The organism is Rhizobium sp. R339 (assembly GCF_002211395.1).
In the GTDB taxonomy this organism is placed as follows: domain Bacteria; phylum Pseudomonadota; class Alphaproteobacteria; order Rhizobiales; family Rhizobiaceae; genus Rhizobium.
The window spans coordinates 340717-382035 of record NZ_LOKV01000026.1 but is presented as its reverse complement, the minus strand read 5'-3'; the positions used below and the strand labels follow the sequence as shown (position 1 = coordinate 382035).

Here is a 41319-nt window from a genome sequence, read left to right as displayed (position 1 = left end):
GCTCGACTTGCATGTGTTAAGCCTGCCGCCAGCGTTCGTTCTGAGCCAGGATCAAACTCTCATGTTGAGAATTCAATCATTGGCAATTACGTCACGTTCTGAATCGACGAGAACTCACACCCGTTTCCAGATGCATCACTGCACCAAAACGAGGTGTATTCTCTTGATAAACGTGACCGCCAAAGTCTCTTTCAAAGAACCAGCATCTCTGCCGATCCCGCAAGCTCCGCCGCCCACGTTTCTCTTTCTTCTCATTCTTCAATTGTCAAATAACCGACGACCCAAAGCCGTCACCAAAACCCGTTCCAAACTCGCGCCCAGAACACAAACCAGCAATCGCCAATCCGCTTGAGTTTCTTTAGAACGAAAGACTTCGTCGCCAGCAGCGCCGCCGCCCTCGTTCAGTGAGTGGGCTTATAGAACTAACCCCTTTTCTAAGTCAACAGCCATACCAAAAGTTTTTTGACAATTTTGTAACGGGTTGATTCGGAACATGTTTTTACCCGCCGGCATTATCCACAGGCCGCCCTTTCAGGCCGGATCCGCGAAAATTCTTTTATCAACCGGTCAAAAATCCGCTGAAAACCCGTCGTCAACCGCCGAAAGGTAACGAAAAAACAGCGCCTTGAGCGGATTTATGGGTTAACGGAGGATGAAAACGCCTCGGGCCAACGCGCTTTAAATTTCCATCACAAATCAACGGTTGCCATTTCGGAACCTATCGCCGTCTGAGGTGTTGTCTTTCCCATTGAAGAAAGGAGACCGACATGGCTGCCAATACCGATGATATCAGGACATCCGTAAGCAAGGACATCGCAGCACTCCAGCAGGAAGTCTCGCGCTTGCAGAAGATGATTTCCGCGCAGGGCGCCGAAGCCTATTACGAGGTGCGCGGCCGCGCCGGCAAGGTTTATGAAGATGCCCTTCCCCGCGCGAAAAACGCCGTGGCCCAGATCCGGGCCGAAGGGGCCGCTGCCGCCGGGGCCGCTCGCGAACACGCGGCCGCGACCACCACTGCATTGATGCTGGCAGGGGCGCTTGGCTTTCTCGCCGGATATCTGCTTGGCGGCAATTCGCAGCCGCAGCCCCGCCATTGGTGGCGCTAAAACGCCGATCCGCTGAAAATCAGTATTTTTACGCACCCGCCGATCTATTTTTCGGTAGGGTGCGTAAACGCTTATGTCTCAGAAAAACCAATTTTTAATGGCAGTGGTGGGAACATAAAAAACTACAGGGAGGACGACACATGGAAAACAAGAGGGCCAATTGCATCATTGAAGTCAGCGTCGACGGCGCCAATGGCCGTTACGCGGTCGGTATCATGAATATGCGCCAGGCACTCGAATTGCCGGAAATGCCAAGCCTATCCTACACACACCCGGATCCGGCCAAGGCCGCAGCCGGTATCGTTGTCAGCCGCAAGGAACTGGCCGGTTTCATGGCCTGCCGCTGAAGATCGCACGATCGATCATGCCTGACGGCGCTTTGCCCCAAAGCGCTGATGTTTTCTTGTGACGCCCGCTTATCCTGGGTTTTTAATCGCCTTGCTGGCATCCTTGCGCTGTTCATGCCAAGAGAAGGCATTCGAAGACAGCACAAGGATGGCAGATGAGGGAGCGGCGTCCACCGCACAAGACGCGCGAGCGCACAAAGCCGGCCGCCGACGCCGCAGCCAAGCGAGTCACCCTCCCCCGCGCCCTATCCAAGCTCGGTTATTGTTCCCGTACGCAGGCCGAACGGCTGATCGCCGAAAACCGCGTTGCAGTCGATGGCCGCAGGGTCAGCGATGCCTCCGCATGGGTCGATCTTTCCACGGCAAGGATAACCGTCGACGGCCGCCTCGTCGCCGCCGAGGCGAAAATCTATCTGATGCTCAACAAGCCGCGCGGGCTCGTCACCACCCGGGACGATCCCGAAGGCCGGCCGACGGTCTATGATTGCCTCAAGGATTTCGACATCCCGCACCTCTCCCCCGTCGGGCGGCTCGACAAGGCGAGCGAAGGCCTGCTGCTGTTCACCAACGACACGGAATTCGCCCAGATCCTGCTCGATCCAGTCACGCATCTGACGAAAACCTATCATGTGCAGATCGATCGCCTCATGGACGACGAGGCGATAGCCGCCATGACGTCAGGCATCCGCCACGATGGCGAATTGCTGACGGCGACCGCCGCGCGGCGCCTGCGCCAGGGCGACAAAAATTCGTGGATCGAGGTGGAGCTCGACGAAGGCCGCAACCGCCAGATCCGCCGCATGTTGGAGGCACTCGATACCGAGTGTCTGCGGCTCGTCCGCGTCGCGATCGGCGGGCTCGAACTCGGCGAGTTGCCGAAAGGCGCCGTGCGTGCGCTGACCGAAGCCGAATTGCAGGGGCTACGCCGGAAAGCCGGCCTGGAAAGGACGAGGCGCAGTTGACCGATGTGACTGATATCGCGCCGCACGATTTCTGGCAGGAGCTTCATCCGCCCGGCACATTTGCCGAGCAGAAGGAGTTCACCTCCTTCTATATCGCCGCATTGGAAGACGGCCGCCAGCTTCGCCTGCCGATCCGGGTGCTCGCCGATGGCGATCATGCCCTCGCCTCGCTGATCGTCAACCAGGCGAGCTTTGCCGTGCTCGATGCCCTTGCCGAAAGCCTCGCCGAAAAGATCAGGCCCATGCGGATCGATATCGTCGCGGGCCTGCCGACTCTCGGCCTGACACTGGCCGCCGCCGTAGCGCAAAAGCTCGGGCATGGCCGCTATGTCCCGCTCGGCACATCGCGCAAATTCTGGTACCGCGACGAGCTCTCCGTTGCCCTGTCCTCGATCACCACGCCGACGCAGCAGAAACGTCTTTATATCGATCCGCGCATGCTGCCGCTGCTTGCGGAACGGCGCGTCGCCCTGATCGATGACGTCATCTCCAGCGGCGCCTCGATCGTCGCCGGTCTTGAGCTGCTTGCCGCCTGCGGCATCGAACCTGTCGCCATCGGCGCGGCAATGCTGCAGTCGGAGCGCTGGCGCGAAAAGCTGGCGGGGGCCGGGCCGCAATGGGCGGCGCGCATTGCTGGCGTCTTCGCAACGCCGATGCTGGAGCGGAACGCCGCGGGCCGGTGGCAGGTAGCACGGCTCTAACGAAATCTCGGGATTGAATCTTGTCGGCCGGCACCGCTTTATAGCGCACCGGACGAGCACAGTCCGGCTGACACATGCATACGGGATCCGCCCATGTCGTTTGAACAAGCATCCCTGCTGGTCCTTCTGCTGGCGATGCTCATTTTCTTTTCGCTCGATCGCATCCGCATCGAGATCGTCTCGATCGCCGGCCTGCTTGCCGGTTATGCGCTTGGTCTTTATCCAGCCGATCAGATCTTCACCGGCTTCGCCAGCCCCGTCGTCATCACCGTCATCGAAATCCTGCTGATCGTTCAGGTGCTTGCGCGCGCTAAGCTCTTCGACAGCCTTGCCACCCGCTTCGCGGCCGCTAAGCCCTCGCGCTTCAAAGTCATATCAGGCACGTCCTCGCTCGCCGGTTTCATTTCCATCTTCATGAACAATATCGGCGCCTTCGCAATTACGCTGCCGGTAGCACTCGGGCTCGGCACGGCGCTTGCCATTCCCCGTCGCCAGATCGTCATGCCGCTTTCCTTTGCGGCGCTGCTCGGCGGCATGGTTTCACTGATCGGCACGCCGGCCAATCTGCTTGTCAGCGATGGGCTCGCCAAGGCAACGGGAACGGGCTTTCGCTTTTTCGATTTCGCCTATGTCGGCCTGCCCGTGGCGATCGCCGGCATTCTTCTCATTGCCTTTCGCGTGCAGCGTCTGTTTCCGGAACCTGACGAAGCACCGGCCACGATCTCTTCAATTGCACGCCGCATTGTCGTCGAGCGTCGCGTTCCCGATGCCTCGCCGCTGATCGGCGTACGGCTTTCCGAGTGTTCGGCGCGTTTCGGCATCAAGCCGCACGCCCTGATCCGCGCCGACAATTTCGTCTTCGGTCCGCTCGACCAATCGGTGATCGAAGCCGGCGATGTGCTGCTTGCCGAAGGTGGCGATACCACCTTTGCCGGCCTCTCCGCCGCGCAGACGCTGCTGGCCGATGCCCACCCGGACGGAAATCAGGCGGATTTCGCCCGCGTCGAAAGCGTCGTCATGCCGGAAAGCACGCTGGTCGGCTCACGCATCCGCTCGCTCGAAGTCTTTCACAGCCGCGGCGTCGCGGTCACCGCTCTGTCCATGCGCGCGCCGCGCATCGAGGGCCGCTTTCTCGATCTGCAGCTATCGATCGGCGATATATTGACGCTGGAAGGATCGCGCACGGCGATCGCCGAAGCGCTTGATGAAAGCGAGTGTCTGCCGCTCGCTCAGACAGTGCCGGTCGAACCTGTCGTGCTCTCATGGCGGCCTTTCGCGCTTTTTGCCGGCGGGGTCGCCGCCTCCGCGGCCGGCCTGCATCCCGATATCGCCTTTGCCTGCGTCGTCCTCGCGCTCGCCCTGCTCAACCTCCTGAACATCCGTCAGGCCATGGCCGATCTCAACTGGCCAATCATCATCATGCTCGCGGCGATGATCCCGATCGGCCAGGCAATGGCCACCACCGGAGCGGCCGAAACCATTGCCGGCTGGCTGAGCCTCGTGGTGCCGATCGCCGATCCTTTCTCCGGCATCGCGCTCATCCTCTTCCTCGCCATGGCATTGACGCCCTTCGTCAACAACGCGACGGTCGCGATCGTGCTGACCCCGATCGCGCTGGAATTCGCAAAGGCCGGACAGCACGCGCCGGATGCCTATCTGATCGCCGTTGCCGCCGGTGCGTCGCTCGATTTCCTCACCCCCTTCGGCCATCACAACAATACGCTGGCGATGGGCATAGGCGGCTACCGCTTCGGCGACTTCCTGCGCGCCGGCTGGCCGCTCACCGTCGCATGTTATGGCCTTGCTTTGTTTTTCCTGGCCCTGTTCTGGCTGTGATGCGATAGTTGGGCTCGACTTGACTTCCCCGGCAATGAAACTAGAGCAGGAAGCCGTCAGCCAACCACAAGGACAGTCGAGCGCCGTGCGAATCCTCTCCGAAGCCTATTTCCCGGAACTGCCGAACTATTATCGCGGCAAGGTGCGCGAGAATTACGACCTTCCGGACGGACGCCGCATCATCATCAGCACCGACCGGCTGAGCGCTTTCGACCGCATCCTTACCTGCATTCCCTATAAGGGCCAGGTGTTGACGCAAACGGCGCGCTATTGGTTCGAAGCGACGAAGGACATCTGCCCGAACCACGTCCTCGACTATCCCGATCCGAATGTCGTCATCGGCAAGCGGCTCGACATCCTGCCGGTCGAGATCGTCGTGCGTGGTTATCTTGCCGGCACCACCGGCACCTCAATCCTGACGCTCTATAAGAAGGGCGAGCGGAAAATGTACGGCATGCGCCTTCCGGACGGCATGCGCGACAACCAGATTCTACCGGAGCCAGTCATCACGCCGACCAGCAAGGAATTCGATGGCGGCCATGACGAGCCGCTGACGCCTGCCGAAATCGTCACGCGCGGCCTCCTGACAAGCCAGCAGTGGGAAACCTTGTCGGCATACGCGCTCGCCCTCTTCGCCCGCGGCCAGGAGATGGCGGCCGAGCGCGGCCTGATCCTCGTCGATACCAAATATGAATTCGGCACCGATGGCGACGGCAACATCATCCTCGCCGACGAGATCCACACGCCGGATAGCAGCCGCTACTGGCTTGCCGAAAGCTATCCGGCAAGTTTTGCGGCTGGAAAGCGGCCGGAAAGTTTCGACAAGGATTTCGTCCGCGCCTGGGTGGCGGAGCGTTGCGATCCCTACAAGGACGAAATTCCGGAAATTCCCGTCGAGCTGATCGAGCAGACCTCGGCCGTCTACATCAAGGCCTATGAGGCGATCACCGGCGAACGCTTCGTTCCCGACGATAGCGGCGAGACGCCGCTTGCCCGTGTCCGAAACAACCTCGCCCGCTATTTCCCTTGAATAAGGACGACACGAAGCCGCCGGGCCGAGCATCGGCTTGGCAGCTCTCGTGTAGTCGCGCTAGCATAAGCAAAAAGGGATACCGGGCGCGGCCCGGCGGGGAGCAGATGGCGAGAAGGCCGAGGCGCAAGGCCGAGGAAACGCGGCGGGACATCCTCTGCATGGCGGAGATGCTGTTTCGCGAGCGCGGCTATGTCGCGGTGTCGATCGCCGATATCGCCGGCGCGCTCAACATGTCGCCCGCCAATGTCTTCAAGCATTTCCGTTCCAAGGTCGCACTGGTCGATGCCATCGCCGGACGCCATCTCGACAATGCCGCCGAACGTTTCGTCCCTCTCGACCAGGACATGCCCGCGAAAGAGCAGCTGCTCCGCTTCGTGTTGCGCCTGCTCGAGGGTCATCTGCAGGATATACAGAAGAGCCCTTACATCTTCGAAATGGTGCTTTCGACCATCGAGGCCAAACTCGAAGCCGGCAATCGCTACCGCGCCCGTATCGAGGAAAAACTCAGCGAGATCATTCGCAAGGGCATGGCGGAAGGACGCTACCAATGTCGCGAGCCCGAGCGCGCGGCGCATACCGTCGCCGATGTGCTGGCCTGCGTGCTGCACCCGGTCCTCATCGTCCGCGACGACAAGGAGACGCTGGTCCGCCGCGCCGAGGAAATCGTCGGCTTCGTCGATGCCGCACTGCAAAATAGCGCTTGCTAAGTGACGATTGCTGACTTACGTCACTTCGTAAAGCTTTTCTTAGACTCGGATTATGGCATTCGAAGCCGGAGCGATCCTGACGCTTATATAAGCCTGCGCTCGGCCCGACCGAGCCCGTGGATCGAATGGCGGTTGCCACCGCATGAGGAATTCAGAATGATACGGCGTGCCCTGTTCATCTCCGCGGCCCTCCTGGCCGGCGCCTTGCTTGGCGCGTGCAGCGACAACGCCGGCAAGCCGGCCGGCAGTGCCGGCGCAGGTGCGGCGCAGCAGGCAACGCCGGTCGGCGTGGTCGCGCTCAAGAAGGCCAGTTTTCCTGTCACCACGATCCTTCCCGGCCGCGCCGAAGCCTTCCAGACGGCCGATATCCGGCCGCAGGTGAGCGGCATCATCCGCGAGATCGCCTTCCGGGAGGGCGGTGAGATCAAGAAGGGCGACCTTCTCTATCAGATCGAGGATGCACCCTATATCGCCGCCGTCGAGCAGGCCAAGGCGGCAATCGCCAAGGCCGAGGCGAGCGTGCCGAGCGCTGAAAGCAACCTCGAACGCTACCAGCGCCTCGTCGGCAGCGGCGCTACGCAGATCGAATACGAGACGGCTAGGACGACGCTTCTCCAGGCGAAAGCCGAGGTCGAGTCGGCAAAGGCCGCCCTTTCCGCCGCGCAGATCGACCTCGATCACACCAAGATCGTCGCACCCTTCGACGGCATCATCGACCAGACCGCCTATAATGTCGGCAACGTCGTCTCCGCCAACCAGACGACGGCGTTGACGACGATCCGCCAGCTCGACCCGATCTATATCTCCCTGACGGAATCGAGCACCAACCTCTTGAGGCTGCGCGATGCCATGGCGGCCGGCGACATCAAGGGCGCGGAGAACGTCGCTTTCCACCTGATCCTCGAAAACGGCAAGGAATATAACCAGCAGGGCAAGCTCGACATGTCGAAGCAGGTGGTCAGTGAGACCACAGGCACCTTCATCATCCGCGTGCTCTTCCCCAATCCCGATCGCATCGTCCTGCCCGGCATGTATGTCCGTGCCACCGTCGAGCTCGGCGCCGAGAACGGCTACGCGCTGCCGCAGCTCGCAACGAGCCGCGACGCCAACGGCCGGCTGACGGCGCAATTCATTTCCGCCGACGGCAAGGTCGAAACCCGCGCCTTCGAGAACAGCTCGCCCTCCAACAATTCCTGGCTGGTGACCGAAGGCATCAAGGACGGCGATCAGCTGATCGTCACCGGTCTGCAGTCGGTGACGGCAGGCATGCCGGTAACGCCGGTCTCGATGAAGATCAACGACAACGGCGTGGTCGTGCCTGCCGAGCAGCCCGCGGCCGGTGACGCAGGAAAGCCCGCAGCGAAGTAATCGCTCCGGGTCCGCATCGTCACCGTCTCAGCCGCACAGGAACAACCGATGGCCAAGTTTTTCATCCGACGTCCGATTTTCGCCTGGGTCATTGCGATCACCATCATGCTCGCCGGCCTGCTGGCGATCTACACCCTGTCGATTTCGCAATATCCCGACATTGCCCCGACGACGGTCCGCATCAACGCCACCTATCGCGGCGCCAGCGCCGAGACCGTCGAGAAATCGGTAACGACGATCATCGAGGACGGCATGACCGGCCTCGACGACCTCACCTACATGACCTCGACCTCGTCGACCGGGTCAGCCAGCGTCCAGCTCACCTTCGGAACCAGCATCGATCCCGATATCGCCCAGGTGCAGGTGCAGAACAAGCTGCAGCTCGTCCAGTCGCAGCTTCCGGGTGATGTCATCGATGCCGGCATCAGCGTGACCCGCTCGACCTCGAGCATCCTTCTCGTCGGCTCGCTCGTTTCGACCGATGGCAAGCGCACTTCGGTCGATCTCGGCAACATCATGTCGACCTCCATCGAGGATCAGATCCAGCGTCTCGAAGGCGTCGGCAGCATCAACGTCTTCGGTTCGGGATACGCCATGCGCGTCTGGCTCGATCCCTTCAAGCTCTTGAAATATCAGCTGACGCCGAGCGACGTCACAGCGGCGATCCAGGCGCAGAACACCCAGGTCTCTGTCGGCTCGCTCGGCGCCCAGCCGACGATCCCCGGCCAGCAGCTCAACGTCACCATTACGGCGCAAAGCCAGCTGACCACCGTCGCCGATTTCGAGCATATCATTCTGAAGGTCGAAAAGGACGGCGCGACGGTGCGCCTCAGCGACGTCTCGCGTATCGAGATCGGCCAGGAAAGCTACGGCGGCAGTTCGCGCTACAACGGCCTGCCCTCCAGCGGTTTCGCCGTCAATCTGGCGATCGGCGCCAACGCCATCGATACCGCCGCCCGCGTGCGCTCGGCACTCGACGTCATCGGCCGCACTCTGCCGGAAGGTGTGAAGATCACCTATCCTTACGACACCACGCCCTTCGTGGAACTGTCGATCGAAAAGGTCGTGCATACGCTGATCGAGGCGATCGTCCTCGTCTTCGTGGTGCTGCTCGTCTTCCTGCAGAATCTCCGCGCGACGCTGATCCCGACGATTGCCGTTCCCGTGGTGCTGCTCGGCACTTTCGGAGTGCTGGCGGCGACCGGTTATTCCATCAATACGCTGACGATGTTCGCCATGGTTCTGGCGATCGGCCTTCTCGTCGACGACGCGATCGTCGTCGTCGAAAACGTCGAGCGCATCATGTCCGAAGAAAAGCTTTCGCCGCTCGAGGCGACGGAAAAATCGATGGGCGAGATCACCGGCGCCATTGTCGGCATCGCGCTGGTGCTGACCGCCGTCTTCATTCCGATGGCCTTCTTCGGCGGTTCGACCGGCATCATCTACCGCCAGTTCTCGATCACCATCGTCTCGGCCATGCTGCTGTCGGCGCTTGTCGCCATCGTGCTAACGCCGGCGCTCTGCGCCACGATGCTGAAGCCGGTCAGCGAACACAGGAAGCACCGCGTCGGCGACTGGTTCAACCGCAACTTCACGCGCTCGACCAACGGTTATGTCAAGACCATCGGCTATCTCCTGAAGCGGCCGATCCGCGTCATGCTGGTCTTCCTTCTCGTCGGCGCCGGCTGCGCCTACCTCTTCACCCGCCTACCAAGCTCGTTCCTGCCGCAGGAAGACCAAGGCGTGCTGCTGACCATCGTCACCACGCCACCGGGCTCGACCACACAGCAGACCCAGGCGGTCGTCGAGAAGGTCGAAAATTACTACCGGGAAAACGAGAAGGATGCCGTCGAGTCCGTCTTCGGCGCCCTGGGCTTCGGCTTCAGCGGCTCCGGACAGAACAGCGCCATCGTCTTCACCAAACTCAAGGACTTCTCGCAGCGCACCGATCCTAATCTGAGTGCACAGTCGGTCGTCAATCGGGCGCTGCGCAGCTTCTTTGCGATACGCGAGGCACAGGTCTTCGCGCTTCTGCCGCCGGCGATCCAGGGCCTCGGCGTGTCGAGCGGCTTTTCCATGTATCTCGTCGATACCGGCGGCCATGGCAACGATGCTCTGACGGCCGCCTCCAAGCGGCTCATCCAGATGGGCAACTCGTCGGGCAAGGTCGTGGCGCTGCGCAGCAGCAACAAGGAAGTCGAGCCGCAGATGCGCATCGTGCTCGATCAGGAAAAGATCGGCGCCATGGGCGTCGACATCGCCTCGGTCAATTCGATGCTGTCGATCATCTTCACCGGCCGCGACGTCAACGACTTCACGCTGAACGGCGAGATCAAGCCGGTCTATGTCCAGGGCGACGCGCCCTTCCGCATGCAGCCGGACGATCTGAACCACTGGTATGCCCGCAACACTTCAGGCGAAATGGTGCCCTTCTCCGCCTTTACCAAGACCGAATGGGTGAAGGGCGCACCCTCGCTTGCCCGTTTCAACGCAGTGAGCGCCATCCCGCTCGACGGCGCTTCGGCTCCGGGCGTGTCCTCCGGCGATGCGATGAACGAAATGGAAGCGCTGACCGAACAGCTCGGCGGCGGCTATACGGTCGCCTGGCAGGGCATCTCCTATCAGGAGCGCCTTTCCGGCTCGCAAGCGCCGATGCTCTATGCGATTTCCGTTCTCGTCGTCTTCCTCTGCCTGGCGGCGCTTTACGAAAGCTGGTCTATCCCCTTCTCGGTGATCATGGCGGTGCCAGTCGGCATTCTCGGCGCGCTGGCGGCGGCAACGCTTTTCGGCCAGGCGAACGACGTCTATTTCAAGGTCGGTCTGCTGACCACGATCGGGCTCGCGGCGAAGAACGCGATCCTGATCGTCGAATTCGCCAAGGACCGGATGGAAAGCGGGCTGGGACTCTACGAGGCGACGCTGGAGGCGGCGAGGCTGCGTCTGCGGCCGATCATCATGACCTCGCTCGCCTTCATTCTGGGCGTCGTGCCGCTGGCGATCGCAACAGGCGCGGGCTCGGCGGCGCAGAACGCCATCGGCATCGGCGTTCTCGGCGGCATGCTGGCGGCGACGCTGCTCGGAATTTTCTTTGTGCCGTCCTTTTTCGTCGTGATCCGACGCATCTTTGCCACACGCGGCAAAAATGCGGCATCAGTGTGATATAAATGCACTGTGATAATGCTGTTCCGATTGCTACATTGCGCCCGACTGCTTCGGAGTGTGTGTTATTGGTAGAACGAGGCGCGGCGGCCGATAGTGAAGCATGAAGCTTCGGACAAGAATTGACTTGCTCGAGTACAGGAAGAAATGAATGGTATCTCTTCGTTTTGCCACACCGGCATTATTGTTATTACTGTCGGGCTGTGTTGTAGGCCCGGATCATGCTCCTCCTGAAATGCCGCTGCCCGCCAAATTCGGAGAAGGCGGGACGAAGAGTGTAGGTGATGTTGCTACCGCAGCCTGGTGGACCGCCTTCAACGATCCCAAACTGAATGGCTATGTCCAGGCCGGCCTCGACCAGAACCTGAGCGTCCAGCAGGCGATCGAACGCATCAATGCGGCCTCCGCCAACGTCACCACCGCCGGTGCCGGCGGCCTGCCGAACCTGACGGTCGGCGGCTCGCACACGGTCAGCGGCCAGAGGGGCGAGCTGCGCACGCAGTTCGACACCCGCAACACCAGTGCCGGCGACGTCCAGCTGAGCTGGCTGCTCGATCTCTTCGGTCTCTACAAGCGCAGCACCGAGAGCGCGCTTGCTTCGCTCGATTCCGCCTACGCATCTGCCGATGTCGCCAAGCTGACCCTGGTGCAGGATCTCGTCTCGAGCTACATCGACGTTCGCTACTATCAGCAGCGCCTGGCACTTTCGAGGGCCAACCTGAAGTCGCGTCAGGAAACCTACGAACTGACCAAGTTCCAGCTTGAGGCCGGCGCCGCCTCGCGTCTCGACGTCGTCCAGGCCGAAGGTCTGGTGCAGTCGACGCTTGCCGAAATCCCCGGCCTCGAAACCAACATCCGCATCTCTGCCCATCACATCGCCACGCTGCTCGGCCTGCCCGCCTCGGCTCTCGTCGACGAATTGCTGAAGGGCCGTGGCCAGCCGGTATTCCGCGGCGGCATCAACTCCGGCATCCCGGCAGACCTGATCCGCAACCGTCCGGACATTCGTGTCGCCGAACGGGACCTCGCCGCAGCAACGGCCAATATCGGTGTTGCCGAAGCGCAGCTTTACCCGAGCATCTCGCTCAGCGGTTCGATCTCGCCCTCCTACATCAACCAGCGCGGCATTCATGGCGACCTGACCCCGTGGTCCTTCGGCCCAACCCTCAACTTGCCGATCTTCGACGGCGGCCGTCTGCGCGCCAACGTCAAGTCGGCACAGTCCACTGCTGCCACCGCCTACCTCAACTGGAAGTCCACGGTTCTGACGGCTGTCGAGCAGGTCGAGAACGCCCTCGCCGCGGTCCGGCGCGACGCCCAGACGGTCGCCGCCCTTCAGGCTCAGGTGAAGACCACGCAGGAAACGCTCGAACTTTCCACCGCATCCTATAAGGACGGCGCCTCCTCGCTGCTCGACGTTCTCGACGCGCAGCGCCAGGTCTCGCTCGCCCAGGCAAGCCTTGCCCAGGCCGTCCAGCAGATGGCCAAGGACTATGTCTCGCTGAACATCGCAGTCGGCGGAGGCTATGCTCCCGGCGGCAAGACCACCGTACCGGTGAAGGTTGCTCCGGCAAAAGCCAAGAGCTGATCGGCATTGCCTTTCTGGAAAATACCGAGCCCCGCGATCGTCTCGCGGGGCTTTTTTATGCGGCTTCGCATGGGATAATTGCGCAGCAACGGAATTTGGATTCGACAAGCGGCGATCACTGATATAGGACTGATTAAACGATTAATCAGGCGACCTGACATGGCTTCATCGCGCCCGGGACCGAATCTCAGCAGGATAGCGACCTCGCTCGGCGTCTCGATTGCCACGGTCTCCAACGCGCTTTCCGGGAAAGGCCGGGTCTCCGACCAATTGGTCGAAAGAATTCGCGAGCATGCCGCCGAACTCGGTTATGTCCCCAGCCAGGCCGGCCGGGCGCTCAGGACCGGTCGCAGTGGCGTTCTCGGCCTGGTGCTGCCCGATATCGCCAATCCACTGTTCCCGAAGATCGCACAGGCGATCGAATTCGCAGCCTCCGCCGCGGGCTATGGCGTGCTGATCGCGGATTCCCGCGGCGATGCCGCCGCGCAGGCCGAGGCAATCAACCGTCTGGTCGAACGAGGCGTCGATGGTATGGTCGTCATTCCCCGCCGCGCCACCCGCATTACGTTTGCCGCCTGTCCTATCGCCGTCATCGACACGCCTTCGACGCCGGGCAACACCGTTTCCGCCGATCATTGGCATGGCGGGCGTGAAATCGCCCGCCATCTCGCCGATCTCGGTCATCAGCGCATCTTCATCATCGGCAACAACCCGGAATCCAGCGTCCAGAACGACCGCGCCGGCGGCATTCACGCCGGTTTGCGCCCGGGCATGCAGGCTGAAATCCTCTGGATCGACAAGCTGGAACGGGATGGCGGCAGCGGTTGTCCGCTCGGCTTGGCCGAAAGGGCGACGCAGGGTTTTACCGCTTTCGCGGCCCTCTCCGATCTGCAGGCGCTGCGCGCGCTGACGGAGCTACAGCAGGCCGGCATCAATGTTCCCGCCCATGTCAGCGTCACCGGCTTCGACGACCTCATCTGGTCGCCCGTCGTCACTCCGTCGCTGACGACGGTCAGGATGGACATGGACAGGATTGCCGGGATCGCCGTCTCGGCCCTGGCGGATACCATAAGCAAAAGCCGCGCCCGGGAAGGCGTGCTCGTTACCGCGGAGATCGAACGCGTCGCAATGCAGCTGATCGTCCGCCAATCATCCGGGCCTCGTGAACCCGGCACTAAAAACCTCAGAGATGGAGAACATGTAAGATGAAAAAAGCTCTCATTGCCTCGGTGGCGCTTGCAGCGCTGTCCCCGCTTGGCGCGGCTGCCGCCGAACGGACGCTGACCATATCCGTCTATGCTTTCGCGCAGGACGATTTCAAGACGCTGGTCTACGATCCCTTCGAGGCCCAATGCGGCTGCAAGCTGGTGGTGGAAACAGGCAACAGCGTCGAGCGCCTGGCCAAGATGGAAGCCAACAAGGCCAATCCCGCCGTCGATCTCGCCGCCGTTTCGATGGCGGATGCGCTGGCCGCCTCGCGCGCCGGCCTGATCGACAAGATCGATACCGCCAAGCTTTCCAATTTCACCAAGCTTTACGACGTCGCCAAGGATCCGAATGGCGACGGCATGAGCGTCGGCTATACATTCTACGCCACCTCGATCGCCTATCGTTCCGACAAGATGAAGATCGAATCCTGGGCCGATCTCCTGAAGCCGGAATATGTCGGCCATGTCGCCTTCCCCAATGTCACCACCAACCAGGGCCCGCCGGCGCTCTATATGCTGGGTCTGGCGCTCGGCAAGGATACGCCCGACCTGAAGGGCCCGATCGAGGCCTTGGGCGAGAAGAAGGACGACGTCGTCACCTTCTACGAAAAATCCTCCCAGCTCGTGCAGCTCATGCAGCAGGAGGAGATCTGGGCGGCTCCGATCGGCCGCTTCTCCTGGGCAGGCTTCACCAAGCTCGACGTGCCCGTTGCCTGGGCAACCCCGAAAGAGGGTCAGACCGGCGGCATGAACGTGCTGGTGCTGACCAAGGGTTCGAAGAACCAGGATCTTGCCATGCAGTTCATGGACTTCTGGCTTTCGACCGAAACCCAGACCAAGCTCGCCGAAAAGCTGATCGACAGCCCCGCCAACAGCGAGGTCAAGCTTTCCGAAGCCGCCGCCGGCAATCTCACCTATGGCGAGGAGACGGCCAAGAGCCTCAAGCTGATCCCGTCCGCCATCGCCCTCGACAATCGCGCCGGCTGGCTGAAGACCTGGAACGACAAGGTCGGTCAATAAGCCGCTTCTGAAACCGGTCCCGGCTTCTCGTCGGGGCCGCCCTCCTCTCCCGGAAAGGCGCCTCATGTTCCAGAACCGTGCAGAAGCCCTGGCGCTTGCGCTGCCGGCCGCCGTCTTCGCGACCCTGGTCTTCCTGCTGCCTGTCGCAATCCTGCTGTCGGAGGGCTTCCGCGCCGGCGGCGCCTGGACGCTGTCGGCCTATACCGGCTTCTTTTCCGAGACGCTGAACCGCACCGTTTTCCTGCGCTCCTTCCGGCTTGGCCTCGAAGTCACCGCCGTCTCGGCAGTCATCGGCTACGCCGCAGCCTTCGCCATCGTCAACCTCCCGCCGAAGGGCAAGGGGCGCATGATCGGCCTCGTCACCCTGCCGCTGATGATCTCGCCGGTGGCGCGCACCTATGCCTGGATCGTCATTCTCGGCCGCACCGGCATCGTCAACCAGGCGATCACCGGCCTCGGTTTCAGTGCCGAGCCGCTGCGCCTGCTCTTCACCGAAACCGCAGTCTTCATCGGCCTCTTGCAGCTCTTCCTGCCGCTGATGATCCTGTCGCTGATCAGCGCGCTTGAAAACATGCCGAGGGATGCGATTCCCGCTGCCCGCGTGCTCGGCGCCAACTGGTTTCAGGTCTTCTGGAAAGTCGTCCTGCCGCTGACCCGCGAAGGGCTCGTCATCGGCGGCACGCTCGTCTTCACCGGCTCGCTCACCGCCTACATCACCCCCGCCATTCTCGGCGGCTCCAAGGTGCTGATGCTCGAAACGCTGATGTACCAGCAGGTCTCCGTCGCCAATGATTTCGTCTCGGCGAGCGTCATCGCCTTCATCCTGATCGTCATGAGCTTTGCCGCCAATATCCTGCTGAAACGCCTGGCGACGGCGAGGAGCCGCCGATGACCGCCCGTCTGTTTTCGCCCATCGTGCTCTTCCTCTTGCTGGTCTTCCTGATTGGCCCGTTCCTGATCATCATCGCCGCTTCGCTCTCGGCAGGCGATACGCTGGCCTTCCCGCCGCAGGGCCTGTCGCTGCGCTGGGTGATGAAGGTCTTCACCATCGAAAGTTTCCGCGACAGTTTCGCCATGTCGATGTTCCTTGCCGTCTTCGGAACGCTCGCAGCCCTCGTCCTCGGCATCCCCGCCGCCTACGCCCTGTCGCGTTACCGGCTGCCTGGGGCCGAAACCGTGCGCACCGTCGTCTCGCTTCCGATCATCGTTCCCGGCATTATCGTCGGCCTGGCATTGCTGCGTTATCTCGTCGTGCCCTTCGGCTTCAACATCACGCTCGCGCTCTTCTTCGCCCACGCGGCCCTCGTACTGCCCTATGCCGTGCGCGTCGTCTCAGCGAGCCTCGACAATCTGCGGGCCGATATCGAGGAAGCGGCCGTCCTGCTCGGCTCCTCCAGGCTCGGCGCTTTCTTCCGCGTGGTAATGCCGAATATCCGCGGCGGCATTCTGGCAGCCTTCATCCTCGGCTTCGTCACCAGCTTCAACCAGGTGCCGGTCTCGCTCTTCCTTTCCGGCCCCGGCGTGCGGACGCTGCCGATCGACATGCTGGGCTATATGGAAACCACTTACGACCCCTCCATCGCGGCGCTCTCCGCCCTTCTCGCTTTCCTCTCGATCGGCATCGTCTTCCTCGCCGAACGCTTCCTGGGATTTTCGCGTTATGTCTGATGCCTATCTTCAACTCGACAAGCTGACGCTCAGCTACGGCGATACGGTCGCGGTGAGGGATCTCGATCTTGCGATCGGCAAAGGCGAGCTCGTCGCTCTCCTCGGACCGTCCGGCTGCGGCAAGACGACAATGATGCGCGCCATTGCCGGTCTGCTGACGCCCGCCTCCGGCCGTATCCGCCTCGACGGCGCCGATATCACCCGCGTTTCCGCCAACAAGCGTGCCGTCGGTCTCGTCTTCCAATCCTACGCTTTGTTCCCGCATCTGACGGTCTACGAGAACGTCGCCTTCGGCTTGCGCCTCAAGGGCATCTCGGGCGCGGATCTCGATGCCCGCGTCGGCGCCGGCCTGAAATCCGTCGGCCTCACCGCTTTCGCCGGCCGCAAGCCCGCCGAACTCTCCGGCGGCCAGCAGCAACGCGTCGCGCTCGCCCGCTCGATGGTGATGGAGCCGAAGGTGCTGCTGCTCGACGAGCCGCTCTCCAATCTCGATGCCCGTCTTCGCCTGGAAATGCGCGCCGAATTGCAGCGCGTGCAGAAGGAGACCGGCGTCACCATGATCTTCGTGACCCATGACCAGGTGGAGGCCTTGGCGCTTGCGGACCGCATCGTCGTGATGCTCAACGGCGGCATCGAACAGATCGGCACGCCGGAGGAGATCTACAACAATCCGGTCTCCGCCTTCGTCGCCGATTTCGTCGGCTTCGAGAACGTCTTTGCACTTAAAGACGGGAAGCTTGCGACGCCGAACGGCCCGGTCGCACTTTCCGCTCCGCCGCCGCAAGCCGCGGCGGGCCTTGCCTGGCGCCCGCGCACGGTGGTCCTCGGCTCAGGCTCCTTCCAGGGAACGGTGCGCGGCACTTCCTTTGCCGGCAACAGCCGCGAATATCTCCTCGATACGCCGCTTGGGGCCATCAAGGCCGAGATCGATGCGGCCCTGCCGCCGCACGAGATCGGCAGCACGCTCGCCTTCGACCTGCCGGTCGCCGGCGCCGCCAACCTCAAGCGCTTCGGGTGACATCATGGGTGTGTGGATCGACACGGATATGGGCTTCGACGATATCGCCGCCATTTTCGTGGTGGCGCAGTCGGAACATGCGATCGACGGCGTCTCCCTGGTTTTCGGCAATGCGCCGCTGCCGCAGGTGAGGCTGAACGCCGCCGGCGCCGCCAGCGCCTTCGGCTGGACATTTCCCATTCATACCGGCCGCGCCATGCCCGTTCTCGGCAAGGTCGAAACCGCCCAGGCGATCCTCGGCGAGACCGGCATTCCGACTATCGGCAAGAGCTTGCCGAACACGGCCACGCTTGCAGAAAGCGATGCCTTCACCGCGCTCTGCCGCTGGCTCGAAGGCGACGGGCCGCACCGCATCCTGGCGCTCGGTCCCCTGACCAATATTGCCGCCGTGGCGCTGGCCCGTCCCGATCTTGCCACCCGCATTACGGAACTCGTCTGGATGGGCGGCGGCGTCACGTCGGGCAATCACACCGCCTCCGCCGAGTTCAATGCGCTTGCCGATCCCGAGTCGCTTGCGATCGTCATCGCCCATGGCCTGCCGCTGCGCATGGTCGATCTCGACCTTTGCCGCAAGGTGCTGGCGCGGCCGGAAGATATCGAGCCGGTGCGCAATGCCGGCGGCGCCAACGCCGAACTGATCGCCGACATGTTCGCCGGTTATGTCAGCATCGGCACCAGCCGCGGCCGCCCCGGAATGGCGATCTACGACCCCTCCGCCGCCGTCGCCTTCATCGCTCCTGACGTCGTCGGCTTCCGCCCCGCGCGCATCGACGTCGAACTCCAGGGCGCCCTCACCCGTGGCCGCACTGTCGCCGAGACCCGCGCCACGCATGCGGCCTTCAACGCGCAGTTCGCCGCCGACATCGATGCCGATAGGGCGCGCGGCATCGTTCTCGCCGCCCTGGTCAACGAGGCCCGCAAATGAACACCAATCCTCGCCAGGAACCTTCCGATCTCAACGATCCATCCTTGCGCGCCCGCGCCGTTGCCGCCGCCCGCGGCGACGCCCCCTTCGACATGCTCATCACCGGCGGGCGGCTGCTCGATGTGGTGACGGGCCTGATCCGGGAGGCCGATATCGGCCTCGTCGGTGCGCTGATCGCCAGCGTTCATGCCCCGGCAAGCCGCACGGATGCCATCGAGATCATCGATGCGGCGGGCAGCATCGTGACGCCGGGTCTGATCGACACACACATGCATATCGAAAGCTCGATGGTGACGCCCGCCGAATATGCGAGCGCCGTGCTGCCGCGCGGTGTCACCACGGTCGTCTGGGATCCGCATGAATTCGGCAATGTCCATGGCCTCGACGGCGTGCGCTGGGCGATCGAGGCCGCGCGCGCCCTGCCGCTGCGCATGATCCTGCTCGCTCCCTCCTGCGTGCCGTCCGCACCGGGCCTGGAACGTGCCGGCGCCGATTTCGATGCCGCCGTCATCGCCGAGATGCTGCGCTCTTCGTCCGTCGGCGGCGTTGCCGAAGTCATGAACATGCGCGGCGTCATCGACGGCGATCCCCGCATGAGCGCCATCGTCAATGCCGGCCTTGCCTCCGGCAAGCTCGTCTGCGGCCATGCCCGCGGCCTTGAGGGCGCCGATCTCAATGCCTTCATGGCGGCCGGCGTCACCTCCGACCACGAACTCACCTCTGGCGCCGATCTCGCCGCCAAGCTCGCCGCCGGCCTGACTATCGAGCTGCGCGGTTCGCACGACCATCTGCTTCAGGAATTCGTCGAGGTGCTGAACGGTCTCGGCCACCTGCCGCCCACCGTCACGCTCTGCACCGACGACGTCTTCCCCGATGAACTCCACGAAAGCGGCGGCCTCGATGATGTCGCCCGCCGGCTGGTGCGCTACGGCATGAAGCCGGAATGGACGATCCGCGCCGCGACTTTCAACGCCGCACAGCGGCTGAAGCGTTCCGATCTCGGCCTTGTCGCCGCCGGCCGCCGCGCCGATCTCGTGCTCTTCGAAGACCTCACGGAATTCCGGGCGCGGCTGGTCATCTCAGGCGGCCGCATCGTCGCCCGCAACGGCGGCATGGAAGCGGCCGTTCAGCCGCTCGATACCGCGCCCCTCATCAATTCCGTGAAGCTGCCGACGCTGACCGAGAATGATTTCCGCGTCCCTGCGGAGGGTGAGCGCGTCCGCGTCGCTACCATCGACCGCCCGCGTTTCACCCGATGGGGCGAGGCCGAAACGGAAGTCCGGGGCGGCTTCGTCGTGCCGCCGGCCGGCAGCGCCATGATCGCCGTCGCCCACCGCCACGGCAAGGCCGATGGTACCCCACGCATCGGCTTCCTCACCGGCTGGGGCGAATGGCGCGGCGCCTTCTGCACCACCGTCTCGCACGACAGCCACAATCTCACCGTCTTCGGCGGCAATGCCCGCGACATGGCGCTCGCCGCCAACGCCGTCATATCAGCCGGCGGCGGCATGGCGGTCGCCAAAGACGGCCGGATCGAAGCGATCCTGCCGCTGCCGCTCTCCGGCCTGGTGACCGACGCCTCACTGCAAGACACCGCCTCAGCCTTCGCCGAGATCCGCAAGGCCATGGACGGCATCGTCGACTGGAAACCGCCCTACCGCGTCTTCAAGGCCTGCTTCGGCGCAACGCTCGCCTGCAATGCCGGCCCGCACCAGACGGACAGGGGGATTGCCGATGTGGTGACGGGAAAGGTGCTGGAAAGCCCGGTGCTGGAGGTTTTGTAGGGCTTGGTGAAATTGCGATGTTCGTGCAGGCGAGAAGAGCCGTGCTGCGAGGTCTCGAATCCCCTTCTCCCCAGCGGGGAGAAGGTGCCCGTAGGGCGGATGAGGGGGCCGCAAACGCCAGTTAACCCTTCAACTCCCGCTCCACCAACGCCACCCAATAGGCCGCCCCATATCCGAGCGCCTCATCATTGAAATCATAAGCCGTGTTGTGATGCAGCGCTCCGTCCACCGCCGGCCCATTGCCGAGCCAGACATAACAGCCCGGCGCATTCTGCGCGAAGAAGGCGAAGTCGTCGCCTGCCGTCGATGGCGGAAAACTCGTCCGCACCTTCTCCCCGAAGACCGTGCCGGCGGCTGCAAGCGCCCGGGCGGTCGCATCCGCGTCATTGACGACCGGCGGAATGCGCCGCTGGAAATGATGGTCGGCCGAAATGCCGTACATCGCGGCCGTTCCGCTCGCCAACCTGCCGATCTCGGCCTCCAGCTGGTCGCGCACCTCGGGCGAATAGGCTCGCGCCGTCCCGCCGATCTCGACCGTATCGGGTATGACGTTCAGCGCCTTCGCATCGCCGCCCTGCAAGAAGCAGGCGCTGACGACCGCCGGCTGCAGCGGATCGACCACCCGCCCGACGATCGTTTGCAAAGATGACAGGAAGGTGCCGGCTGCCGTGATCGGATCACGGCCGAGATGCGGCTTGGCGCCGTGGGTGCCGACCCCGCGAAAGGTGATGCGCCAGCTGTCGGAAGAGGCAAGCTGGGGACCCTCGACCACGGCGATCTCGTCGACCGCAAACCCCGGCATATTGTGCAGGCCATAAACCGCGTCGCAGGGAAAAAGCCGGAAGAGCCCCTCCTCCGCCATGCGCTTTGCCCCGCCGCGCCCCTCTTCCGCCGGCTGGAAGATGAAATGCACCGTACCGGAAAAATTCCGCGTCGCTGCCAGATGCCGCGCCGCGCCGAGCAGCATTGCCGTATGCCCGTCATGGCCGCAGGCATGCATCTTTCCCGGCACTGTCGATTTATAGGGCCGCTCCGCCATTTCAGGCATGGCGAGCGCATCCATATCGGCTCTGAGCCCGATCCTGCGCGTGCCATTGCCGATCTGCAGCGTGCCGACCACGCCGGTGTCGGCAAGCCCGCGATGCACCGTTATACCAACCTCCTCAAGAAGGCTCGCGACGATGCCGGCGGTGCGCTCCTCCTCGAAACCGAGTTCGGGATGGGCGTGCAGATCGCGGCGCAAGGCGGTGAGGAACGGCAGATCGTCCTTGATCCGGGCGGGAATGCTCATCGGGCAATGCTCCTGGGGCCTGGATATCCCTTCATGCGAAACGGGCGCCCAACCGGCGCCCGCGTCAGATCATTTCTTGTTCATCAAACAGGCTGCGACTTCAAGCCCTCAGGCCTCTTCGACGAACACCTCTTCGCGCTTCTTCCTGACGCTCGGCAGGAAGACGACGATGAGCACGGCCAGCGCGATCGCCAGAAGCGTGGCGCTGATCGGCCGCGTGACGAAGGTGGTCGGGTCGCCGCGCGACAGGATCATGGCGCGTCTCAGGTTCTCCTCCAGCAACGGCCCGAGCACGAAGCCGAGCAGCAGCGGCGCCGGCTCGCAGCGCAGCTTCGCCAGCACGTAGCCGATGAGGCCGAAGAAGGCGACGGCATAGAGGTCGTAGACGTTCGAATTGACGCTGTAGACCCCGATCGAGCAGAAGGCCATGATGATGGGGAAGAGTACGTAATAGGGAACTGTCAGCAGCTTCACCCAGAGCCCGATCAGCGGCAGGTTGAGGATGACGAGCATCAGATTTCCGATCCACATCGAGGCGATGATGCCCCAGAACAGCGCCGGCTGCTCGGTCGCGACATTCGGCCCCGGCACGATACCCTGGATGATCATCGCGCCGATCATCAGCGCCATGACGGGATTGGCCGGAATGCCGAGCGTCAGCAGCGGAATGAACGAGGTCTGGGCGCCGGCATTGTTGGCCGATTCCGGCCCCGCCACACCGGCAACCGCGCCCTTGCCGAATTCCTCCGGCGTCTTCGACAGACGTTTTTCCACCGTATAGGAGGCGAAGGAGGCAAGGATCGCGCCGCCACCCGGCAAGATGCCGAGCGCTGAACCGATCGCCGTGCCGCGAATGACCGGCGCGATCATCTCCTTGAATTCCTGGCGCGAAGGCAAGAGGCCGGACACCTTTGCCATCAGCACCGTGCGGGTCGATTCGCCCTCGAGATTGCGCAGGATTTCCGCCACCCCGAAGACGCCGACGGCGAGCGCCACGAAGTTCAGCCCGTCGGCATATTCGCGGATGCCGAGCGTGAAGCGCGGCGTGCCGGTATAAATATCGGTGCCGACGAGGCCGAGCAGCAGCCCGAGCGCCACCATCGCCAGCGCCTTGACGACCGAGCCATGGGCAAGCGCGATCGAGGAGACGAGGCCGACGATCATCAGCGAGAAATATTCCGCCGCACCGAATTGCAGCGCGATGTCGGTGAGCGGCGGCGCGAAGATCGCGACGAGGAAGGTCGAGACCGTGCCGGCGAAGAACGAGCCGAGCGCCGCGATCGCAAGTGCCGCCCCGGCCCTGCCCTTGCGCGCCATCTGGTAGCCATCGATTGCGGTAACGGCGGAAGAGGATTCGCCCGGCATGTTGATGAGGATCGCCGTCGTCGAGCCGCCGTACTGGGCGCCGTAATAAATGCCGGCGAGCATGATGAGCGAGGAGACCGGCTCGAGCTGGAAGGTAATCGGCAGAAGCATGGCGATCGTCGCCGTCGCGCCGATGCCGGGCAAAACGCCGATCAGCGTGCCGAGCAGGACGCCGATGAGGCAGAAGAAAAGATTGTGGAGTGTCGCCGCCGTGGCAAAGCCGAGCGCGAGATTGCTGAAGAGATCCACCGTAGCCTCCTAAAGCATGTCGCGCAAAAGTGTGCAGCGGTTTTGCGGTAACGACATGCGAGAAAATAAAGACCTAAAGCGCGGGAAGCGATCTGAAAGATCGCGACGTGCTTTAGAACCGGACCCAGGGGCCGAAGCGCTCGAACGGCAGCCCGAGCCCGTAGCTGAAGACGGCGACCGAAAAGAGCGTCAGCAGCAGCGACAGGATGAGCGCAAACACCACATTCATCTTGCGCGACGCAAAACAGGCGATGAAGGCGGTGAAGAACAGCGCCGGCGCAAATCCGAGCCCCCGCACCGTCAGCCCGAAGAACACGGGAGCCGGCAGGATGAAGAGCATGCCGCGCCAGGCGAAAGGATCGATCGGCTCACCCTCGACGCGCAGCGCCTGAATGAAGATGATCGCGCCGAGCAGCACCAGCACGACGGAAAGCAACAGCGGAAAATAACCAGGCCCCATGCGCAATGTCGTGCCGAGGTCGAGCCCCAGCGACTGGAAGGCGAAGAAAGCGCCGGTCGCGACGAAAAGCGCGCCGCAGATCGCATTGGTGGTATCGAAACTGATGGATTTCATGGTGTCTCCTGCAGTTGGAGATGGAGCGTTGTTACTGCCGCGATTGCCCTTCATCCGCCAGCGGGCAGAAGGGGATCCGCCGCGGCCTCTCGCCTTTGCCGCCGCTATTCGGGGCAAGTCCCCTCTCCCCGCATGCGGGGAGAGGGTTAGGGTGAGGGGCTATTCCTGGCACATCCCTCACTAGTCCGCATATTCCCCGGCAGCCTCGATTACCGGCTTCCAGCGGGCGATCTCGCTTTCGAGCTTGGCCTTGAGCGCAGCCGGCGTCGCATCCGCGTCAGAGGAAGGCGCCGTGCCGAGTTCGGCGAAGCGGGCGCCGACATTCGGATCCTTCAGCGCGACCTGCAGCGACTTCGACAGCCGTTCGTTGATCTCGGCCGGCGTACCCTTCGGCGTGTAGATGCCGTGCCAGATACCGACTTCGAAGCCCGGCAGGCCAGCTTCGACCGCTGTCGGAATGTTCTTCATCACGTCGAGGCGCTTGGGCGAAGTCACGGCATAGGCCTTGATCGTGCCGCCGGTGATCTGCTTCGTCGTGTTGGTGGTCTGGTCGCACATGATATCGACCTGGCCGCCGAGCAGATCCGTCATGGCGGGGCCGGTGCCCTTGTAGGGAACGGTGGTGAGCGGGGTCTGGATGGCGCTCATGAACATCATGCCGCAGAGATGCGAGGCGGCACCGATACCGGCATTGGCGACCGTCACCTTGTCCTTGTTGGCCTTGACGTATTCGATCAGGCCCTTGAGGTCGGTCGGCTCGAAATCCTTGCGGGCAACGATCGTCATCGGCACCTCGGTGACGAGGCCGACATAGTCGAAGGCGCCGAGCGTATCATAGGCGAGCTTGCGGTAAAGCGTGGCGCTGGTCGCCATGCCGATATGATGCAGCAGGATGGTGTAGCCGTCGGGATCGGCACTCGCCACGCGGCCGGCGCCGAGCGTGCCGCCGGCGCCGCCGACATTTTCAACGACGATCTGCTGACCGAGATCCTTCGACATCGATTCGGCGACAAGACGCGCGACGGTGTCGGTTGGACCGCCGGCCGCAAAGGGCACGACCATGGTGATGGTGCGTTCGGGATAGGTCTGCGCCGAAGCGACGCCGGCGAGAAGAGAGACCGCAGCAGCCGCAGTCAGGCCGAGCATGGCCTTCAGGATTTTCATCGTTTCCTCCCTGATGAAATAGCGAGCCCGCCGGCACATCCTCCGCGCCGGGGTTGACCTATTTGCCGCCGGGAAAACCCAACCCGCAATCATCGCCAGCGCGTTTGAGGGACGATTCTGCGACAGTGCGACGCAGCATGGGTCGATTCGGAAACAAACGACCAATGCGATGGGTGGAAATCCACCCATCGCAGCACCGCCGGCCGCGACAGCTAGCCTTCTGTGATCAACATCCGCTTGTCGAGGCCGTATTTCTGCATCTTTTCGTAGAGGGTCTTCCGGGAGATGCCGAGCGACTCATAGACCGGTTTGAGGCTGCCGCCATGCGCGACCAGCGCGCTGGCGATGATCCCGCGCTCGAATTCCGCGACGCGCTCCGCAAGCCCGGTCGCCTCCTCGGCCTGCCGCCCGCCATTGTCGAGGCCGAGCACCAGACGGTCGGCGGCATTCCTGAGTTCGCGCACATTGCCGGGCCAGTCGCGCTGCGTGATTTCGGAGATCACCTCCGGCGGCACGGCCACCTCGTCGCGGCCGTAGCGGGCGGCCGCTTCCCGCACCAGCTGCAGGAAAAGCAGTGGAATATCCGCCCGCCGCTGCGACAGCGACGGCACGTGCAGCGTCGCCACGTTCAGCCGGTAGAAAAGATCGGCCCGGAAGCGGCCCGCCGCCACCTCCGCCTCCAGGTTCACCTTGCTCGTCGCGATGAAGCGCACGTCGAGCGGTACGATTTCGTTCGACCCGAGGCGGGAGATCACCCGCTCCTGCAGCACCCGCAGAAACTTCGCCTGCAGGTCGAAGGGCATGGAGCCGATCTCGTCAAGCAGGATGGTGCCGCCGCGTCCATGTTCGAATTTTCCATAACGCGGCCTGACCGCGCCGGGAAAAGCGCCGGGCTCGTGGCCGAACAGCTCGCTCTCGATCAGGTTCGCCGGCAGCGCCGCACAGTTGATCGCGATGAATGGCCGGCTCGCCCGGGCGCTGATATCGTGAAGCGCGCGGGCGACGACCTCCTTGCCCGCCCCGGTCTCGCCGACGATCAGCGTATCGGCATCGCTCGCGCCGATCGCGCGGATGCGGTAGCGTAGATCCACCATCACCTGGGTACGCCCCGGCAGTCGCGCCTCGATGTCGTCGCGTTTGCCGGCGACCGCCTTCAGCAACCGGTTTTCAAGCACGAGGCCGCGCCGCTCCATCGCCCGGCGTATGACGCCTGCGAGCATTTCGGGCGTGAACGGCTTCTCGATGAAATCATAAGCGCCTTCGCGCATCGCCTTGACCGCAAGCTGCACGTCGCCGTGGCCGGTGACGAGGATGACAGGCACCTCCTGATCGATCTCGCGGATCTTCTGCATCAGCGTCATTCCGTCCATGCCGGGCATGCGGATATCGCTGACGACGACACCGGGAAAGCTGTAGCCGATCAGTTCCAGCACATGATCGCCGTTCGAAAAGGTCTCGACGCTGAAGCCGGAAAGCTCCAGCGCCTGCGCTGTCGAGCGGCGCAACTCCTCCTCGTCGTCAACCAGCAGGATCTTCGCATCGTTCATTCCGCCGCCTCCGGCATCAGCCCTGCCGCCGACTGCAGCTCGATGCGGAACACCGCCCCTCCTTCGGGATGATTGGCGGCAGTCAGGCTGCCGCCGAAATCCTTGACGATGTTGTAGGAGATCGAAAGTCCGAGACCGAGCCCCTTGCCGACGCCCTTGGTCGTGAAGAAGGGATCGAAGATGCGCTCGGCGATCGCCGCCGGCACGCCCGGGCCGTGGTCGCGCACCGTCAGCACCACCTTGCCGGCCTGCTCCAGCGCAGAAATCTCGATGCGCCTGTCGTCCAGCCCCTCCACCGCATCGGCGGCATTCGAAATCACATTCACCAGCACCTGCTGCAGGCGCACCGAGCCGGCGCGCACGACCGGCGGCCGCGGCCCGAGATCAAGCCGAAGCTCGGCATCGGCCGCCTTCAGCCGCCAGGCGATAATTTCGAGCGTGTCGCGCATTGCCTCGTCGAGAGGAACCGGGCCGAGCTTCTCGTTCGGCTTGCGGGCGAAATTGCGCAGGTGCCGGCTGATCGAAGCCATGCGGTCGATCAGCCCGCCGATCCGCCGGATATTGTCCCGCGCCTCCTCCGTCCGGCCGCGGTCGATCAGCACGGAGGCGCTGTCCGTATAGGTCTTGGCGGCGGCGAGCGGCTGGTTGAACTCGTGCGAAAGGGCAGCCGACATCTGCCCGAGCCCGGCAAGCTTGCCGGCCTGGATGAGATCGGCCTGCGTCTGGCGAAGCTGCTGCTCGGTCAGCCGCCGCTCGGCGATCTCCTCTTCGATGCGGCTGTTGACGCGGGCGAGATCGGCGGTGCGCTCCTCCACCCGCCGCTCCAGCTCGCCCTGCGCTTCGGCCTGCATCTGCATGCGCTCGGCGAGCCGCGCCCGCCGCTGGCGAACGACCGCAACGGCAAGCGCAGCGATGCAGAGGATGAGAAAGACGGCGACAAGGGCGGTGCGCGCCTGGGCGCGGATGGAACTCGTCTCCATCAGCACGTTCACCGTCCAGTCCTCGGCCGGCATGTAATGCGACAGCACCAGATATTCGCTCGCGCTCCGGTCGCTTGCGAGCGTCATAAGATCGTGCTGCTCGAAGCGATGACGCGTCACCGGCAGCGCCGTCAGCCTGGCATTGGCATAGCGCCGAGACGCTTCCGTGCGGGCGATGCGATCGGCCGTCAAGGGCAGAATCGCGCCGTAGAGCCATTCGGGGCTGCCGGACATGAAGATGATGCCCTCGGGATCGGAGACGAAGATCTTGTATTCCCCGCCGCTCCAGGAGGATTCGATCATGTCGATATCGACCTTGAAGACGATGACGCCGCGAACATCCGTGCCGACCCTGATCGGCGCCGAGAAATAATAGCCGCGTTTCAGCGATGTGGTGCCGAGGGCGTAAAACCGAGCCTGCCGGCCCTCGATCGCCTCCTGGAAATAGGGCCGGTAATTGAAATTCTGCCCGACGAAACTGGCCGGCCCGTCGTAATTGCTCGCCGCGATCGTCTCGCCGTCCGGCTTCACCACATAGATGTCGGAGGATTTCAGCAGGCCGTTGATCTCCTTGAGATAGAGATTGGCCGCATCGCGCAGCGCCATGTCGTCGGGCGCGCTGACCAGTTCCTTGATATCGTCGTGATCGGCGATCAGCGCCGGCAGCGCCTCATAGCGGTTGAGGTGGCCGCTCAGCGCCGAAACGGCAAGCCGCAGCGCCGTTCCCGCCTGCGCCGAAGCCTCTTCCATATAGGCGCGCGTCGCAATCGCGCTTCCATAGGTGAAGAAGGCGAAAATGACGATCGGCACCGTGAGCAGCGCCGCGATTGCACGAAATCTCGAAGACAGATCCGGCTCCTCCCTTTCTGCCTCCGCTCCCCAGCAAGGCATGCCCGACTGGGGCTCAGTCTAATGAGGCCGACGGGTATTTCCAAGGGCCTGGCGAAACTTGACAGCCGGCGGAGCCGATGTCCTATTGCGGCGCTGCAAGGAGATCCGCGCATGAGCGACGACCAGACGCCTGCCGACAGCAAGCTCACCAGTTCCAAGCGCCGCTGGGCGGCGGAGGGCAAGTTCCTCACCGGCCGCATCAGCCGTCCCGAAGCCGAGCGCCTGCCGCCCGGCCAGCACCTCGTCAAGAACTGGCCGGTGCTCGATCTCGGCCAGCAGCCGGTCATCTCCACAGACAGCTGGCGGCTTGAGGTATGCGGCCTCGTCGAAACCTCCCTCACCCTCACCTGGGCCGATTTCCAGGCGATCGAGCAGAGCACCAGGGTCAGCGACATCCACTGCGTCACCACATGGTCGCGCTACGACAATAACTGGAAAGGCGTTTCGACGCGCGATCTGCTCGACCGCGCCATGCCGAAACCGGAAGCGGCCTATGTCATGCTGACGAGTTATGACGGCTATACCACCAATCTGCCGCTTTCCGATTTCGCCGCCGAAGACGCCATTCTCGCCACATCATGGGAAGGCCTGCCGCTGACGGCGGATCATGGCGGGCCGATGCGCCTCGTCGTGCCGCATCTCTATTTCTGGAAAAGCGCCAAATGGCTGCGCCGCATCGAGATCCTGGCTGCCGACGAGGCCGGCTTCTGGGAAAAGAACGGCTACCACATGTATGGCGATCCGTGGCGCGAACAGCGCTATTCCGACGATTGAACCTTTGGCCGGAGGAAACGGCGAAGGGCAAAAAACCCCACACCGAACAAGGCGGCGAGCGCCGTCAGCGACGCCATGCTGGCGAAATGAAGCGGTACCTGGCTCCAGCGCGGCTTGATGATGTCGGCGGTGTTGAAAGTCTCGCCGCTGAACCGGCAAGTGATGAGCGCAAGCCCGCGGCCCACCATATCGGCATCGACGGCGGAGATGATTTCGCCTGCGGCATGCGCCTCCCGCGGCATGTCCCGCATCGCCATCAGCACGGCTTTCGTCGCCGCGAGATAGGCATGGGCGCATTCGTTGAAGGGGCTTTCCTCATCCGTCACGCTGCCCGGCATCCTGCCCCAGAGGCAATAGGAATATTGGATCTCGGCATAGTTCAGGATGCGGCGGAACGGCTCATTGGTATCGACCGCCTGCGATGCGAGGGCGATGATCCCACGGCGATAGTCGGAAATCACCGCCATCTCGCCATGGGAAATCTCCGGGATATCGAGGCCGGCATCGCTGCCCCCGGCGCTGCGGCCATGGGCAAGGCAATCTCCGGCAATGAAGAGCAGCAAGCCCGCGCCGAGCACCAGCCCTCGGGTCGAGCCCGAGAGCGGGAATGCAGCAAGCCTACCGATAGGACCGATCACCGAAATGCCGGCCGCAGCCCGCCTTTGGCGGCAAGGCGCTTTTCCGCCAGCACCCCGAAGGCAAGACCGAGCGTCGCCCAAAGGATCGCGTGCATGCCGAGCGATGTCGTGCGGAAACGCCACAGCACCATGGCCGAGAAATTCTCCGGCACCTCGTTGATCGGCGGCAGCAGATAGAGCACGAGGCCGATGAAAACGAGATAGGCGATGCCGGCGACGATCGCACCGTTCCAGAGGCCGAAACGCTCGGCAAGGCGGCGCGAAAGCGCGACCGCCGCGATCAGCGAGGCGAGCGAGACGACGATCATCAGGAAGAACAGCTCGGTCCTGACGCCGATCGTATCCGGATTGCCGACCGCCGGCGGGTTGGCCGGATATTTGATGCCGGGCACCAGGACGACCGCCACGAAGGCGGCGATGGCGATGACGGCCGAGGTACCACGCGCCGAAAGGCTGCTGAAGCGGCCGTGCACGAAGGCGAAAGCGAGCGAGAAAAGCCCGCCGACGGCGATGCTGTAGGCCATGACGCCGGTGAAAAGGCCAAGACCGGCCTGCGTGGCACGGCTGACGATTTCGGGCTCGGCAACTTCGCCGGCCGCCTGCGCGCTCGCCTCCTCGAAGGCAATCGCCGCATCGACCAGCGGCTCGCCGAAGACATGGGCGAAGGCGAAAACGAGAATGCCAGCAATCAGGCCCGCGAGCATGCCGCGAAGCAGAAGATTTCCAACCATGTCAGTATTCCCTTAGTGGCAGGGAAAGCCGAGGAGGTGACGGCCGTCATGCACGAATTCGTGCACGTACATGCCGTTGAACAGCGCCATTGCGCCTTCCTCGGTGCCGACGAAATAGATGGCGATAATCATCAGCAGGCCGCCGAAGATCGCCCAGGGCACGATTTCACCGACGGGAATCGGCGCCGGTGCTGCGACGGGCGCGAAAGTGGTGTCAGACATGTATTCCTCCGGAATGACGCGTTCAGTCGAAAGAGTGCTTGTGCGGCAGGGTCTGACTTCCAGCGTGAAGAGTTCGACACGCTGGTTACAGTGGCGCGACCGCGCCGGATTTTCACCGGCTTCCAAACCCGCAACGCCACGGTTATATCTGCTCGCCGGAGAGACTGTCAACGAAACTTCACGGAGCCGGCAAGGCTCGTCCCCACCGCATTCCGGGAGATGAGAACGATCGTGAATACGCGCCTTACCTGGATCTGCCACGGCGCGACGGCTGCAAGCCGCAAGGCGCTGTTCCCGCTCGACGAACCGCTGGAAGACAAGGCAGCCGAGGAAGCCGGCAGGATGGCAGCCCTGCCCTGCGCCGACCGTATCGTCACGAGCCCCGCTTTGCGCGCCCGGCAGACCGCCCAAGCCCTTCGTCTTCAAGCCGAAACAACTCAGGCGCTGCGCGATTGCGACCACGGCCGCTGGGCAGGCAGGCCGATCACGGCGATCGGAGCCGAGGAGCCTGACGATCTGATGGCCTGGATGAGCGATCCGGAAGCCGCTCCCCACGGCGGTGAGAGCTTTTTCGATCTGCAGAGGCGTGTTGCCGGCTGGATGGATGAGCAATCCCTGCTCGCCGGCCATGTGATCGCCATCAGCCACGCTGCCGTCATCAGGGCGGCGGTCGCACACGTGCTTCAGTCGCCGCTTTCCTCCTTCTGGCTGATCGACGTCGAGCCGCTCGCCGTCATTCGCATGACCAGCAATGGACAGCGCTGGTCGCTGCGCCTTTAGAGCCCTGCCAAAAGCAGCGCATTAGCGATCCCTGATACGATCCAGCCTTACGCAAGCAAATCGCGTCATCTCTATTGAACCGGGTTTGACCGGGACTACTTCCTTGTCCCAAGGAGATGGAAGACATGGCATATGACTGGAGTGGCGAACGTACGCGGCGCCTGCGCTTGATGCGTGTCGCGACGTTCACGATAATTATGGTCGGTCTGGTCGTCAGCGTTCCGCTGCTGATCGTCACCGCCTGATAAAGCGAGACAGGGCGAGCGATGCGACAGCACGCTCGCCCTCGTTCTTTGCAGCAACGCTGCTCAAGCGTTCAATCCCAAGACATCGCCCGCCTGGCCACGCCGCTGAACAACTGCAGCAACGCCGTCCTGACAGCGCTGCCGACCTCAAAAGGCTGCTGCCTCCAATAATTCGCCTTCTGGTTTCAACGAACATTTCAGACTTTCGTGATAGTTCGACGCAGGGTGGAGATGGAGAAGGCGATAATGCCGGCGTTTTTCCAAAGCAGGGCCGGAAGGCAATGCGTGTCGGTCGTGGTGCTCGGAGTGACGCTCTGGATCCTCGGCGCGCTGTTGCAGCTTGGTGACGGCCTTGTCTCCTTCATGACCGGTTTCAGCAAGTACGGCGCCGACAAGCTCGTTCTGGCCCTCGGCATCGCCGGCGCCATGAGCTTCATCTATTCGGTGCTGCGCATCGCCGACCTGCGCAAGGAAATGGACCTGCGCGCCACCGCCCAGGCGAAGGCCGACTGGACCGCAACGCACGACCATCTGACCAAGCTGCCGAACCGCTACGCCTTCGAGCGCAAGATCCTTTCGCGGCCGATCCTGGACGAAGAAGCCGAGATCGACGAGTGGGCGCGCAACGTCACCATCTTCTCCGTCGATCTCGACGGCTTCAAAAAGGTCAATGATCTCGTCGGCCACAAGGGCGGCGACGTGCTTCTGATCGAGGTCGCCAAGCGCATCTGCGCGCTCGGCAATGCCGATTGCGTCTATCGCTTCGGCGGCGACGAATTCATCGTCATCGCCTTCGGCCTGACGGCGCAGCGCGAGGAGCGTTTTGCCCGGCTGCTGATCCAGGCGGTCACCCGGCCGATCCATATCGACGGCTTCGGCGTCGAAGTCGGCGCCAGCGTCGGCTACGATCGCTGGGCCGAGGGAAGCGAGCCGCTGGAAGATGCCGCTCACCGCGCCGACCTCGCCATGTACGAGGCGAAATCGCGGGGACCCAACCACTATCTCGTTTTCGAAGCCTCGATGCAGGACAAGGTTGCCGAACGTGCCGCTCTGGAAACGAGGCTGCGCGCCGCAATCTCCAAGAAGGCGATCAAGCCCTTCTATCAGCCGCTGATCGATCTCAAGACAGGCCAGCTCTGCGGTTTCGAGGCGCTCGCCCGCTGGATCGGCGAGGATGGCGTCAACATTCCGCCGCCCGTTTTCATCGACATTGCCGAGGAAACCGGCATGATCACCGCTCTCTTCGAGGACCTTCTCGCCCAGGCCTGCAGCGATGCGCTCGCATGGCCCGAGCATGTGATGCTGTCCTTCAACGTCTCGCCGGTGCAGATGGAAGACCGACTGCTGACCTCGCGCATCCTCAAGGTCCTCTCGGCAAGCCGGCTGCCGCCGCAGCGCCTCGAAATAGAGATCACCGAAAACGCGCTGATTCAGGATCCGGCCGTCGCCGCCATCGTCCTCGAGGAGCTGCACGCGGCCGGCATTCAGATCGCGCTCGACGATTTCGGCACGGGCTATTCGAGCCTTGCCCAGCTCGCCCGCTACCGCTTCGACAAGATCAAGATCGACAAAAGCTTCACCGCCACCTGCCGCGAAGATGAGCGGCAGGAAAAGATCGTCCGCGCCATGCTCGGCCTTGGCAGGAGCCTCAACATCAAGACGACAGCGGAAGGGGTCGAAGATCACGGCCAGCTCGCCTTCCTGCTGCAGCTCGGCTGCGATATCGGCCAGGGCTATCTGTTCGGCAAGGCGATGCACGCCGCCGAGGCGAGTGCCTTCATCAGCGATCGCAGCGCCAATCTGGCCTCCACGGCCTGACGCCTTGTCTTTAAAAGACCTGCAGCGCCCGGCGCAAAAATGCGCGGCGGACGAATAAATGTCTTTCCGTATGAAGTCCCGGCACTAAGTTCGCTCATCAGTATGCTCGCGCGGAGCCCGTGATACATGTCCTCGGCCGACCTCCTGCTGACCTTCAACGCCGGCTCCTCCACGGTCAAGATCGGCATCTTCGCGATGGAGAGCGCGGAAGCGCAACGCCTTGGCAAGGGGATCATCGATCTCCGCGCCGAGCCGCTGTCCTTCAGTCTGACCAAAGGCGAGAAGACATTCGACACCCCGCTGAAAGCACAGGCGACGGAAGATCTGCACGCTGTCATCGACGAGACCTTCGCCCTTCTCGCCGATCATTTCGACATTGCCGCCGTGCGCGCTGCCGGGCACCGCGTCGTCCATGGCGGCGACCGCTTCACCGGGCCGGCCGCCCTCGACGAGGCCACCATCGACGCCGTCGAAGCCCTGACCCCGCTCGCACCCCTGCACCAGCCGCAGGCGCTGCGCTTCATCCGCGCGCTCCGGCATTTAAAGCCGCATCTTGCGCAGACGGCCTCCTTCGACACGGCCTTCCATGCGACGCAGGACGATCTCGTTCGCCGCTTCGCCATCCCCCGTGCATTGCATCACGAGGGCATCAAGCGCTACGGCTTCCACGGCCTTTCCTATAAATTCATCGCCGGCGAACTTGCCCGCAAGGCGCCGCATGCGGCAAAGGCGGTGGTTGCCCATCTCGGCAGCGGCGCCAGCCTCTGCGCACTCAATCAAGGCATCAGCCGCGATTGCAGCATGGGCTTTTCGACGCTCGACGGCATCCCGATGGCGACGCGCCCGGGCTGGCTCGATCCCGGCGTGATCCTGCATCTGGCCGGCGAGAAGAAGCAATCCCTCCGCGAGATCGAAAATCTTCTCTATCACCGCTCCGGCCTGCTCGGCGTTTCCGGCATCAGCGCCGATACCCGCGACCTTTTGAAGGACGGACGCCCGGAGGCCGGGAGGCGATCGACCTCTTCATCCTGCGCATTGCCGGCGAAATCGGCCGCATGGCGGCGACGCTCGGCGGCCTTGATGCCATCGTCTTCACGGCCGGCGTCGGCGAGCATCAGCCGGAGATCCGCGCCGGCGCGGCGAACCGGCTTACATGGCTCGGCCTGGCACTCGACGAAAATGCCAATGCCGCCAACGGTTTTGCCATCAGCACGAAAGGAAGCCGCATCGCCGTTCATGTCATCACCACCAATGAGGAGCAGGTCATCGCCGACGAGGCGCTCTCCATTCTCCGGGGCGACTGATCCAGATCAACGGCAACTCGGCGCCGGCCGTTAGAATTGATGTTGAACAGGTTTCGAACGGGAGAAATCCATGGAAAAGCATGTCTCGACCGCTGCTCCGACAGACGCCGAACTCACCCTGATCGACCGCTACTGGCGGGCCGCCAACTATCTCTCGGTCGGCCAGATCTACCGCTTGCCAATCCGCTGCTACGCGAGCCGCTGAAACCGGAGCACATCAAGCCGCGCCTGCTCGGCCACTGGGGCACGACGCCCGGCCTCAACTTCATCTATGCGCACCTCAACCGCCTCATCCGCACCCGCGATCTCGATGTCATCTATATGTGCGGCCCCGGCCACGGCGGCCCGGGCATGGTCGCCAACACCTATCTCGAAGGCAGCTACAGCGAAATCTATCCCGATATTTCCGAGGATGCCGAAGGCATGCGCAAACTCTTCCGGCAATTCTCCTTCCCCGGCGGCATCCCAAGCCATGCGGCGCCGGAAACGCCCGGATCGATCCACGAGGGCGGCGAGCTTGGCTATGCCCTCGTCCATGCCTATGGAGCGGCCTTCGACAATCCCGACCTGATCGTCACCTGCGTCGTCGGCGACGGCGAGGCCGAAACCGGACCGCTGGCCGCCAGCTGGCATTCCAACAAGTTCCTCAATCCCGCCCGCGACGGCGCGGTTCTGCCGATCCTGCATTTGAACGGCTACAAGATCGCCAACCCGACCATTCTCGCTCGCACCGGTGACGACAACCTCCGGCGCCTCTTCGAGGGCTACGGCTATGAACCCTTCTTCGTCGAGGGCCATGAGCCGCAAGACATGCATCGGCAGATGGCCGCGACCCTTGACCGGATCTTTGACCGCATCGGCGAAATCCAGAGGCAGGCCCGCAACGGCGAGGCTGCGGACGGCTGCCCGCGCTGGCCGATGATCGTACTGCGCAGCCCCAAGGGCTGGACCGGCCCGAAGGAGGTGGACGGCAAGAAGGTGGAAGGCTTCTGGCGCGCCCATCAGGTGCCGGTTTCCAACTGCCGCGGGGACGATGGCCACCGCAAGATCCTCGAGGACTGGATGCGCAGCTACAATCCGGAAGATCTCTTCGGTTCCGACGGCCGATTAAAGCCTGAGCTGCGCGCCCTCGCCCCTCTCGGCAAGCGCCGTATGGGCGCCAATCCGCATGCCAATGGCGGCTTGCTGCGCAAGGAATTGGTCGTTCCCGATATCAGGGACTATGCGGTCGACACCGGCAGGCGCGGCAGCGTCATGGCGCAATCGACGCAGATCCTCGGCCATTACCTGCGCGACACGATGAAGCTCAATGACGAGGCGGCGAACTTCCGCATCTTCGGCCCCGACGAGACGGAATCAAACCGTCTCGGCAGCGTCTTCGACGTCACCGACCGCGTCTGGATGGAAGATATCGAACCCTACGATATCAATCTCTCCCGCGACGGGCGCGTCATGGAGGTGCTCTCCGAACATCTCTGCCAGGGCTGGCTGGAGGGCTACCTGCTAACCGGCCGGCACGGCCTGTTTTCCTGCTACGAAGCCTTCATCCACATCATCGATTCCATGTTCAACCAGCACGCCAAATGGCTGAAGGTGACGCGCGAGCTCGAATGGCGAAAGCCGATTTCCTCGCTGAACTATCTGCTGACCTCGCATGTCTGGCGCCAGGACCATAACGGCTTCAGCCATCAGGACCCCGGCTTCGTCGATCTCGTCGCCAACAAGAAGGCCGATATCGTCCGCATCTACCTGCCCCCGGGATGCCAATACTCTGCTCTGGGTCGGCGATCATTGCCTGCGCACCTATGACCGCGTCAACGTCATCGTCGCCGGCAAGCAGCCGGAGCCGCAATGGCTGTCGATGGACGAGGCGGTAAAACACTGCGAAGCCGGCATCGGCATCTGGCACTGGGCGAGCAACGAGGAGGACGCGATCTCGCCAGATCTCGTCATGGCCTGCGCCGGCGACGTGCCGACCATGGAGACGCTCGCCGCCGTCGATCTCTTACGCAAGGCTATTCCGGAGCTGAAAATCCGCACCGTCAACGTCGTCGACCTACTGGCGCTGCAATCCAGCGACCAGCATCCGCACGGCCTTTCCGACGAAGCCTTCGACGCGATCTTCACCTCGGACAAACCTGTCATCTTCGCCTATCACGGCTATCCCTATCTCATCCACCGCCTGACCTATAAGCGCACCAACCACGAAAACATCCATGTCCGCGGCTTCATCGAGGAGGGAACGACGACCACCCCCTTCGACATGACCGTCCTCAACCAGCTCGACCGCTTCCATCTCGCCATCGAAGCCATCGAGCACGTCCCGGGCCTGAAGGAAAAGGCAGGTGAAACCCTCGCAGTCCTCCGCGGCAAGCTTGCCGAGCATCACGACTATGTCAGGGAATACGGCGAGGACATGCCGGAGGTGAGCGACTGGAGGTGGCCGGCGGCGTGAGAGATTCCGCGAACTGCGAACGCCCCCTACGCACCCTCGAGCCGGCTCTTCTCCTTCATGCGCCAGACCCGCGGTGTTTCTCCCGTATATTTGAGGAAGAAGCGCGAGAAATAGGCGGGATCGGTAAAGCCGAGCCGAAAGCCGATCTCCTGAACGCTGCCGAGCGTAAAAACCAGCTGGCGCTTCGCCTCCTCGACAAGCTTGCCGGCGATCAGCTCATGCGGCGTGCTGCCGGTCATCGACCGGACGATGCGGGTGAGATGCGTCGGCGAAAGCCCGAGTTCCCTGGCATAGAAGGATGCGGGTTTGTGGGATCGAAAATGCTGCTGAATGAGCTCGCCCAGCATCTCCATCCGTCGCTCGTTTTCGTTTGACGAAAGCTCCCGCGCATTCCCCTCATGGGAAATCCGCGCCGTCAGCCGCAGCGCCAGGGCGACGTAGGCTGCCAAGACCTCGTTGCGGCCACTGCGGCGGTTTTCGAATTCGTCGCCCAGCCGCCGCAGCGTCTGCATCACATGGGCAGCCTCGGCATGATCGGGATCGAGTGGCGTCAGATGCGGCGTCGCCAGCCATTCGCCGAGATGGCTCCGCTCGCCAGGCGGATGGCTGAGATGGGACCGCAATATGGTGATGACGAGACCGTCGATATCGCGTGAGAAACGAAAGCCGTGATTGAGCCCGGGCGGAACCGTAATGACCGCCGGCGGCCGGATGGCATGGCTCTTCTCGCCGAAGATTGCATCGCCCGAACCGGCTTCGATGTACAATATCTGAAAGAAGCTCTCGTGACGGTGGAGGCGGATTTCCCATTGATGCAGGCTGCTGCGGGAGCGAATTGTTTCGCAATGCAACCAGAATTCCGGCGATCGCCCGATGTTTTCGCCGTAGAGCTCGTAGGTCGGTATCTGCCTGCTCATCGGCTCCCTCCCGCGCCAATGTTCGATTAGTGCAATTTTTAGGCTGGAATGTCCATTGTGGCGATCCGGCCGGCGCGGCAGAATCTGACAAACCGCAAAAATGTCGGGGAGGAAGCATTTGCGAACCCAGGTCGCCATCATCGGTTCGGGACCATCCGGCTTGCTTCTCGGCCAGCTATTGACCGAAGCCGGCATTGACAATGTCGTCCTCGACCGGGTGAACAAGGATTATATCCTCGGCCGGGTCCGGGCCGGTGTTCTCGAAGAAGGCACCGTCGGGCTGCTGGATGAAGCCAAGGCTGGAGCGAGGCTGCATGCCGAAGGCCTGCCGCATGACGGCTTCTCGCTCGCCTTCGACGGACGCGACCACCGCATCGACCTACATGAATTGACCGGCGGCCGGCGCGTCACCGTCTACGGGCAGACCGAGGTGACGCGCGATCTGATGGAGCGGCGCGAAGCAAGCGGCGCCCTGTCGATCTACGATGCCGCCGATGTGACGCCGCATGATTTCGACGACCGCTCTCCCTCCGTCACCTATATGAAAGACGGCGCTGCCAGGCGCATCGACTGCGATTTCATCGCCGGCTGCGACGGTTTTCACGGAGCAAGCCGCAAAGCCGTTCCCGAAGCGGCTATCCGGAGTTTCGAAAAGGTCTATCCCTTCGGCTGGCTGGGTCTGCTTGCCGACGTGGCGCCCGTCAGCCATGAACTGATCTACGCCAACCACCCGAGGGGTTTCGCGCTCTGTTCGATGCGCTCGGCCACGCGCAGCCGCTACTATATCCAATGTCCGCTCGACGAGAAGGTCGAGGACTGGAGCGACGACCGCTTCTGGGACGAGTTGAGACGGCGCCTGCCGGTGCATCACGCCGAAGCACTGAAAACCGCGCCATCCTTCGAGAAATCGATCGCTCCATTGCGCTCCTTCGTCGCCGAACCGATGCGCTTCGGCCGGCTTTTCCTCGTCGGCGACGCCGCCCATATCGTGCCGCCGACCGGCGCCAAGGGGCTGAACCTTGCAGCGAGCGACGTCCATTACCTCTTCTCCGGGCTCGTCGAACACTATCGCGAACGCTCGGATCGCGGCATCGACACCTATTCGCAGACAGCGCTCGCCCGTGTCTGGAAAGCCGTGCGGTTTTCCTGGTGGATGACGACGATGATGCATCGTTTTCCCGATACCGGAGATTTCGATCAGAAGATCCAGGAGGCCGAACTCGATTATCTCACCCATTCGCGTGCGGCCTCGACGGCGCTTGCGGAAAACTATGTGGGATTGCCATTCTGACAGGATGGTTTGAGGCAGACGTAAGCCACATCGACGGCTGCCCCTCGACATGGAATCATAATCGGATGGTGATGGATTGTGGCTTTTATTTCATTTTACATCACCATTTCGCATGACAAGCTAACGCGCAATTTTTGCGGCTAGCAACGACGGCGCTGGAGTGCGCCAACAAGGGAGAGAGACATGAAGAAACTGCTTCTGGCCGCCGCCGCGGCAATCGCCATCGGCACGAGCGCCTATGCCGACACCATCAAGGTTGGCGTCATCGGCCCGTTTTCCGGTCCGTTCGCGCTTCAGGGCAAGAATTTCAAGGCCGGCATCGACGCCTATATGGCTGTCAACGGCAACAAGGTCGGCAGCGATACGGTCGAGATCGTCTATCGCGACGTGCCCCAGGCCGATCCCGCCCAATCCAAGGCGCTCGCGCAGGAACTGATCGTCAAGGAAAAGGTCCAATATCTCGCCGGCTTCTATTTCACCCCCGATGCCATGGCGGTGACGCCGATCCTGAAGCAGGGCAACGTGCCGATGGTCATCATGAACGCCGCCACCTCGGCGATCGTCATCAAGAGCCCGCTCGTCGTGCGCACCTCGTTTACGACCTGGCAGACTTCGACGCCCATCGCCAAGGTCGCCTTCGACGCCGGCGTCAAGAAGGTGATCTCGGTCGTCAGCGATTACGGCCCGGGCATCGATGCCGAGAATGCCTTCAAGACCGGCTTCGAGAAGGCCGGCGGTCAGGTGGTCGAGGCGATCCGCATGCCGCTTGCGACCAACGACTTCAGCCCGATCATGCAGCGCATCAAGGATTCCGGCGCTGAGGGCGTTTTCGCCTTCCTGCCGTCGGGACCGACGACGCTCGGCTTCGTCAAGGGTTACAATGAAAACGGCCTGAAGGCGGCCGGCATCAAGTTCTTCGCACCTGGCGATCTGACCCAGGAATCCGATCTGCCGGCGCTCGGCGACGCCGCACTCGGCATCCAGACGACCTTCCACTATGCCGTTTCGCACGACTCGCCCGAGAACAAGGCCTTCGTCGAGGCGGCTTCCAAGGCGATCGGCAACAAGGCCGAACTCTCCTTCCCCGCAGTCAGCGCCTATGACGGCATGTATGTCATCTACAAGATGATCGAGGCGACGGGCGGCAAGCAGGATGCTGAGAAGGCCGTCGATGCGGTGAAGGGCCTTTCGTGGGTCAGCCCGCGCGGCCCGGTTTCGATCGATCCGGAAAGCCGGCATATCACGCAGAACATCTATCTCCGTGAAGTCGTCAAAGCCGATGACGGGACCTACATCAACAAGGAGGTCCAGACCTTCGAGAAGCAGGGCGATCCGGGCCTGGCCGCCGCCAAGTAATATCCGGCGTCCGGTTAAGCGGCGGGCCCGCGCATCGAGCCCGCCGCATCGAAGCAAGGTATTTCCATGCAGACAGTCTTCAGCATAGCCGTCGACGCCTTTGCCTATGGCATGGTGCTCTTCGTCATATCGATCGGCCTTTCCGTGACCATGGGGCTGATGCGTGTCGTCAACCTGGCGCACGGCGCCTTCGCCATGATCGGCGGCTACATCGCCTCCTATGCCGCGCGCGACCTCGGCCTCGGTTATGCGGTCGCGGTCATTGCCGCCGTGGTCGCCACGATCATCATCGCAATC

Annotated in this window: 32 protein-coding genes, 1 rRNA gene, 3 pseudogenes and 1 riboswitch (1 of these 37 only partly in view); of the genes and pseudogenes, 25 read left to right on the top strand and 11 right to left on the bottom strand. The window is 62.9% G+C overall.

Features of this window, described 5'->3' with window-relative positions; all coding sequences use genetic code 11:
• Window positions 1-67 (bottom strand): 16S ribosomal RNA (locus tag ATY76_RS28755); the annotation flags it as partial.
• Window positions 68-767: 700 nt separating this feature from the next.
• On the opposite strand from ATY76_RS28755, the gene ATY76_RS28750 reads away from it, so the two are divergent.
• The 17 genes and pseudogenes from ATY76_RS28750 to ATY76_RS28670 all read left to right on the top strand — a co-directional run bounded on the left by ATY76_RS28750 (window position 768) and on the right by ATY76_RS28670 (window position 20430).
• Window positions 768-1106 carry a hypothetical protein gene (locus ATY76_RS28750; RefSeq protein WP_088678038.1) on the top strand — a complete coding sequence of 113 codons (339 nt, stop codon included), beginning with the start codon at window positions 768-770 and terminating at the stop codon, window positions 1104-1106.
• A gap of 140 nt (window positions 1107-1246) precedes the next feature.
• Window positions 1247-1453 (top strand): hypothetical protein, encoded by a 207-nt coding sequence (locus ATY76_RS28745; RefSeq protein WP_088678037.1) that lies wholly within the window; start codon window positions 1247-1249, stop codon window positions 1451-1453.
• Window positions 1454-1608: 155 nt separating this feature from the next.
• Window positions 1609-2415, top strand: coding sequence for a pseudouridine synthase (locus ATY76_RS28740; RefSeq protein ID WP_088678036.1), 807 nt, complete (start codon window positions 1609-1611; stop codon window positions 2413-2415).
• Window positions 2412-3116: a phosphoribosyltransferase gene (locus ATY76_RS28735; RefSeq protein WP_088678035.1), complete on the top strand. Its 705-nt coding sequence runs from the start codon at window positions 2412-2414 to the stop codon at window positions 3114-3116. The genes ATY76_RS28740 and ATY76_RS28735 overlap by 4 nt, the downstream gene beginning before the upstream one ends.
• A 93-nt stretch (window positions 3117-3209) precedes the next feature.
• Window positions 3210-4952, top strand: a complete 1743-nt coding sequence (locus ATY76_RS28730; protein WP_088678034.1) for an SLC13 family permease — start codon at window positions 3210-3212, stop codon at window positions 4950-4952.
• A gap of 85 nt (window positions 4953-5037) precedes the next feature.
• Window positions 5038-5982, top strand: a complete 945-nt coding sequence (locus tag ATY76_RS28725; RefSeq protein ID WP_088678033.1) for a phosphoribosylaminoimidazolesuccinocarboxamide synthase — start codon at window positions 5038-5040, stop codon at window positions 5980-5982.
• A gap of 107 nt (window positions 5983-6089) precedes the next feature.
• The gene (locus ATY76_RS28720) at window positions 6090-6692 is read left to right on the top strand and encodes a TetR family transcriptional regulator (RefSeq protein WP_088678032.1); all 603 of its coding nucleotides are present in this window, start codon (window positions 6090-6092) and stop codon (window positions 6690-6692) included.
• A 156-nt stretch (window positions 6693-6848) separates the two neighbouring features.
• A complete protein-coding gene (locus ATY76_RS28715) occupies window positions 6849-8060 on the top strand; it encodes an efflux RND transporter periplasmic adaptor subunit (RefSeq protein WP_088678031.1) in 1212 nt (403 codons plus the stop codon).
• Window positions 8061-8108: 48 nt separating this feature from the next.
• Window positions 8109-11219: an efflux RND transporter permease subunit gene (locus ATY76_RS28710; protein WP_088678030.1), complete on the top strand. Its 3111-nt coding sequence runs from the start codon at window positions 8109-8111 to the stop codon at window positions 11217-11219.
• A 151-nt stretch (window positions 11220-11370) separates the two neighbouring features.
• The gene (locus ATY76_RS28705) at window positions 11371-12807 is read left to right on the top strand and encodes an efflux transporter outer membrane subunit (protein ID WP_088678029.1); all 1437 of its coding nucleotides are present in this window, start codon (window positions 11371-11373) and stop codon (window positions 12805-12807) included.
• Between the two features lie 159 nt (window positions 12808-12966).
• Window positions 12967-14011 (top strand): annotated as a pseudogene (locus ATY76_RS28700) (LacI family DNA-binding transcriptional regulator).
• A gap of 1 nt (window position 14012) precedes the next feature.
• Window positions 14013-15035 (top strand): ABC transporter substrate-binding protein, encoded by a 1023-nt coding sequence (locus tag ATY76_RS28695; RefSeq protein WP_088678028.1) that lies wholly within the window; start codon window positions 14013-14015, stop codon window positions 15033-15035.
• 64 nt (window positions 15036-15099) lie between these two features.
• Window positions 15100-15927 (top strand): ABC transporter permease, encoded by an 828-nt coding sequence (locus tag ATY76_RS28690; protein WP_088678027.1) that lies wholly within the window; start codon window positions 15100-15102, stop codon window positions 15925-15927.
• The gene (locus tag ATY76_RS28685) at window positions 15924-16703 is read left to right on the top strand and encodes an ABC transporter permease (protein ID WP_088678026.1); all 780 of its coding nucleotides are present in this window, start codon (window positions 15924-15926) and stop codon (window positions 16701-16703) included. Before ATY76_RS28690 ends, ATY76_RS28685 begins: the two co-directional genes overlap by 4 nt.
• Complete coding sequence (locus tag ATY76_RS28680) at window positions 16696-17721, top strand: ABC transporter ATP-binding protein (protein ID WP_088678025.1); 1026 nt, start codon at window positions 16696-16698, stop codon at window positions 17719-17721. Before ATY76_RS28685 ends, ATY76_RS28680 begins: the two co-directional genes overlap by 8 nt.
• Window positions 17722-17725: 4 nt before the next feature.
• Window positions 17726-18646, top strand: coding sequence for a nucleoside hydrolase (locus ATY76_RS28675; RefSeq protein WP_088678024.1), 921 nt, complete (start codon window positions 17726-17728; stop codon window positions 18644-18646).
• Window positions 18643-20430: an adenine deaminase gene (locus ATY76_RS28670; RefSeq protein ID WP_088678023.1), complete on the top strand. Its 1788-nt coding sequence runs from the start codon at window positions 18643-18645 to the stop codon at window positions 20428-20430. Before ATY76_RS28675 ends, ATY76_RS28670 begins: the two co-directional genes overlap by 4 nt.
• Before the next feature lie 121 nt (window positions 20431-20551).
• Here the strand turns inward: ATY76_RS28670 and ATY76_RS28665 are convergent, their stop codons facing one another.
• From ATY76_RS28665 to ATY76_RS28640, 6 genes are all read right to left on the bottom strand, one after another.
• On the bottom strand, window positions 20552-21721 hold the full coding sequence (locus tag ATY76_RS28665) for a M20 aminoacylase family protein (RefSeq protein ID WP_088678022.1): 1170 nt from the start codon (window positions 21719-21721) through the stop codon (window positions 20552-20554).
• Between the two features lie 108 nt (window positions 21722-21829).
• A complete protein-coding gene (locus tag ATY76_RS28660; protein WP_088678021.1) occupies window positions 21830-23335 on the bottom strand; it encodes a tripartite tricarboxylate transporter permease in 1506 nt (501 codons plus the stop codon).
• A 112-nt stretch (window positions 23336-23447) separates the two neighbouring features.
• Window positions 23448-23909: a tripartite tricarboxylate transporter TctB family protein gene (locus ATY76_RS28655; protein ID WP_088678020.1), complete on the bottom strand. Its 462-nt coding sequence runs from the start codon at window positions 23907-23909 to the stop codon at window positions 23448-23450.
• A gap of 180 nt (window positions 23910-24089) precedes the next feature.
• The gene (locus tag ATY76_RS28650) at window positions 24090-25073 is read right to left on the bottom strand and encodes a tripartite tricarboxylate transporter substrate-binding protein (RefSeq protein ID WP_088678019.1); all 984 of its coding nucleotides are present in this window, start codon (window positions 25071-25073) and stop codon (window positions 24090-24092) included.
• Window positions 25074-25285: 212 nt separating this feature from the next.
• Window positions 25286-26620: a sigma-54 dependent transcriptional regulator gene (locus ATY76_RS28645; protein ID WP_088678018.1), complete on the bottom strand. Its 1335-nt coding sequence runs from the start codon at window positions 26618-26620 to the stop codon at window positions 25286-25288.
• Entirely contained in the window at window positions 26617-28491 is a 1875-nt protein-coding gene (locus ATY76_RS28640) for a sensor histidine kinase (RefSeq protein WP_280950950.1), read from the bottom strand. Before ATY76_RS28640 ends, ATY76_RS28645 begins: the two co-directional genes overlap by 4 nt.
• 111 nt (window positions 28492-28602) lie before the next feature.
• On the opposite strand from ATY76_RS28640, the gene ATY76_RS28635 reads away from it, so the two are divergent.
• Window positions 28603-29265, top strand: coding sequence for a sulfite oxidase-like oxidoreductase (locus ATY76_RS28635; RefSeq protein ID WP_088678017.1), 663 nt, complete (start codon window positions 28603-28605; stop codon window positions 29263-29265).
• Here the strand turns inward: ATY76_RS28635 and ATY76_RS28630 are convergent.
• The 3 genes from ATY76_RS28630 to ATY76_RS28620 all read right to left on the bottom strand — a co-directional run bounded on the left by ATY76_RS28630 (window position 29250) and on the right by ATY76_RS28620 (window position 30856).
• Window positions 29250-29828, bottom strand: a complete 579-nt coding sequence (locus tag ATY76_RS28630; protein WP_245310107.1) for a hypothetical protein — start codon at window positions 29826-29828, stop codon at window positions 29250-29252. The two genes, ATY76_RS28635 and ATY76_RS28630, sit on opposite strands and share 16 nt — an antisense overlap.
• A gap of 71 nt (window positions 29829-29899) precedes the next feature.
• Window positions 29900-30634 (bottom strand): CbtA family protein, encoded by a 735-nt coding sequence (locus tag ATY76_RS28625; RefSeq protein ID WP_088678016.1) that lies wholly within the window; start codon window positions 30632-30634, stop codon window positions 29900-29902.
• A gap of 12 nt (window positions 30635-30646) precedes the next feature.
• On the bottom strand, window positions 30647-30856 hold the full coding sequence (locus tag ATY76_RS28620; RefSeq protein ID WP_088678015.1) for a CbtB domain-containing protein: 210 nt from the start codon (window positions 30854-30856) through the stop codon (window positions 30647-30649).
• Between the two features lie 50 nt (window positions 30857-30906).
• Window positions 30907-30980, bottom strand: a riboswitch (cobalamin riboswitch).
• 107 nt (window positions 30981-31087) lie between these two features.
• Here ATY76_RS28620 and ATY76_RS28615 point away from each other — a divergent pair.
• From ATY76_RS28615 to ATY76_RS28600, 4 genes and pseudogenes are all read left to right on the top strand, one after another.
• Window positions 31088-31636, top strand: coding sequence for a histidine phosphatase family protein (locus ATY76_RS28615; protein ID WP_088678058.1), 549 nt, complete (start codon window positions 31088-31090; stop codon window positions 31634-31636).
• Between the two features lie 491 nt (window positions 31637-32127).
• Entirely contained in the window at window positions 32128-33699 is a 1572-nt protein-coding gene (locus ATY76_RS28610) for a bifunctional diguanylate cyclase/phosphodiesterase (RefSeq protein ID WP_088678014.1), read from the top strand.
• 126 nt (window positions 33700-33825) lie between these two features.
• A pseudogene (locus ATY76_RS28605) lies at window positions 33826-35003 on the top strand (acetate/propionate family kinase).
• A 70-nt stretch (window positions 35004-35073) separates the two neighbouring features.
• Window positions 35074-37458: pseudogene (locus tag ATY76_RS28600) on the top strand (phosphoketolase family protein).
• A 26-nt stretch (window positions 37459-37484) separates the two neighbouring features.
• On the opposite strand, the gene ATY76_RS28595 reads toward ATY76_RS28600, so the two are convergent.
• Window positions 37485-38375 (bottom strand): helix-turn-helix domain-containing protein, encoded by an 891-nt coding sequence (locus ATY76_RS28595; RefSeq protein WP_088678013.1) that lies wholly within the window; start codon window positions 38373-38375, stop codon window positions 37485-37487.
• A 118-nt stretch (window positions 38376-38493) separates the two neighbouring features.
• On the opposite strand from ATY76_RS28595, the gene pobA reads away from it, so the two are divergent.
• From pobA to ATY76_RS28580, 3 genes are all read left to right on the top strand, one after another.
• Window positions 38494-39666, top strand: a complete 1173-nt coding sequence (pobA, locus tag ATY76_RS28590) for a 4-hydroxybenzoate 3-monooxygenase (RefSeq protein WP_088678012.1) — start codon at window positions 38494-38496, stop codon at window positions 39664-39666.
• A 183-nt stretch (window positions 39667-39849) separates the two neighbouring features.
• Window positions 39850-41022, top strand: a complete 1173-nt coding sequence (locus ATY76_RS28585; RefSeq protein WP_088678011.1) for an ABC transporter substrate-binding protein — start codon at window positions 39850-39852, stop codon at window positions 41020-41022.
• Between the two features lie 66 nt (window positions 41023-41088).
• Window positions 41089-41319, top strand: partial view of a branched-chain amino acid ABC transporter permease gene (locus ATY76_RS28580; protein ID WP_088678010.1) — the 5' portion only. The gene runs 633 nt beyond the window's last position; the window shows 231 of its 864 coding nt (coding positions 1-231); it begins with the start codon at window positions 41089-41091; its stop codon lies off the right edge, out of view.

Excerpts from the sequence above, each read along its gene's own strand:
- ATY76_RS28750 (WP_088678038.1), top strand. The coding sequence starts at position 768 with ATGGCTGCCAATACCGATGATATCAGGACATCCGTAAGCAAGGACATC.
- ATY76_RS28745 (WP_088678037.1), top strand. The coding sequence starts at position 1,247 with ATGGAAAACAAGAGGGCCAATTGCATCATTGAAGTCAGCGTCGACGGC.
- ATY76_RS28740 (WP_088678036.1), top strand. The coding sequence starts at position 1,609 with ATGAGGGAGCGGCGTCCACCGCACAAGACGCGCGAGCGCACAAAGCCG.
- ATY76_RS28730 (WP_088678034.1), top strand. The coding sequence starts at position 3,210 with ATGTCGTTTGAACAAGCATCCCTGCTGGTCCTTCTGCTGGCGATGCTC.
- ATY76_RS28720 (WP_088678032.1), top strand. The coding sequence starts at position 6,090 with ATGGCGAGAAGGCCGAGGCGCAAGGCCGAGGAAACGCGGCGGGACATC.
- ATY76_RS28715 (WP_088678031.1), top strand. The coding sequence starts at position 6,849 with ATGATACGGCGTGCCCTGTTCATCTCCGCGGCCCTCCTGGCCGGCGCC.
- ATY76_RS28710 (WP_088678030.1), top strand. The coding sequence starts at position 8,109 with ATGGCCAAGTTTTTCATCCGACGTCCGATTTTCGCCTGGGTCATTGCG.
- ATY76_RS28705 (WP_088678029.1), top strand. The coding sequence starts at position 11,371 with ATGGTATCTCTTCGTTTTGCCACACCGGCATTATTGTTATTACTGTCG.
- ATY76_RS28695 (WP_088678028.1), top strand. The coding sequence starts at position 14,013 with ATGAAAAAAGCTCTCATTGCCTCGGTGGCGCTTGCAGCGCTGTCCCCG.
- ATY76_RS28690 (WP_088678027.1), top strand. The coding sequence starts at position 15,100 with ATGTTCCAGAACCGTGCAGAAGCCCTGGCGCTTGCGCTGCCGGCCGCC.
- ATY76_RS28685 (WP_088678026.1), top strand. The coding sequence starts at position 15,924 with ATGACCGCCCGTCTGTTTTCGCCCATCGTGCTCTTCCTCTTGCTGGTC.
- ATY76_RS28680 (WP_088678025.1), top strand. The coding sequence starts at position 16,696 with ATGTCTGATGCCTATCTTCAACTCGACAAGCTGACGCTCAGCTACGGC.
- ATY76_RS28675 (WP_088678024.1), top strand. The coding sequence starts at position 17,726 with ATGGGTGTGTGGATCGACACGGATATGGGCTTCGACGATATCGCCGCC.
- ATY76_RS28670 (WP_088678023.1), top strand. The coding sequence starts at position 18,643 with ATGAACACCAATCCTCGCCAGGAACCTTCCGATCTCAACGATCCATCC.
- ATY76_RS28665 (WP_088678022.1), bottom strand. The coding sequence starts at position 21,721 with ATGAGCATTCCCGCCCGGATCAAGGACGATCTGCCGTTCCTCACCGCC.
- ATY76_RS28655 (WP_088678020.1), bottom strand. The coding sequence starts at position 23,909 with ATGAAATCCATCAGTTTCGATACCACCAATGCGATCTGCGGCGCGCTT.
- ATY76_RS28650 (WP_088678019.1), bottom strand. The coding sequence starts at position 25,073 with ATGAAAATCCTGAAGGCCATGCTCGGCCTGACTGCGGCTGCTGCGGTC.
- ATY76_RS28645 (WP_088678018.1), bottom strand. The coding sequence starts at position 26,620 with ATGAACGATGCGAAGATCCTGCTGGTTGACGACGAGGAGGAGTTGCGC.
- ATY76_RS28640 (WP_280950950.1), bottom strand. The coding sequence starts at position 28,491 with ATGCCTTGCTGGGGAGCGGAGGCAGAAAGGGAGGAGCCGGATCTGTCT.
- ATY76_RS28635 (WP_088678017.1), top strand. The coding sequence starts at position 28,603 with ATGAGCGACGACCAGACGCCTGCCGACAGCAAGCTCACCAGTTCCAAG.
- ATY76_RS28625 (WP_088678016.1), bottom strand. The coding sequence starts at position 30,634 with ATGGTTGGAAATCTTCTGCTTCGCGGCATGCTCGCGGGCCTGATTGCT.
- ATY76_RS28620 (WP_088678015.1), bottom strand. The coding sequence starts at position 30,856 with ATGTCTGACACCACTTTCGCGCCCGTCGCAGCACCGGCGCCGATTCCC.
- ATY76_RS28610 (WP_088678014.1), top strand. The coding sequence starts at position 32,128 with ATGCCGGCGTTTTTCCAAAGCAGGGCCGGAAGGCAATGCGTGTCGGTC.
- ATY76_RS28595 (WP_088678013.1), bottom strand. The coding sequence starts at position 38,375 with ATGAGCAGGCAGATACCGACCTACGAGCTCTACGGCGAAAACATCGGG.
- ATY76_RS28585 (WP_088678011.1), top strand. The coding sequence starts at position 39,850 with ATGAAGAAACTGCTTCTGGCCGCCGCCGCGGCAATCGCCATCGGCACG.